The sequence below is a fragment of the Pseudomonas bubulae genome (assembly GCF_900618535.1).
In the GTDB taxonomy this organism is placed as follows: Bacteria; Pseudomonadota; Gammaproteobacteria; order Pseudomonadales; family Pseudomonadaceae; genus Aquipseudomonas; species Aquipseudomonas bubulae.
Genome location: NZ_UYJA01000005.1, coordinates 287,778 through 345,448, shown reverse-complemented (window position 1 = coordinate 345,448; position 57,671 = coordinate 287,778). Strand labels below are relative to the sequence as shown.

At 59.2% G+C, this 57,671-nt stretch carries 52 protein-coding genes and 1 pseudogene (2 of these 53 cut by a window edge); 30 read left to right on the top strand and 23 right to left on the bottom strand.

What is annotated here, in order from left to right:
- On the bottom strand, nt 1-586 hold the 5' portion of the coding sequence (ubiE, locus tag PPTH39_RS18825) for a bifunctional demethylmenaquinone methyltransferase/2-methoxy-6-polyprenyl-1,4-benzoquinol methylase UbiE (RefSeq protein ID WP_095000836.1). It extends 185 nt beyond the left edge of the window; only the first 586 of its 771 coding nucleotides appear in the window; the start codon lies at nt 584-586; its stop codon lies off the left edge, out of view.
- A 106-nt stretch (nt 587-692) separates the two neighbouring features.
- Between ubiE and PPTH39_RS18820 the strand changes: the two genes are divergently transcribed.
- Nucleotides 693-968 (top strand): polyhydroxyalkanoic acid system family protein, encoded by a 276-nt coding sequence (locus tag PPTH39_RS18820; RefSeq protein WP_130872297.1) that lies wholly within the window; start codon nt 693-695, stop codon nt 966-968.
- Between the two features lie 144 nt (nt 969-1,112).
- Nucleotides 1,113-1,781: a phasin family protein gene (locus tag PPTH39_RS18815; protein WP_095000838.1), complete on the top strand. Its 669-nt coding sequence runs from the start codon at nt 1,113-1,115 to the stop codon at nt 1,779-1,781.
- 163 nt (nt 1,782-1,944) lie between these two features.
- Here the strand turns inward: PPTH39_RS18815 and PPTH39_RS18810 are convergent, their stop codons facing one another.
- The 6 genes from PPTH39_RS18810 to PPTH39_RS18785 all read right to left on the bottom strand — a co-directional run bounded on the left by PPTH39_RS18810 (nt 1,945) and on the right by PPTH39_RS18785 (nt 9,450).
- The gene (locus tag PPTH39_RS18810) at nt 1,945-2,316 is read right to left on the bottom strand and encodes a gamma-butyrobetaine hydroxylase family protein (protein WP_169916155.1); all 372 of its coding nucleotides are present in this window, start codon (nt 2,314-2,316) and stop codon (nt 1,945-1,947) included.
- A 65-nt stretch (nt 2,317-2,381) separates the two neighbouring features.
- Nucleotides 2,382-3,716, bottom strand: coding sequence for an ATP-dependent protease ATPase subunit HslU (gene hslU / locus PPTH39_RS18805; RefSeq protein WP_083369675.1), 1,335 nt, complete (start codon nt 3,714-3,716; stop codon nt 2,382-2,384).
- A gap of 68 nt (nt 3,717-3,784) precedes the next feature.
- Nucleotides 3,785-4,315 carry an ATP-dependent protease subunit HslV gene (hslV, locus tag PPTH39_RS18800; protein ID WP_016783176.1) on the bottom strand — a complete coding sequence of 177 codons (531 nt, stop codon included), beginning with the start codon at nt 4,313-4,315 and terminating at the stop codon, nt 3,785-3,787.
- Nucleotides 4,316-4,558: 243 nt separating this feature from the next.
- Entirely contained in the window at nt 4,559-5,251 is a 693-nt protein-coding gene (locus PPTH39_RS18795) for an SPOR domain-containing protein (protein WP_095000840.1), read from the bottom strand.
- Between the two features lies 1 nt (nt 5,252).
- Nucleotides 5,253-6,989, bottom strand: coding sequence for an arginine--tRNA ligase (gene argS / locus PPTH39_RS18790; protein WP_095017730.1), 1,737 nt, complete (start codon nt 6,987-6,989; stop codon nt 5,253-5,255).
- 241 nt (nt 6,990-7,230) lie between these two features.
- Nucleotides 7,231-9,450 carry a primosomal protein N' gene (locus tag PPTH39_RS18785; RefSeq protein ID WP_095000843.1) on the bottom strand — a complete coding sequence of 740 codons (2,220 nt, stop codon included), beginning with the start codon at nt 9,448-9,450 and terminating at the stop codon, nt 7,231-7,233.
- Between the two features lie 214 nt (nt 9,451-9,664).
- On the opposite strand from PPTH39_RS18785, the gene rpmE reads away from it, so the two are divergent.
- From rpmE to PPTH39_RS18765, 4 genes are all read left to right on the top strand, one after another.
- Nucleotides 9,665-9,892: a 50S ribosomal protein L31 gene (gene rpmE / locus PPTH39_RS18780; RefSeq protein WP_016783180.1), complete on the top strand. Its 228-nt coding sequence runs from the start codon at nt 9,665-9,667 to the stop codon at nt 9,890-9,892.
- A 5-nt stretch (nt 9,893-9,897) separates the two neighbouring features.
- Nucleotides 9,898-10,725 carry a thermonuclease family protein gene (locus PPTH39_RS18775; RefSeq protein ID WP_130872296.1) on the top strand — a complete coding sequence of 276 codons (828 nt, stop codon included), beginning with the start codon at nt 9,898-9,900 and terminating at the stop codon, nt 10,723-10,725.
- 182 nt (nt 10,726-10,907) lie between these two features.
- Nucleotides 10,908-12,176, top strand: a complete 1,269-nt coding sequence (locus tag PPTH39_RS18770; protein WP_095000845.1) for a malic enzyme-like NAD(P)-binding protein — start codon at nt 10,908-10,910, stop codon at nt 12,174-12,176.
- Between the two features lie 246 nt (nt 12,177-12,422).
- Nucleotides 12,423-14,453 (top strand): lipase family protein, encoded by a 2,031-nt coding sequence (locus PPTH39_RS18765; RefSeq protein WP_232527661.1) that lies wholly within the window; start codon nt 12,423-12,425, stop codon nt 14,451-14,453.
- A gap of 58 nt (nt 14,454-14,511) precedes the next feature.
- Here the strand turns inward: PPTH39_RS18765 and PPTH39_RS18760 are convergent, their stop codons facing one another.
- Nucleotides 14,512-16,935, bottom strand: a complete 2,424-nt coding sequence (locus tag PPTH39_RS18760) for a penicillin-binding protein 1A (protein WP_416068820.1) — start codon at nt 16,933-16,935, stop codon at nt 14,512-14,514.
- Nucleotides 16,936-17,140: 205 nt separating this feature from the next.
- Between PPTH39_RS18760 and pilM the strand changes: the two genes are divergently transcribed.
- From pilM to gspM, 22 genes and pseudogenes are all read left to right on the top strand, one after another.
- Nucleotides 17,141-18,103: a type IV pilus biogenesis protein PilM gene (pilM, locus tag PPTH39_RS18755; protein WP_130872294.1), complete on the top strand. Its 963-nt coding sequence runs from the start codon at nt 17,141-17,143 to the stop codon at nt 18,101-18,103.
- Complete coding sequence (locus PPTH39_RS18750; RefSeq protein WP_095000848.1) at nt 18,103-18,669, top strand: PilN domain-containing protein; 567 nt, start codon at nt 18,103-18,105, stop codon at nt 18,667-18,669. The genes pilM and PPTH39_RS18750 overlap by 1 nt, the downstream gene beginning before the upstream one ends.
- Nucleotides 18,666-19,280, top strand: a complete 615-nt coding sequence (locus PPTH39_RS18745) for a type IV pilus inner membrane component PilO (RefSeq protein WP_232527660.1) — start codon at nt 18,666-18,668, stop codon at nt 19,278-19,280. The genes PPTH39_RS18750 and PPTH39_RS18745 overlap by 4 nt, the downstream gene beginning before the upstream one ends.
- 37 nt (nt 19,281-19,317) lie before the next feature.
- On the top strand, nt 19,318-19,812 hold the full coding sequence (locus PPTH39_RS18740) for a pilus assembly protein PilP (RefSeq protein WP_232527659.1): 495 nt from the start codon (nt 19,318-19,320) through the stop codon (nt 19,810-19,812).
- A gap of 120 nt (nt 19,813-19,932) precedes the next feature.
- A pseudogene (locus tag PPTH39_RS18735) lies at nt 19,933-21,157 on the top strand (type IV pilus secretin PilQ); the annotation flags it as partial.
- A gap of 4 nt (nt 21,158-21,161) precedes the next feature.
- Complete coding sequence (gene aroK, locus PPTH39_RS18730) at nt 21,162-21,680, top strand: shikimate kinase AroK (RefSeq protein WP_029611693.1); 519 nt, start codon at nt 21,162-21,164, stop codon at nt 21,678-21,680.
- Nucleotides 21,681-21,810: 130 nt separating this feature from the next.
- Complete coding sequence (gene aroB / locus PPTH39_RS18725; protein WP_095000851.1) at nt 21,811-22,911, top strand: 3-dehydroquinate synthase; 1,101 nt, start codon at nt 21,811-21,813, stop codon at nt 22,909-22,911.
- Between the two features lie 10 nt (nt 22,912-22,921).
- Nucleotides 22,922-24,493, top strand: coding sequence for an AAA family ATPase (locus tag PPTH39_RS18720; protein ID WP_095017725.1), 1,572 nt, complete (start codon nt 22,922-22,924; stop codon nt 24,491-24,493).
- A gap of 332 nt (nt 24,494-24,825) precedes the next feature.
- Nucleotides 24,826-29,274, top strand: a complete 4,449-nt coding sequence (gene gltB / locus PPTH39_RS18710; RefSeq protein WP_095001092.1) for a glutamate synthase large subunit — start codon at nt 24,826-24,828, stop codon at nt 29,272-29,274.
- Between the two features lie 33 nt (nt 29,275-29,307).
- Nucleotides 29,308-30,726, top strand: coding sequence for an FAD-dependent oxidoreductase (locus tag PPTH39_RS18705; protein ID WP_095000853.1), 1,419 nt, complete (start codon nt 29,308-29,310; stop codon nt 30,724-30,726).
- A 229-nt stretch (nt 30,727-30,955) separates the two neighbouring features.
- Complete coding sequence (hemE, locus tag PPTH39_RS18700; protein WP_095000854.1) at nt 30,956-32,023, top strand: uroporphyrinogen decarboxylase; 1,068 nt, start codon at nt 30,956-30,958, stop codon at nt 32,021-32,023.
- A 654-nt stretch (nt 32,024-32,677) separates the two neighbouring features.
- Complete coding sequence (locus PPTH39_RS18695) at nt 32,678-33,205, top strand: type II secretion system protein N (RefSeq protein ID WP_095000855.1); 528 nt, start codon at nt 32,678-32,680, stop codon at nt 33,203-33,205.
- Nucleotides 33,206-33,214: 9 nt separating this feature from the next.
- A complete protein-coding gene (gspD, locus tag PPTH39_RS18690; RefSeq protein WP_095020163.1) occupies nt 33,215-35,128 on the top strand; it encodes a type II secretion system secretin GspD in 1,914 nt (637 codons plus the stop codon).
- Complete coding sequence (gene gspE / locus PPTH39_RS18685; RefSeq protein WP_095017722.1) at nt 35,125-36,597, top strand: type II secretion system ATPase GspE; 1,473 nt, start codon at nt 35,125-35,127, stop codon at nt 36,595-36,597. Before gspD ends, gspE begins: the two co-directional genes overlap by 4 nt.
- A gap of 2 nt (nt 36,598-36,599) precedes the next feature.
- On the top strand, nt 36,600-37,811 hold the full coding sequence (gene gspF / locus PPTH39_RS18680) for a type II secretion system inner membrane protein GspF (protein ID WP_130872293.1): 1,212 nt from the start codon (nt 36,600-36,602) through the stop codon (nt 37,809-37,811).
- Between the two features lie 3 nt (nt 37,812-37,814).
- Entirely contained in the window at nt 37,815-38,255 is a 441-nt protein-coding gene (gene gspG, locus PPTH39_RS18675; RefSeq protein ID WP_095000859.1) for a type II secretion system major pseudopilin GspG, read from the top strand.
- 3 nt (nt 38,256-38,258) lie between these two features.
- The gene (gspH, locus tag PPTH39_RS18670; protein WP_130872292.1) at nt 38,259-38,747 is read left to right on the top strand and encodes a type II secretion system minor pseudopilin GspH; all 489 of its coding nucleotides are present in this window, start codon (nt 38,259-38,261) and stop codon (nt 38,745-38,747) included.
- Nucleotides 38,737-39,105 carry a type II secretion system minor pseudopilin GspI gene (gspI, locus tag PPTH39_RS18665; protein WP_130872291.1) on the top strand — a complete coding sequence of 123 codons (369 nt, stop codon included), beginning with the start codon at nt 38,737-38,739 and terminating at the stop codon, nt 39,103-39,105. Before gspH ends, gspI begins: the two co-directional genes overlap by 11 nt.
- On the top strand, nt 39,098-39,652 hold the full coding sequence (locus PPTH39_RS18660; RefSeq protein WP_095017721.1) for a type II secretion system protein GspJ: 555 nt from the start codon (nt 39,098-39,100) through the stop codon (nt 39,650-39,652). The genes gspI and PPTH39_RS18660 overlap by 8 nt, the downstream gene beginning before the upstream one ends.
- Nucleotides 39,652-40,509, top strand: a complete 858-nt coding sequence (locus PPTH39_RS18655) for a type II secretion system minor pseudopilin (RefSeq protein ID WP_095017720.1) — start codon at nt 39,652-39,654, stop codon at nt 40,507-40,509. Before PPTH39_RS18660 ends, PPTH39_RS18655 begins: the two co-directional genes overlap by 1 nt.
- Nucleotides 40,506-41,597 carry a type II secretion system protein GspL gene (gspL, locus tag PPTH39_RS18650; protein WP_095017719.1) on the top strand — a complete coding sequence of 364 codons (1,092 nt, stop codon included), beginning with the start codon at nt 40,506-40,508 and terminating at the stop codon, nt 41,595-41,597. Before PPTH39_RS18655 ends, gspL begins: the two co-directional genes overlap by 4 nt.
- Complete coding sequence (gspM, locus tag PPTH39_RS18645; protein WP_095031380.1) at nt 41,594-42,043, top strand: type II secretion system protein GspM; 450 nt, start codon at nt 41,594-41,596, stop codon at nt 42,041-42,043. Before gspL ends, gspM begins: the two co-directional genes overlap by 4 nt.
- A gap of 30 nt (nt 42,044-42,073) precedes the next feature.
- On the opposite strand, the gene PPTH39_RS18640 is transcribed toward gspM, so the two are convergent.
- Nucleotides 42,074-43,333, bottom strand: coding sequence for an MFS transporter (locus tag PPTH39_RS18640; RefSeq protein ID WP_153328394.1), 1,260 nt, complete (start codon nt 43,331-43,333; stop codon nt 42,074-42,076).
- A 140-nt stretch (nt 43,334-43,473) separates the two neighbouring features.
- Here PPTH39_RS18640 and PPTH39_RS18635 point away from each other — a divergent pair, with 140 nt between their 5' ends.
- Nucleotides 43,474-44,376 carry a LysR family transcriptional regulator gene (locus tag PPTH39_RS18635; RefSeq protein WP_095000866.1) on the top strand — a complete coding sequence of 301 codons (903 nt, stop codon included), beginning with the start codon at nt 43,474-43,476 and terminating at the stop codon, nt 44,374-44,376.
- Between the two features lie 42 nt (nt 44,377-44,418).
- Here PPTH39_RS18635 and PPTH39_RS18630 read toward each other — a convergent pair whose 3' ends face one another.
- A complete protein-coding gene (locus PPTH39_RS18630; RefSeq protein ID WP_095017718.1) occupies nt 44,419-44,598 on the bottom strand; it encodes a DUF6124 family protein in 180 nt (59 codons plus the stop codon).
- Between the two features lie 441 nt (nt 44,599-45,039).
- Between PPTH39_RS18630 and PPTH39_RS18625 the strand changes: the two genes are divergently transcribed.
- Nucleotides 45,040-45,378 (top strand): YceK/YidQ family lipoprotein, encoded by a 339-nt coding sequence (locus tag PPTH39_RS18625; RefSeq protein WP_095000867.1) that lies wholly within the window; start codon nt 45,040-45,042, stop codon nt 45,376-45,378.
- A gap of 599 nt (nt 45,379-45,977) precedes the next feature.
- Here PPTH39_RS18625 and PPTH39_RS18620 read toward each other — a convergent pair.
- The 13 genes in view from PPTH39_RS18620 to PPTH39_RS18560 are tightly spaced (at most 43 nt apart) and all read right to left on the bottom strand, a layout consistent with a single transcriptional unit that may run on beyond the window.
- Nucleotides 45,978-46,418 carry a hypothetical protein gene (locus tag PPTH39_RS18620; RefSeq protein WP_095000868.1) on the bottom strand — a complete coding sequence of 147 codons (441 nt, stop codon included), beginning with the start codon at nt 46,416-46,418 and terminating at the stop codon, nt 45,978-45,980.
- Between the two features lie 19 nt (nt 46,419-46,437).
- A complete protein-coding gene (locus tag PPTH39_RS18615) occupies nt 46,438-47,664 on the bottom strand; it encodes a beta-ketoacyl-ACP synthase (protein WP_095000869.1) in 1,227 nt (408 codons plus the stop codon).
- Nucleotides 47,664-48,392, bottom strand: a complete 729-nt coding sequence (gene fabG / locus PPTH39_RS18610; protein ID WP_095000870.1) for a 3-oxoacyl-ACP reductase FabG — start codon at nt 48,390-48,392, stop codon at nt 47,664-47,666. Before fabG ends, PPTH39_RS18615 begins: the two co-directional genes overlap by 1 nt.
- Nucleotides 48,385-48,852, bottom strand: coding sequence for a hotdog family protein (locus PPTH39_RS18605; protein WP_095017717.1), 468 nt, complete (start codon nt 48,850-48,852; stop codon nt 48,385-48,387). Before PPTH39_RS18605 ends, fabG begins: the two co-directional genes overlap by 8 nt.
- Nucleotides 48,849-50,036, bottom strand: coding sequence for a beta-ketoacyl-[acyl-carrier-protein] synthase family protein (locus PPTH39_RS18600; RefSeq protein ID WP_095000872.1), 1,188 nt, complete (start codon nt 50,034-50,036; stop codon nt 48,849-48,851). Before PPTH39_RS18600 ends, PPTH39_RS18605 begins: the two co-directional genes overlap by 4 nt.
- Nucleotides 50,033-50,551: a DUF3261 domain-containing protein gene (locus PPTH39_RS18595; RefSeq protein WP_165446537.1), complete on the bottom strand. Its 519-nt coding sequence runs from the start codon at nt 50,549-50,551 to the stop codon at nt 50,033-50,035. Before PPTH39_RS18595 ends, PPTH39_RS18600 begins: the two co-directional genes overlap by 4 nt.
- Before the next feature lie 5 nt (nt 50,552-50,556).
- Complete coding sequence (locus PPTH39_RS18590) at nt 50,557-51,312, bottom strand: class I SAM-dependent methyltransferase (RefSeq protein ID WP_095000874.1); 756 nt, start codon at nt 51,310-51,312, stop codon at nt 50,557-50,559.
- Nucleotides 51,309-52,556, bottom strand: coding sequence for an NAD(P)/FAD-dependent oxidoreductase (locus PPTH39_RS18585; RefSeq protein WP_130872290.1), 1,248 nt, complete (start codon nt 52,554-52,556; stop codon nt 51,309-51,311). The genes PPTH39_RS18590 and PPTH39_RS18585 overlap by 4 nt, the downstream gene beginning before the upstream one ends.
- Nucleotides 52,544-53,707: a sodium:proton antiporter gene (locus PPTH39_RS18580; protein ID WP_130872289.1), complete on the bottom strand. Its 1,164-nt coding sequence runs from the start codon at nt 53,705-53,707 to the stop codon at nt 52,544-52,546. Before PPTH39_RS18580 ends, PPTH39_RS18585 begins: the two co-directional genes overlap by 13 nt.
- The gene (locus PPTH39_RS18575) at nt 53,701-55,962 is read right to left on the bottom strand and encodes an MMPL family transporter (protein WP_416068819.1); all 2,262 of its coding nucleotides are present in this window, start codon (nt 55,960-55,962) and stop codon (nt 53,701-53,703) included. The genes PPTH39_RS18580 and PPTH39_RS18575 overlap by 7 nt, the downstream gene beginning before the upstream one ends.
- A gap of 43 nt (nt 55,963-56,005) precedes the next feature.
- The gene (locus PPTH39_RS18570) at nt 56,006-56,716 is read right to left on the bottom strand and encodes an outer membrane lipoprotein carrier protein LolA (RefSeq protein WP_232527658.1); all 711 of its coding nucleotides are present in this window, start codon (nt 56,714-56,716) and stop codon (nt 56,006-56,008) included.
- Nucleotides 56,713-57,138: an acyl-CoA thioesterase gene (locus tag PPTH39_RS18565; RefSeq protein ID WP_095000878.1), complete on the bottom strand. Its 426-nt coding sequence runs from the start codon at nt 57,136-57,138 to the stop codon at nt 56,713-56,715. Before PPTH39_RS18565 ends, PPTH39_RS18570 begins: the two co-directional genes overlap by 4 nt.
- Nucleotides 57,131-57,671 carry the 3' end of an HAL/PAL/TAL family ammonia-lyase gene (locus PPTH39_RS18560; RefSeq protein ID WP_130872287.1) on the bottom strand. Its footprint extends 1,004 nt past the window's final position, so the window shows 541 of its 1,545 coding nt (coding positions 1,005-1,545); its start codon lies beyond the right edge, outside the window; it ends in the stop codon at nt 57,131-57,133. The genes PPTH39_RS18565 and PPTH39_RS18560 overlap by 8 nt, the downstream gene beginning before the upstream one ends.

The following is a 57,671-nucleotide window of genomic DNA, read 5'->3' as shown; positions in this document are numbered from 1 at the left end:
TGAACGCGAACGAGTAGGTGTCGTAGACCTTGGACATCAGCGCGTTGGTAGGCTTGGAGAACTCCAGTACCAACAGGCGGCCGCCCGGCTTCAGCACGCGCAGCATGGAGCGCAGGGCGTCTTCCTTGTGGGTCACGTTGCGCAGGCCGAAAGCGATGGTCACGCAATCGAAATAGTTGTCCGGGAACGGCAGCTTTTCAGCGTCGGCCTGAACGAACTCGATATTGCCGGCTACGCCCTTGTCCAGCAGGCGGTCACGGCCGACTTTGAGCATGGACGCGTTGATATCAGCCAGCACGACCTGGCCGGTAGGGCCAACCAGATGGGAGAACTTGCGGGCCAGATCGCCGGTACCGCCAGCGATGTCCAGCACCTTGTTGCCCGGGCGTACACCGGACAGCTCGATGGTAAAACGCTTCCACAGACGGTGCATGCCGCCTGACAGAACGTCGTTCATCAGGTCATATTTGCCGGCTACAGAGTGGAAAACCTCGGCGACTTTCTCGGCCTTCTGGCTTTCCGGTACGTTTTTGAAGCCGAAGTGAGTGGTGGGTTCGGCATCGCTGCCTTTGCGCTGATCAGTCATATCGCTGTCACCAAAAGAGAATGCTGGCCATTCTAATCCCGGTGGCCGGCTTTGTCTTGGCGAGGGTGAATGTATAGTGGCGGCTTTATTTATCAGGAGCCACGCCATGGCGCGTATCAGCGTTGAACGTACCCACAGTCTGGGCCTTGAGGCCGCACGGGAAAAAGCCCGGCCTTTGGTCGAGAAACTGGCCAGCCAGTACGGCCTGACCCCTACCTGGGCGGGCGACACGGTAAAACTGAAGCGCTCGGGAGTGAATGGCACCCTGCTAATCAGCGACAACAACGTCAAGGTCGATGTGCAACTGGGCCTGTTGATGTCGGCGATGAGCGGCATGATCCAGTCGGAAATCGAACGCTCGCTGGATAAGGCGCTGGCGTAGTCGTGTTGCCGGTCTAATAGCGGCCGCGCCCTTGATACAAGGCGGTTTAACGTCTAAACCTGATGCAGGTGAGCACCTTTGTTCATCTTGATGATTCGACGATCCTGCTCACCGGCGTCGCGACATGACATTGGGGGGAACACGATGGCTGCGAAAAAACCGACTGCTAAAGACAGCAACACCTGGGTAGGCAAGGTGGAAGAGTACTCACGAAAAATCTGGCTGGCTGGTTTGGGTGTGTACTCGAAAATTGATACCGATGGCAGCAAGCTCTTCGACACCCTGGTCAAGGATGGCGAAAAGGCCGAAAAACTGGCCAAGGATGCCGGGCACAAAGTGGCCGAGGGCGTTAAATCGTCGACATCGTCCGCGCGCTCGCGGGTTGAAGATGTCAAGGATCTGGCCCTGGAAAAGTGGGGCGAGTTCGAAGAGGCTTTCGACAAGCGCCTTAATAGCGCCATTACCCGCTTGGGTGTCCCCAGCCGTGATGAGGTCAAGGCGTTGCATGCCAAGGTCGAGACCCTGACCAAGCATATCGAGAAGCTGACTGCGGCGGCTGCCAAAGTTGCGGCCAGCAAGGCGCCGGTTGCGAGCAAGGCGGCACCGGCCAAGGCTGCGGCAAAACCTGCGGTTGCCAAAGCGGCTGCCAAGCCTGCGGCCAAACCTGCAGCCAAGCCCGCTGCTGTTAAAGCTCCTGCGGCCGCGAGCAAGCCAGCAGCCGCCAAACCGGCCGCCAAAAAACCTGCGGCCAAGAAACCAGTAGCGCCTAAAGCGCCAGCGGTTGATGCCAAGGGAACGACTTCCACTTTGTAGCCGCTGACGAGCCGCGCGAGGCTGCGCCCGGCGGCGAAGCCGTCGTAAATCCGGTAAACGCAGTGCATCTGAATAACCGGAGTGGATGGTTCTACGACGGCTTCGCCGCCGGGCGCAGCCTCGCTACGCGCGCCTCAGCGGCTACAAAAAAGCTGCAGCCGGCTCAGAGCATCAATTTGACCACCGACACCGAAGGGTCGCGGGACTTGCCGGCTTTTTTCAGTTCCTGCAAGTAATCCGCCCACAGCTCTTGCTGGCGCACGCCGAGCTGGTAGAGGTAGTCCCAGGTAAACAGCCCGCTGTCGTGACCGTCATCGAAGGTCAGTTTCAACGCGTACTGGCCTGCGGGTTCGATCTTGCTCAAGCCGACATTGATCTTGCCAAATTGCAGAATCGGATTGCCGTGGCCCTGAACCTCGGCAGACGGCGAGTGCACGCGCAGAAACTCGGCCGGCAGGTGGTGCTCTTCGCCGGACGGGTATTTGAGGGTGAGGGTCTTAGAAGCTTTGTGCAGGTTGATGGCACTGGGGATCATGGTCATAACCTTAGGTCATTGCACAAGCGCTGTAGCCGCTGAGAGCGGCTACAGGTGCAAAGGGCTTACAAGATGTAGCGCGAGAGGTCTTCGTTCTCGGCCAGTTCGCCCAGGTGGCTGTTGACGTATTCGGCGTCGATGCGGATAGGCTCCTCATTCTGCGCACTGGCGATATCACCGGCGCTGAAGGACACCTCTTCGAGCAAACGTTCAAGCAGCGTGTGCAGGCGGCGGGCACCGATATTCTCGGTTTTCTCGTTCACCTGCCAGGCAATTTCGGCCAGGCGCTTGATGCCTTCAGGCATGAACTCGATGTTCAGGCCTTCGGTTTTCAGCAGCTCGCGGTATTGCTCGGTCAACGAAGCGTGCGGCTCGCTGAGGATGCGTTCGAAATCCTGTGGCGACAGCGCCTTGAGTTCAACTCGGATCGGCAGACGGCCTTGCAGCTCGGGCACCAGGTCGCTTGGCTTGCTCAGGTGGAACGCACCGGAAGCGATAAACAGGATGTGGTCGGTCTTGACCATGCCCAGTTTGGTATTGACGGTGCAACCTTCGATCAGCGGCAGCAGGTCGCGCTGCACACCTTCGCGGGACACATCGGCGCCACCGACATTACCGCGCTTGGCCACTTTGTCGATTTCATCGATAAACACGATACCGTGCTGTTCGACCGCTTCCAGGGCCTTGGCCTTGAGTTCTTCGTCATTAACCAGGCGACCGGCTTCTTCGTCACGCACCATTTTCAGGGCTTCTTTGACTTTCAGCTTGCGGCTCTTGCGCTTGCCTTTGCCCATGTTGGCAAACAGGCTTTGCAACTGGTTGGTCATTTCTTCCATGCCAGGCGGCGCGGAGATGTCCACACCAACAGCATCGGCGACTTCGATTTCGATTTCCTTGTCGTCCAGCTGGCCTTCACGCAGACGCTTGCGGAACAGCTGGCGAGTGTTGGAATCCTGCGGTACGGCGGCTTCTTCGCCGAATGTGCGGGCAGGAGGCAGCAGAGCGTCGAGGATGCGCTCTTCGGCGGCGTCTTCGGCACGGTGGCGAACCTTTACGATTTCCTGTTCGCGCAGCAGCTTGATTGCAGCATCAGCCAGATCACGGATGATCGACTCGACGTCGCGGCCTACATAGCCAACTTCGGTGAACTTGGTCGCTTCAACCTTGATGAACGGTGCGTTGGCCAATTTGGCCAGACGACGGGCGATCTCGGTTTTACCGACGCCGGTAGGGCCGATCATCAAGATGTTTTTTGGTGTGACTTCAACGCGCAGTTCTTCCGGCAGTTGCATCCGGCGCCAGCGGTTACGCAGCGCGATGGCAACGGCGCGCTTGGCGTCGTCCTGGCCGATGATGTGGCGATTGAGTTCGTGGACAATTTCGCGGGGAGTCATGGACATAATAATTGGCGTTCCTCTAGCAGAATCAAGGTTCACAAACGGGCCGTTGAAGCGGCCCGGCAGGTGACTTATTCAGCGAGGTCCTGCTCCTCAATAGTGATGTTGTGGTTGGTGAATACGCAGATATCGCCAGCAATACCGAGTGCTGTTTCAGCGATTTCGCGGGCCGACAGTTCGGTCTTCATCAGCAGGGCACGGGCCGCTGCCTGGGCGAATGCACCGCCCGAACCCATTGCGATCAAGCCGTCTTCAGGCTCAACCACGTCACCGTTACCGGTGATGATCAAGGATGCGTCCTTGTTGGCTACGGCCAGCATGGCTTCCAGGCGGCTCAGCGAGCGGTCGGTACGCCATTCTTTGGCCAACTCGACAGCGGCGCGAACCAGATGGCCCTGGTGCTTTTCAAGCTGGCCTTCAAAGCGTTCGAACAGGGTGAATGCATCAGCGGTGGCACCGGCGAAACCGGCGATGACCTGGCCGTGATAGAGGCGACGGACTTTTTTCGCGTTGCCTTTCATCACGGTATTGCCAAGAGAAACCTGGCCGTCGCCAGCCATGACGACTTTGCCGTGGCGGCGTACTGAAACGATGGTGGTCAAGGGAGAGTCTCCACGCAGCGGGGCGAAAATGCCTGATGGAAATACATATGGGGGTTGTCGCGGATTTTTCAACAGCGGGGAGGGAATGGGGATGAACGGGGAGGCAGGATTTGGCGAAGATGTTGTGGGAGCGGGCTTGCTCGAAATGCAGACGACCCGCAGTGTCAGGCTGATCGCGGTGATGCCATCGCGAGCAAGCCCGCTCCCACAGGGTGTAGCGTAATCCCGTGGGAGCGGCTGCTGTCAGCGGCGCTGTTGCAACAACAGGTTGTTGAAACCGCCGCCCGCCAATTGCTTTTGGGCCACCGTCAACTGGTCGCGATTGCTGAACGGGCCAACCAGCACCCGGTACCAGGTTTCGTCTTTCACCGTGCCGGCTTCAACCGTAGCGGTCTGGCCCAGCAGGATGATTTGCGCGCGTACTTTTTCGGCATCGGCCTGTTTGCGGAACGAGCCCGCTTGCAGGAAGAACTTGGTAACCGGTGCCGCCTTGACGACAGGTGGCGCTGGAGGCGGAGTGATTCCGCTCAAGGCTGCCTGGGCGCGGGCGGTGTCGATTTTGGCTGCTTCAGCCGGTGTTACCGGTGCCAGCGGCGCGGTTTGTGGTGTAGGCAGGGTCTTCTCGGGCACGGCTTCTGGCGGCACGAGCACTTCAGACTCGGGCAGCAAGGTATAGAAGTCGTACTTGGGCTTGGCCGGCTGAGTCGGGCTCGGCGCGGTCTTGTTGGCTTCGGCCACTTTCGTGGCTTTCTGCTGCTCCTGCTTGACCCGTTTGACGTCATCACCCTGGCCGGGTTCGAGCTTCATCAGAAACACGATAAAGGCGCCCACGGTCAGGCCGATGGCCATCCATAGCCAGCCCGGGATCGGCTTTTTGGCGGGCGCCTGATACCGGCTGGCACCACGCTTGGGTACTGGTTTCTTCTTGGCGGCCAACTTACATGCGCTCCAGGGTTTCCAGACCCAGCAGTTCCAGGCCTTGCTTGAGGGTACGGCCTGCCAGTGCCGCCAGGCGCAAGCGGCTCTGTTTCTGTGCTTCGTCTTCGGCGCTCAGGATCGGGCAGTTCTCGTAAAAGCTGGAGAACAGGCCGGCCACTTCGTACAGGTAAGTACAGAGGGTATGAGGCGTGCCTTTTTCGGCCACGTTGTTCAGCACCTCGCCGAACTGCGCCAGCTTGGCAGCCAGTTCCTGTTCTTGCGGGGCTTCAAGCACGATCTGGCCCTGCACTTCTTCAAAGCCCTTGCCCAGTTTGCGGAACACGCCCGCAACGCGGGTGTAGGCGTACAGCAGGTAAGGTGCGGTATTGCCTTCAAAGTTCAGCATCAAGTCGAAGTTGAAGCTGTAGTCGCTGGTGCGGTGCTTGGACAGGTCGGCGTATTTCACCGCGCCAATGCCGACCACTTTGGCGATGGCACGCAGTTCGTCTTCAGGCAACTCCGGGTTTTTCTCTTTAACCAACGTGTAGGCACGTTCTTTGGCTTCGTTGAGCAGGTCAATGAGTTTAACCGTACCGCCATCACGGGTCTTGAATGGACGGCCATCGGCGCCGTTCATGGTGCCGAAGCCCATGTGTTCCATTTCCATCGGATGGGTGATGAAACCGGCCTTGCGCGCAACCGCAAACACCTGCTGGAAGTGCAGGGCCTGGCGCTGATCGACGAAGTACAGGGCGCGATCGGCTTTCAATACGCCGCTGCGATAGCGAATGGCTGCCAAGTCAGTGGTGGCGTATAGATAGCCGCCGTCGGCCTTGACGATGATGACGGGCAGCGGCTCGCCTTCGGCATTCTTGAACTCGTCGAGGAACACGCACTGGGCGCCGTTGCTCTCGACCAGCATGCCCTTGGCCTTGAGGTCGTTGACCACGTTGATCAGGTCGTCGTTGTAGGCGCTTTCGCCCATTACGTCAGCCATGGTCAGTTTAACGTTCAACTGCTCGTAGATTTTCTGGCAGTGCGACAGTGAGATGTCTTTGAACTTGGTCCACAGCGCCAGGCAGTCCGGGTCACCGGCTTGCAGCTTGACCACCAGGCTACGGGCACGGTCGGCGAACTCCGGGGACTCGTCAAAGCGTTTTTTCGCGGCGCGGTAGAAGTTTTCCAGATCGGACAGCTCGTCGCTGGTGATCGGGTTTTCTTCCAGATAGGCCATCAGCATGCCGAACTGGGTGCCCCAGTCGCCTACGTGGTTTTGGCGAATCACCTCGTCGCCGAGGAATTCCAGTACACGGGCCACGCCATCGCCAATGATGGTGGAGCGCAAGTGGCCCACATGCATCTCTTTGGCCAGGTTGGGCGCGGACATGTCGATCACGGTACGCATGGCCGGGGTGGCCTTGCGTACACCGATTTTCTCGTCAGCCAGGGCCGCGTCGAGGCGCGAAGCCAGGGCCTGGGTGTTCTGGAAGAAATTCAGGAAGCCAGGGCCGGCGATTTCGGTTTTGCTGATCTGCTCATCGGCGGGCAGTGCCGCGATGATTTTTTCAGCCAGATCACGGGGTTTCATACCCGCAGGCTTGGCCAGCATCATGGCGATGTTGCTGGCGAAGTCGCCGTGGGTTTTGTCACGGGCGTTTTCCACCTGAATCGCTGGCGTCAGGCCTTCAGGCAACACACCTTCTGTGACGAGTTGAGCTAGGGCTTGTTGAATAAGCTGGCGAATGGTGTCTTTCATGGTCTTCTCTTTCGACCGCAAGCGCGGTAGCGCTTCAGTGCGCAGGTGGAAAAACTGGGTATTATCCGTTGCAAGGTCGGCCTTGCCAACCTTAGCAGGCGGGTTATGGATCTGCGGTGTTCGGTTATTACGTCAAAACGGTGGGCGCGAGCTTGCTCGCGATGGCATCGCTGCGGTTTTCAAGTTGTACCGCGTCGTCTGCATCGCGAGCAAGCCCGCTCCCACGGGGTCATGAGGTGACTCAATAAAGGTCTACCGGGTCCACGTCCAGCGACCAGCGCACCTGTCGACCGCTGGGCATTTGCTCAAGGACCAGCAGCCATTGGCTCAGTAAACGATGCAGCGGTGCACGGGCATTGGCCTGTAATAGTAGTTGAGCACGATAGCGTCCGGCCCTGCGCTCCATTGGCGCAGGCACGGGGCCGAGCAACTCGATACCCCCCAGGTTCAGCTCACCCAGCAGGCGTTCAGCCTCGCTGCAGGCTTCATCCAGAAAACCTTCGGCTTGTCCCGGTTTGTGGGCTTCTGCGCGCAGCAGCGCCAGATGGGCGAAAGGCGGCAGCCCTGCCGCCCGGCGTTCGCTCAGGGCCTGTTCGGCGAAGGCGAAGTAACCCTGCTCGGTCAGTTGGATCAGCAGCGGGTGGTCGGCCAGATGGGTCTGGATAATCACCTTGCCCGGCTCTTCAGCCCGGCCGGCCCGGCCCGCGACCTGAACGATCAGCTGGGCCATGCGCTCGCTGGCGCGGAAGTCGCCGGAGAACAGGCCGCCATCGGCATCCAGGATCGATACCAGCGTCACCCGGGGGAAGTGATGGCCTTTGGCGAGCATTTGTGTGCCGATCAGTATGCACGGCTGGCCCTTCTGGATCGTGGCAAACAGTTGGTTCATCGCGTCCTTGCGCGAGGTACTGTCTCGATCTACCCGCAGTACCGGGTAGTCGGGGAACAAAATCCCCAGCCGCTCTTCGGCGCGCTCAGTCCCGGCACCTACAGGCCGCAGGTCGACTTTGCCGCATTGCGGGCAGTTGCGCGGAACGCGCTCGACGTAGCCGCAGTGATGGCAGCGTAGCTCGCCAGAGCGCTGATGAACGGTCATGCGCGCATCGCAGCGCTGGCATTCAGACATCCAGCCACAGTCATGGCACAGCAAAGTCGGCGCGAAGCCTCGACGGTTCAAAAACACCAGTACTTGCTGGCCCGCAGCGAGGGTCTGGCCGATGGCCTGTTGCATCGGCCCGGAAATGCCGCTGTCCAGGGGACGGCTTTTCACATCCAGGCGCAGAAAACGAGGCTGTTTGGCCCCGCCAGCACGTTCGTTCAGGCGCAGCAAGCCGTAACGGCCGGTGTAGGCGTTGTGCAGGCTTTCCAGTGATGGCGTTGCGGAGCCGAGTACGATGGGGATGTTTTCCTGCCGGGCACGCACCAGTGCCAGGTCGCGGGCGTGGTAGCGCAAACCTTCCTGCTGTTTATAAGAGCCGTCGTGCTCTTCGTCGATAATGATCAGCCCCGGGTTTTTCATCGGGGTGAACAGCGCTGAACGCGTGCCAATAATAATGTCGGCTTCGCCATCACGGGCTGCCAGCCAGCTTTCCAGGCGCTCGCGGTCATTGACCGCAGAATGCACCAGCGCAATACGGGCATTGAAGCGTTGTTCGAAGCGGGCCAGGGTTTGCGGCCCCAGGTTGATTTCCGGGATCAGCACCAGCGCCTGCTTGCCGGCCTGGAGGGTTTCACGGATCAATTGCAAATACACTTCGGTCTTGCCGCTGCCAGTGACCCCGGCCAGCAGGAAGGCATGGAAGTGGTCGAAACCTGCGCGAATTGCTTCGTAGGCAGCGCGTTGCTCGTCGTTGAGCGGCAACTCGGGCTGAGCCAGCCAATGTTCATGGCGCTCACTGGGTGCATGGCGGCGGATCTCGACAGTGACCAGCTCCTTGGCCAGCAGCAGGTCGAGGCTGTCCTTGCTCAGCATCAACTTGCTTAACAGTTGATGCGCCACGCCGTGGGGGTGCTGGGCGAGGGTGGCCAGTGCTTCACGCTGGCGTGGAGCGCGGGCAACACGGGGGTCGTCAAGCCGGGCGCCCGGGGCAATCTGCCAGAATCGTTCCTGGCGCGTTTCGGCCAGCTCACCCTGGCGCAGCAATACTGGCAACGCCCAGCTCAGGGTGTCGCCCAGGCTGTGCTGGTAGTACTGCGACGTCCACAGGCACAGCTTGAATAAAGAGGCGGGCAGCGGCGGCGTGGCGTCGAGCAGGGCGATGGCGGGCTTGAGCTTTTCGGCTGGTACTTCGCTGTGGTCGACCACCTCGACCAGTATGCCAATCATCTCCCGTCGTCCGAACGGTACCCGCAGGCGCATGCCGGGCTGTAATTGACTGCGCAGCACGCCAGCAGGCGCCCGGTAATCAAACAGGCGGCGCAAGGGGGAAGGCAGGGCAAGGCGCAAAATGGCGTCGGGCACGCGGGGCTCTCAAGTGATGAACGGCAAAGATGGCCCGGAGCCTAGCAGACAACGCCGCGCGGGACTAAAAGGCAGGTCAATGAACTGTGAAAATTGCAGGCGGATCATGCTTTGCCGCTTGCGTCAATGCAAAGGTCTGGTATTATCGGCGCCCTAATTTTACGTGCGGTATTCAACAATGGTGTTGAGTGGCGGCACGCTAGAGGAATACCCCATGAAAGCCGATATCCATCCAGCGTACGAAACAATCCTGGTAACTTGCAGCTGCGGCAACAAGTTCGAAACTCGTTCGAACCTGTGCAAGCCACTGGGCACCGACGTATGCAACGAGTGCCACCCGTTCTACACCGGTAAGCAGAAAACTCTGGACGTTGGCGGTCGTGTTGATCGCTTCAAAACTCGTTTCGGTGCTTTCGGCGCTACGAAAAAAGCCGCCGAGTAAGGCGCATGACCATGGGCAGGCTTTTGGGTCTGGCCAGGTTATTGAAAAAGGCGTCCCTTGCGGGCGCCTTTTTTGTGCCTGCGATTTGGCTGGCCAGTGTTTCGGCCGCGCCGCTGTGCCCGGCGCCAGGGGCTGTGGCCTACGCCACGGTGGAGCGGGTGACCGATGGCGACACCCTGCGTCTCAAGGATGGCCGCAGCGTGCGCATGATCGGCCTCAATGCCCCGGAGACGGGCAAAAAAGGCCGGCCCGCCGAGCCCTTTGCCGAGGCGGCGCGCAAGCGCCTGCAAACGCTGGTGGCGCAGAGCGATGGCCGTGTCGGGTTGCTGCCAGGTAAACAGGCCCGGGATCGTTATGGTCGCACCCTGGCCCATGTATTTGGTGCCGATGGCAGCAACCTTGAAGCCCGATTGCTGGCTGACGGCCTGGGATTTCAGGTGGCTATCGCGCCGAATGTGGCGCTGCTTGACTGTCAGCAAGCCGCCGAGCGCAGTGCGCGCAAGGCTCGTCTGGGCCTTTGGCGGCAGTCGCCGGTGCTGGCGCCGCAACAAATCCGTCGCTCGGGTTTCGCCCTGGTGAGTGGCACGGTCAGTCAGGTCCGGCGCAATCAGGGCGGGCTCTGGATCGACCTGCAAGGCGGCCTGGTGTTGAACATTGCGCTCAGGCAATTGCCCAATTTCGATCAAAAGCAACTGGCCAGGTTGCAAGGTGCGCAAGTCGAGGCCAGAGGTTGGGTTCTGGATCGTTCGCAGCGTGCAGGCGTGAAGGCCGGGCAGGCACGCTGGATGTTGCCTTTAACTCATCCGGGAATGCTTAAAGTCATTGCCCGCTAAAAATTGTAGACAATTTTAAATACAGATTGTGGACACTCCAGCCCTTATGGGGCGCGGCTCTTGGGCCAAAGTCGTAAGGTAAAGGCCTTGACACTGCTGACTGGTCAGTCTTGTCGGGACTTTGCGACACGCGTATGCTCGGCGATTCGTCTGTCCAACAGCAAAAAAAGCGGAATGCCCACATGTCTGATTTGAAAACTGCCGCTCTCGAATACCATGCCCAGCCACGTCCAGGCAAACTGAGTGTCGAGCTTACCAAACCTACCGCTACTGCCCGCGATCTAGCGCTGGCATACAGCCCGGGTGTAGCCGAACCAGTGCGCGAAATCGCCCGCGACCCTGAACTGGCCTACAAGTACACCGGCAAGGGCAACCTGGTAGCCGTGATCTCTGATGGCACCGCTATCCTGGGCCTGGGTAATCTCGGCCCATTGGCCTCCAAACCTGTTATGGAAGGCAAAGGCGTGTTGTTCAAGCGCTTTGCCGGTATCGATGTTTTCGACATCGAAGTTGATTCCGAGAGCCCACAGGCTTTCATCGACACCGTAAAACGCATCTCCATCACCTTCGGCGGCATCAACCTCGAAGACATCAAGGCACCTGAGTGCTTTGAGATCGAACGTGCTCTGATCGAGCAGTGCGATATCCCTGTATTCCATGATGACCAGCACGGCACCGCTATCGTGACCGCGGCCGGCATGATCAACGCCCTGGAAATCGCTGGCAAAACCCTGGCGCAAGCCAAGATCGTTTGCCTGGGCGCCGGTGCTGCTGCCATCTCCTGCATGAAATTGCTGGTGAGCATGGGCGCAACCATCGAAAACATCTACATGATCGACCGTACCGGTGTGATCCACTCCGGCCGTGACGACCTGAACCAGTACAAGTCGGCATTCGCCCATGCTACCGAGAAGCGCACCCTGGCTGATGCCATGGACGGCGCAGACGTGTTCGTTGGCCTGTCGGGTCCGAACCTGCTGAGCGCTGAAGACTTGCTGCGCATGGCGCCTAACCCGATCGTGTTCGCGTGCTCGAACCCGGATCCGGAAATCTCCCCGGAGCTGGCTCACGCCACCCGTAACGACGTGATCATGGCCACTGGCCGTTCGGACTACCCGAACCAGGTCAACAACGTGCTGGGCTTCCCTTTCATCTTCCGTGGTGCCCTGGACGTTCGCGCCAAGCGCATCAACGAAGAAATGAAAATCGCTGCAGCCAACGCATTGCGTGAACTGGCCAAACTGCCAGTGCCACAAGAAGTGTGTGACGCTTACGGCGGTATCAAGCTGGAATTCGGTCGTGAATACATCATCCCGAAACCAATGGATGCACGCCTGATCACTCTGATCTCCGATGCAGTGGCCAAGGCTGCCATCGAGACCGGTGTTGCAACCCTGCCATACCCGAAAAACTACCCGCTCAAAAGCGTGGATGACGTCTTCAACGGCTAAGGCTGTGTAGCGTCATAAAAAAGCCCCGGCGCTGTAAAGCGTCGGGGCTTTTTTGTTTTCTGCGAAACGGGCACGAAAGGATCTACAAAATAAGCCTAACCCTTCTACAAAATAGGAATTGTCTTACATTAATTTTTTCGAGCCTCCGTTAATTTCATTCCTTTGTTCCGAGGGGAGCCTGTTCTGAATTCTGAAGAATTCTGAAGTGTGCCCTCTGTTTTATAGGACGTTTTATAGGAATCACGGATGTTCACTCGCCTTCGTCAAAGCCGTTACAGTCAGACCCGCTTTCAACTGATTGACGACCAGGGGGTGAGTACCGCCTATGCAGGGCTGGCCTTTGAGCTGGTTGATCAGCGAGGTAGACGGCACGGCGGTCGTCTGGATGCCTCGGGGGTTGGCAGGGTGCGCAAGGGCGTTGAAGGGCCATTTGCGCTTATGTTCAGGCAGTTGCATGACGCCAGCAATGGCCTGTATTCGCGGTTGATGGGTCGAACGCATTACCCTCTCAAGATCACCGAGCTTCAGGTCAGGGCGGAGCGCACCCGCTTCCTCGACAGGAGCGGTGCGCGCCCGCAGAGCAAGCCGCCATGCATTGATCCCGACAGTGACTATTACCAGATTGAAGTGCGGCATCTGGTCGAGCATGTTTCTCATTTGCCGCCTGAGGACGGGAGCCTGTTCCCGGTCGAGCGTGGCCCGCTCGGTGTGCATATTGCAGAGGGGCGTCATACGGTGCTGCAGGTGCGTCCCTTGCGGGCCTTGTGCCCGCTGCTGTCCACGGACCCGCAGTTTTGTGCGCTCAATCTCTATCAATTGGCGTTGATGGCCACCCTGGGCAACTGCTCATTTGATGGGCCGGCCCGCATGTCGCGTGTGCAAGATCCCTTTGGGGAGGCAAGCATGATGGGCTGGCGGGCCAGCCCGGAACAGGCAAAGTCCTATTACCCTTTATATGAAGATGTGCCGTATTCGGCGCGTTTGGAAATTGTGCCTTTCGACCCCGTGCTGTACCCGGCCAATGACCCGCTTTGCGGAATGGCTCAGGAAACTCCGTCTTCAGTGCATTATCGCGGAGATATCCGTTTTGGGGCTCAAGGCGCAGGTGCACAAGTTTTTGTGAGCCATAACGATAAAGTTGTCTTGGTTGCCGTTCATAGCACCTGTACCTGGTCTGATTTGTCACAGGATGCAGAGGCCCCTCAAGTACCCTTTGAAGAGGGTGAGGGCCAGGTACATGGCGGTTTTTACGACGCCGCCAGGCAGGCTTACGAGCTTGTCGACAGGTACATGGACAAGTTCCACTGGGGGCAAGCCGTACTGATTTGCGGACACAGCCAGGGCGGGGCTATCGGTTTGATCCTTGCCCAAATGTTGATCCAGCTGAGGGCCTGTGAGGTGCAGCTCTACACGTACGGAGCCCCTCGCGCAGCGGACGCAACCTTTGTTCGCGCGGCACAGGGGCTGGTGCATCAACGCATGGTTAACCATAACGATCCTGTCCCCGGGGTGCCCGGCAGCTGGATGAGCCGCCCATTGTCGGCCTGTTGTGCAGGCACGGTACTCAGTTTCGTGAATGTACCCGCAGGTTTTGGCGTGTTTGTGGCGGGCCTGAGCCGTTTGCTCGCAGAGCCTTATCAGCATCACGGAACCTTGCGCCACTTTATGCCGCTGGAGTTTGCTCAGGAGATGAGGTCGCATGTCCTGTGGGATCCGCTTAGCAAGACGATCACCCAGCATGCCGTCAGCCATGCGGTACTTGAGCAAAACAGTGCAGCACCCGAATCAGAGGGGGGGCTCAAGCCACGGGTCGATGCAGGCCAGCCGTTTATGATCGACAGTTATATTCCCAGTTGCTGGGCGGTTTTGCGCCGCAGCCAGCAAGCGCTGCAGGCCCGGTGTTCACTGGTGACCGAGCGTGAGGTGTTGTTCGTGGATCAGGCGCTTGAACACGTCGCGCAGCAACTGCGGGTTAAGTACCGTGAGGTAATGACCTGTGCGGGCGGTACGTTTGAAGAGCAGGTAGAAGCCATGAACCTGCTCATGCGCGAAATGAGCAATGTCCATAAAACCCGCAAGCGCTTGTACCTGCTGAGGTTTCGGGTGCCGACCTGGGCAGATGTGTATGGGCAGTATGCGCAACAGCCCGGTGTGCTGGCTGAAAGTCTGGAGCGCTGGGAGTCTCACAGCGAGAGCACGCGTATCGATCAACTGGCGATGGCGCCGATCGATGAGCTGTTTGCAGGGGGTGTGCCTGTGGATCACCTGCTTGCTTGAGCCTGCCAGGCTGCACGTTGCAAGCGCCCAGGCGCTCTGCAACGTGCAGCCCTGTTGATCAGAACAGGTCTATTGGGGCGCCGTCATCTGCCGGCAGCGGGCTGCCCGGTGCTACGTTGTTGCCCAGTTCGCTGTTGGTGGGCGGTGTGTCTTCGCTCTTGAACAGTTCAAAGTAGGCGCCAGGCGTGCCTGGAGACGCGATACGGCCGCTGGACGGATCAATCCGCAAGCTGAGGATGCCTTCGGGTTCTGGCTGCGTATGCGCAGGCTTGTCTTTGAGCGCGCCCCCCATGTACGTCATCCAGATCGGCAGCGCGACGGTGCCGCCGTATTCGCGACGGCCCAGGCTTTCGGGCTGATCGAAACCGGTCCAAACAGTGGTCACATAGTCGGCGTTGTATCCTGAGAACCACGCATCCTTGGACTCGTTGGTCGTACCGGTTTTACCTGCCAGATCGGTGCGGCCCAGCGCCAGGGCGCGGCGGCCGGTGCCGAGCTTGATCACGTCCTGCAGCATGCTGGTGAGGATGTACGTGGTGCGCCCGTCGACAATCCGCTCGGCTACTGCTTGCGTCTCGACAGTGGGCAGGCCCGGTGCGGCATTGATGGTGTCAACGATCAGCGCTGCGGCTTCAGGCGGCACATCCTTGCTGTCGGCTTTAGGCACGCTTGGCGGGTTGGCCACGAACAGGGTCTCGCCATTGCGGCTTTCGATTTTGTCGATCAGATACGGCGTGATCTTGTAGCCGCCGTTGGCGAATGTACTCCAGCCGGTGGCAATCTCCATTGGCGTCAGGGTGGCAGTACCCAGGGCCAGCGACAGGTTGCGCGGCAAGTCCTGTTTGTTGAAACCGAACTTGCTGATGTAGTCGACGGTGCGGTCGACACCCAGGCTTTGCAGCAAGCGGATGGAGACCAGGTTGCGCGACTTGTACAGTGCTTCACGCACGCGGATCGGGCCGAGGAAGGTGTTGGTGTCGTTCTTCGGGCGCCAGACCTTGTCCAGATATTCATCGACAAACACGATGGGTGCGTCGTTGACCAGGGTGGCGGCGGTGTAGCCATTATCCAGTGCGGCGCTGTAGATGAATGGTTTGAAACTGGAGCCCGGTTGGCGCTTGGCCTGCATCGCCCGGTTGTAGTTGCTTTGCTCAAAGGCGAAACCGCCCACCAGCGCGCGAATGGCGCCGTTGTCCGGATCCAGGGATACCAGTGCGCCTTGCACGGTGGGCACCTGGCTGAATTTGTAGCTGCCGTCGGTCTGCGGTTGTACGCGAATCAGATCACCGACCTGGGCGACATCCGAAGGCTGTTTGGGCATCGGCCCCATGCTGTTGGTGTTGAGGAACTTGCGTGCCCATTTCATGGTGTTCCAGGCGACGTGCGCCTCACCGGTGCGAGTCAGTACTTGAATGCCATCCTTGTCGACCTGGGTCACGATGGCCGGTTCAAGACCGCTGATCGGGCGCTGCTTGGCCAGTTCCTGAGTCCATACGGCCAGGGTCTTGCCCGGCAGGCGTGACTCGGGGCCACGGTAGCCGTGACGCTGGTCGTAGGCAATCAGGCCTTCATGAACGGCGGTGTTGGCCAGTTCCTGAAGGTCACTCGGCACCGTGGTAGTCACACGGAAGCCTTCGGTGTACGCCTCGCTGCCATAACGGCCGACCATTTCGGCACGGGCCATTTCGGCGATGTAGGGGGCGCTCACTTCCGGCGTTGGCACGTGATAGCTGGCGTTGACCGGCTCGGCGATCGCCGCTTGATAGCTGGCCTGATCGATTTTACCCAGCTTGTACATACGCCCCAGGATCCAGTCGCGGCGCTCTTTGCTGCGCACCGGGTTGGCCAGCGGGTTAAACCGTGAAGGGGCTTTGGGCAGGCCGGCGATCATCGCCATCTGCGCCAGGCTCAGGTCGCGGATCGATTTGCCGTAGTAAACCTGAGCTGCGGATTCGATACCGTAAGCGCGGTTGCCCAGGTAAATCTTGTTCACGTACAGCTCAAGGATCTCGTCCTTGGTCAGCTCGCGTTCAATTTCGAGAGCCAGCAGGATTTCGTTGGTCTTGCGCGAAAAGCTTCGCTCGCTGGAGAGGAAATAGTTCTTCGCCACCTGCATGGTGATGGTGCTGCCACCTGATTGTATGTGTCCGCTTTTTACCAACTGGGTAGCGGCACGCATCAGGCTGCTGGGGTCGACCCCGTAATGATTGGCGAAATTGTCATCTTCTGCAGAAAGCAGGGCATTGATGAAATTGGGCGGAATGTCGGCGAACTTGATCGGTGAGCGGCGCATTTCGCCAAACTCTGCGATCAACTTTCCGTCGCTGGTGTAGACCCGCAAAGGAATCTGCAACTGGATGCTTCTCAACGACTCTACAGACGGCAAGCCAGGACTAAGATAGAGAAACGCGCCGCTCAACACGAGCAACAGCCCGCAGAACACGGCAACGAAAGACCACCCGAAAAACTTCAGCAGACGAATCAAGGCTTTTGGATTTCCAGATCAAGAAATGGGTTTGCACGTCAGGGTAGTGCGCAGTTGCGCCGGGTCGACGATACGGAAAAAACGCCCGGCATTATAAGCATTTTTCGCTCATGAACGTCATGAGCCGCATGTCAGAACAGGTTTTGAACGGATCTCATTTTTTACCCTCCGTAAGTTACGGATTGCATTAGGGAAAACAAAGGTGCCCGGATTATTTCCTCAAACACGTCAGCGCTGTGTCGGCGTACAAATCGGCCAGCAGTCGATCAAGCTCGTCGAGCTGAGCCGTTCACAGGGCCGGTTCAAGCTACAGTCCTATGCCATGGAACCCCTGCCAGCCGGGCTTGTGAATGATCAGACCGGCGCAGAGGCCAAAAGTGTCGTCCAAGTGCTTCTCAGGGCGCTGGAAAAGGCCCAGGTAATCGCCAGGGACGCCATTATCGCGATGCCCGATGGTCAGGTTATCTGCAAAAGCCTGGAGGTGGAGGCAGGCTTGAGCGAAGTCGAGCTTGAGTTTCATGTGCGGTTTGAGGCTGAGCAGTACATACCTTATGCACTGGATGACATGGCACTGGATTTTGAGCTCCAGGATCACCCGTCGAACCATACCGGGCCGGCCCGCGTGCTGATGGTGGCGTGCCGCCAGGAAGCGCTGGAGTGGCATTGTTCGGTCTTGACCGGTGCGGGATTGGTCCCGCGGGTGGTTGCCGTGCAGGCTCATGCCCTGGTGCGGGGCGTTGAGGCAATGACTGCAGGCCAGGCACTGAACGGGGCCGTGGCAGTGGTCGATTTTGCACCCCATGCAATCCTGCTGAGCATCGTGCAGCAGGGTCAGGTCATTTACGTCCGTGAGCTGCTTTGCGGGCAGGCCACTGCAAGGGCGCAAGCATTCAAAACCACGATTGTCGAAGAGCTGGAGCGAGAGCTTGGGCTGTTTGCCGACTCCGGAGTTGATGGGCGGATCGGCCTGATCGTATTGGCCGGTGAGGCTGCCATGGATCCGCTGCTGGCTCAGCGGGTTGAATCCCGTCTTGGCACGCCGACACGCATCGCCAACCCGTTTGCGCTGATGGACCTCGATCCCTCACTCACCTCTGAAGCCTTGCTTTGCGATGCCCCTGTGTTGTTGACTGCCTGCGGTCTGGCCTTGAGGGGGTTTGATTAATGGCGAGAATCAATTTGTTGCCCTGGCGCGCGTTGTTGCGTGAAAAGCGGCGCAAACGTTTTTTGATGGTGCTGGTGGCCCTGTCTTTGCTGGCGGTGGCCGGCCTGTTTGCTGCTGACCACTTTATCGACACCTTGGTAGAGGAGCAGATGGAGCGCAATGACCTGATCCGCAGTACCACGTTCCAGCTGGATGGGCGTGCGGAGCAGATCGACCAGTTGAAAGTGCGCCGGGAGCAATTGCTTGAACGCATGCAAACCATAGGCATGTTGCAGAGCAGCCGGTCGAGCAGCGGGATCATTTTGGAGCAATTGGCGCGCAGCTTGCCGGAAGGTGTGCATTTCACCGACGTGAAAATGACCGAGGGCACCATTGTCATCACGGGGATTGCCCAGTCCAACAACCTTGTCGCCCAGCTGATGCGAAATCTCGATGCTTCGCACTGGCTGGATACGCCGCAACTCAATGACGTCAAGGCAGACCCTGCCCAGGCAGGCGGGCAGGAGCGCCTGTTTCAGATGACGGTGCGTGAGGCCCGACATACCCCTTCCGGGGGGGCATTGTGATACCTGCGCACTGGCTCTTTAGCCTGCGCAATTTCGACCTGCGCGAACTGGCCCCGGGTAACATGGGCGCCTGGTCGCCAGCCCGCAAAACAACCGTGGCTCTGGTGTGGCTGGGCCTGGTGCTGGTGTCGGGTCATGCGCTGCTGCTTCAACTGCCTTCTTCCCGGCTGCAACAGTTGCACGAGACTCAAACCACGCTGAAGGCGGAGTTTGAATCCAGGGTCGCACAGGTTGCCAATATGGATGCTTATGTGATGCAAGTTCACAGGCTGGAAGCCGGGTTCAGTGCGTTGCTCAAACAACTCCCCGCTCAGGCACAAGTGCCCGAATTGCTGGATGAGATTTCGCGGTTGGGTCTGAGCAATGGTCTGCTGGTCGAGCACATTCAGTGGCTCCCTGAAGTCCTGCAAACGTTCTATGCCGAACTGCCACTGCAGATGACCCTCGTCGGGGGCTATCACGAACTTGGCCTCTTCGTCAGCGCCATGGCCAGCCTGCCGCGCATTGTCACCTTGCATGACCTCAGCCTTGCGCCGAGCAACGGTACCGGTGACGGTCAACTGCGCATGACGCTGCTGGCAAAGGCCTACCGAACCACGATCAAGGACTGATCCCATGGGTGTTTGTTTGCGAGTGTTTGGCGCCGGATTGCTGGCAAGCCTGGCAGGGTGTGACAGCCCGCAGACTACCGCAGACCTGCACAGTTATTTACAGGCTACGCAGGGGCATGCGAGCAACGCCATTGAGCCGCTTCCCGTGATCAGTGTCGGGCCTGTGTTTGCCTATGGGTCGATGGGTTTGCGCAATCCTTTTCAGGCTATAGGGGGGGGAGGGGACGGCAGTTGGCAGGTCAGCCTTGCCGGCGATGAACTTGACGCGGACCGGCCCCGGCAGTTTCTGGAAGGCTTTGATCTGGAGCAGTTCGAGATGGTTGGCATGCTGTCCAGTGAATCGCAGGCAAATGCCTTGCTGCGGGCCAATGGTGTTATTCATCGCTTGAAAGTGGGGGATTACCTGGGGCGCAACAATGGCCAGATTGCTTCGATCCAGGCGCACCAGATTGAAGTATTTGAACTGATTTCCGATGGTCGGGGCGGTTGGTTGGAAAGGTCCCTGACGATTCCTTTAAATCAACAGTCTTAACGGATAAACACCATGAAAAGGATTTCACCGGTCTGCGTACTGGCGCTATGGAGTGCGCTGAATTCGCAGTCAATGCTGGCGGCTGGGCAGGCCGCGCCATCATCCGTCAAGCGCTCGCAGTATGTGGGCGAGCCCATGTCCCTGAGCGTGCAGAATCTTGATGTACGCACGGTACTGCAATCGCTGGCGGATTTTACCGGGTTCAACCTGATGGTCAGCGACACCGTAAAGGGCAGCATAACCCTCAGTTTGCAGGATGTGCCTTGGGATCAGGCGCTGGAGCTGGTGCTTGAGAGCAAGGGGTTGGGCAAGCGTCTTGAAGGTAATGTGTTGTTGATCGCGCCCCTGGAAGAGATCGCAGCCCGCGAGCGCCCTGAGCCTGCGCCTTTGCGTCGGGAGTTGGTGCAAGTCAATTACGCCAGGGCGGCAGATATCGTCATGCTGTTCCAGTCAGTGACCGGCGGGCAGCCCGGCATCGAGGGGCAGGGCACGATCACGGTGGATGAACGCACCAATACCATCATTGCTTATGAATCGAGTGAACGGCTGGAGGAGCTGCGGCGCATCGTGGCTCAACTGGACGTGCCAGTGCGTCAGGTGATGATCGAAGCCTGGATTGTCGAGGCAGGCGTGGACTTCGAAAAAAGCCTGGGTGTGCGTTGGGGGGGGAGCGCTAAACAATGGTGGCCTCTGGAAAGCCGGTGGTATTACCCAGCCTGCGGCGTCCGGGGCTGCCCCGGGCAACGTTAGTGCGCCCTTTGTTGATTTGGGTGTTTCGCGAAATACCTCGGGCTTGGGCATCGCCTTCATCACCAACAATGTGTTGCTGGACCTGGAACTGACGGCCATGGAAAAAACCGGTAATGGGGAAATTATCTCGCAACCCAAAGTGGTTACTGCGGATAAGGAAACCGCCAAAATTCTTAAAGGCACCCAAATTCCTTACCAGCAGGCCAGCAAAACCGGGGCTACATCGGTTTCGTTCAAGGAAGCCTCATTGTCACTGGAGGTGACGCCGCAAATCACTCCGGACAACAGCGTCATCATGGCCGTCGTAGTGACCAAGGATGAGCCCGATTACATGAGCAGGCTGCAGGATGTACCGCCCATCAAGAAGAACGAGGTCAGGGCCAAGGTGCTGGTCAAGGACGGTGAAACCATCGTGATTGGGGGAGTGTTCTCAAAAACTCAAAGCAAAGTGGTAGATAAAGTGCCATTTTTAGGCGATCTGCCGTATGTTGGCCGACTTTTCCGTAGAGACGTTGTCCTGGAAAAAAAATCCGAACTGCTGGTGTTCCTGACTCCGCGTATCATGAACAACCAGGCGATTGCTGTGAGTCATTGATTCTGTGCGAAATTTGATTCTTGTTGGGCCAATGGGGGCTGGAAAAAGCACCATCGGACGTTTGCTGGCCAAAGAGCTGCACCTGCCGTTCAAAGATTCCGATAAGGAAATTGAAGTGCGCACGGGTGCCAATATCCCGTGGATCTTCGATAAAGAAGGCGAGCCGGGCTTTCGCGATCGTGAAACAGCCATGATTGTCGAGCTGTGCCATGAAAATGGCATTGTGCTGGCCACCGGTGGTGGCGCGGTCATGCGCCCGGAAAACCGGCAAGCCCTGCGCAATGGTGGGCGCGTGGTGTATTTGCACGCCTCCATCGAGCAGCAGGTGGCGCGCACCTCCCGTGATCGCAACCGGCCACTGCTGCGCAATGCCAACCCGGAAAAAATCCTGCGCGACCTGCTGGCTGTGCGCGACCCGCTTTATCGTGAAATTGCTGACCTGGTGGTTGAAACCGATGAGCGGCCGCCGCGCATGGTGGTGCTCGATATCCTCGAGCGCCTGGCCCAGCTTCCTCCCCGGTAGTCGCTGCACAGACCATTAAAGTGCGATACGAAATGCGCTATTCTCGGCGCCGAGCATGCCTTTTTACGGCATGCCATCACTTGATAATTGCGAAGCAGGGCGCTGGCGCCGTGCTTCAACGCGGGGTTTCATGCAGACAGTGAAGGTTGATCTAGGCGAGCGTAGCTACCCGATTCATATTGGCGAAGGTTTGTTGGATCAGCCGCAGTTGCTGGCTCCGCATATCGCCGGGCGCCAGGTGGCGATTGTGACCAATACAACGGTCGCGCCACTCTATCTTGAGCGCTTGACGCGTAGCCTCGCGCAGTTCTCGGTGTTGCCGATCATCCTGCCCGATGGCGAGTCGTTCAAGAATTGGGAAACCCTGCAGCTGATTTTCGATGGCCTGCTCACAGCACGTCATGATCGACGCACCACGGTGATAGCGTTGGGTGGCGGTGTTGTCGGTGACATGGCCGGTTTTGCTGCTGCTTGTTACCAGCGCGGAGTCGATTTTATCCAGGTGCCGACCACTTTGTTGTCCCAGGTCGATTCGTCCGTGGGCGGCAAAACCGGGATCAACCACCCTTTGGGCAAGAACATGATCGGTGCCTTCTATCAGCCCAACCTTGTGCTGATCGACACCCAGACCCTCAACACCCTGCCTGCCCGCGAATTGTCCGCGGGGCTGGCTGAAGTCATCAAATATGGCCTGATATGCGATGAGCCGTTCCTGACCTGGCTTGAAGACAACATGGATGCGCTGCGATCCCTGGACCAGGCGGCCCTGACTGCCGCGATCCAGCGTTCGTGCGCGGCCAAGGCTGAAGTGGTCGGCGCCGATGAGCGCGAAGCGGGTGTGCGTGCAACGCTCAACCTGGGGCATACCTTTGGCCATGCCATCGAAACCCATATGGGCTACGGCGTGTGGCTGCATGGCGAGGCCGTCGCTGCGGGCACCGTGATGGCACTGGAAATGTCTGCCCGCCTGGGCTGGATCACCGATGCCGAGCGTGATCGAGGTATCCGGATCTTTCAGCGTGCCGGTTTGCCAGTGGTGCCGCCCGTCGAAATGACCCCGGCCGACTTTATGCAACACATGGCAGTTGATAAAAAAGTGATCGACGGTCGTATGCGTCTGGTGCTGTTGCGCCGCATGGGCGAAGCCACAGTGACTGACGATTATCCACAAGAGGTTCTACAAGCCACGCTGGGTGCGGATTACCGCGCGCTGGCTCAGCTTAAAGGTTAATAAGATCCCGATGACTAGTTTGCATGCCGACGAGGCGTTCCTCGGTCACTTCCAGCTCACCCACGACCCCTTTGCACCGCGGGTTCCGGGCTTCAAGTTTTTCCCGGCCCAGCGCAAGCCGGTTCTGGGGCAGTTGCATCACCTTGCCCGCTACAGCCAGTTGCTGCTGGTGGTCACCGGGCCTGAGGGCAGCGGCAAAACCTTGCTGCGCCAGGCGTTGGTGGCGAGTACCAACAAGCAGTCGGTGCAAAGTGTCGTGGTCTCGGCGCGTGGGGCCGGCAATGCCGCCGGTATCCTGCAGCAAGTGGCGCAAACCCTGAATGTGGCGCGCCCTGACGTGGGCTCCATTCTGGCGCAAGTGGTGCAACTGGCGCTTACGGGGCAAGAGGTCTACCTGCTGGTCGATGATGCCGAACAGCTCGATGAGTCTGCGCTGCAAGCCTTGCTGGCGCTGGCTGCGGGTACGCCAGAGGGGCGTCCGCACGTGTTCTTGTTCGGTGAGCCGTCGATGATTGCCGGTCTTGAGGAGCTGAGCGCTGATGAAGAACGCTTCCATGTGGTCGACCTGCAGCCCTATGACCTCGAAGAAACCCGCGAATATCTGGCCCAGCGCCTTGAAGGTGCCGGGCGCGGGATCGAACTCTTTAGCGCTCAGCAGATCTCAGATATACACGAGAGCTCTGAAGGCTGGCCCGGGATTATCAACCAGGTCGCCCGTGATGCAATGATCGAAGCCATGATTGCCAGCCGCTCAGCGGTCAAGCGTCCAAGTATGGGGTTCAAGATGCCGAAGAAACACGTATTGGCCATTGGTGCAGTAGTGGTAGTGGCTGTCGCTGCTGCCGTTTTGATTCCGGGCCGTGGCAAGGCGCCTGTTGCGCCGGATGCTGAACAGACACAGCTGGGGCAGGCCACACCCAATGGCGGGGCCAAGCCGTCGGTGGATTTCGCCGGTTCTTCGCAGCCGATGCCGTTGCCGTTGGTGGGGCAGTCTCAGCCGGTGATGCGTGGTCCGCTGGCTGAAGCGGCCGGTGGTATCTCCGAGGGCGACGATGGCGGTGTGCCTGCGGTCGACGGCGGCGTTGCTTCGCCACCGACCGTCACCACCACCGCGCCACCGGTTGGCGTGCCAGCGGGCCCTGCGCCCGTAGCCACGCCACGCCCGGCACCAGCACCGGCACCTACCGTGGCCACGGCCAAGCCTGCGCCAGTGGCCAAGCCTGCCCCGGCCCCGGCAGCCAAACCAGTGGTCAAACCGGCCGAGAAGCCGGTTAGCCTGGCCAAGGCCGCACCAGGCGGTAGCTGGTACGCCAGCCAGCCTGCCAATAACTATGTGGTGCAGATCGTCGGCACCAGCTCTGAAGCGTCTGCGCAAAATGTCGCCAAAGAACTGGGCGGTGATGCTCGTTACTTCAAGAAAACCTTGAATGGCAAGCCGCTGTACGTCGTCACCTATGGCAACTTCCCAAGCCATGCTGCAGCAACTGCAGCAATCAAGAACTTGCCAGCGAAGACGCAGGCTGGTAAACCTTGGCCTCGCACTGTCGCCAGCGTCCAAAAAGAGCTGGCTGCAGCTCGCTGATGATCCGGCGACCTTACCCAGGTCGCCGTTCTAGTCCATCAAAAATCCTGCTTGTGCATGCGGCCTTAACAGCCGTGTGCCTTGTGGTGTCTGCGCCGTGTAGCAGTCAACATCAAAAATGTTTTGACTAGCACGAGCAATCGCTTTAAACCTTTCATAAATGCGACATGAATTTACGGTATAACGCCGCTTAATTTGTGGGTCTTTGTGACGGTGTGTAGAATGACCACCCTTTTGCCCCTGCCAAGCTGGCGTACGTTCAGCGCGGGAAGCAAGTGGTTGAATTAAAAGAAATTTGCCCTTTTTAAGGGCAGCCTGGTGAGAAAGTGTCTATGAAAGCAGGTCTGTACCACCCCGATGAATTCAAGGATAACTGTGGTTTCGGCCTGATTGCCCATATGCAGGGCGAACCCAGTCATACCCTTCTGCAAACCGCCATTGAAGCCCTGACCTGCATGACCCACCGCGGTGGGATCAACGCAGACGGCAAGACCGGTGACGGTTGTGGCCTGCTGATTCAAAAGCCTGACCTGTTCCTGCGTGCAACCGCCAAGGAGCAGTTCGGTACCGATTTGCCCAAGCAATACGCGGTCGGCATGGTGTTTTTCAACCAGGATCCGATCAAGGCCGAGGCGGCCCGCGACAACATGAATCGCGAGATCCTTGCCGCTGGCCTGCAACTGGTGGGCTGGCGCAAAGTGCCCATCGATACCAGCGTTCTGGGTCGTCTGGCGCTGGAGCGTCTGCCGCAGATCGAGCAAGTGTTTATTGGTGGGGACGGCCTGAGCGATCAGGATATGGCCATCAAACTGTTCAGTGCCCGTCGCCGTTCCTCGGTGTCCAACGCGGCAGACAGCGATCACTACATCTGCAGCTTTTCCCACAAGACCATCATTTATAAAGGCCTGATGATGCCGGCGGACCTCACCGCCTTCTATCCGGACCTGAGCGATGAGCGCCTGCAAACCGCGATCTGCGTGTTCCATCAGCGCTTCTCCACCAATACCCTGCCGAAATGGCCGCTGGCTCAGCCATTCCGCTTTCTCGCCCACAACGGCGAAATCAACACCATCACCGGTAACCGCAACTGGGCCCAGGCCCGTCGCACCAAGTTTGCCAACGATCTGATCGGTGACCTCGACGAACTCGGCCCGCTGGTCAACCGCGTGGGTTCGGACTCCTCCAGCATGGACAATATGCTGGAGCTGATGGTCACCGGCGGTATCGACCTGTTCCGTGGCGTACGCATGCTGATTCCACCGGCGTGGCAGAACGTTGAAACCATGGACCCCGACCTGCGGGCGTTCTATGAGTACAACTCCATGCACATGGAACCGTGGGACGGCCCCGCCGGCGTGGTAATGACCGACGGTCGCTACGCGGTCTGCCTGCTTGACCGTAACGGCCTGCGCCCTGCGCGCTGGGTGACCACCACCAACGGCTATATCACCATTGCCTCGGAAATCGGCGTATGGGACTACAAGCCTGAGGACGTGATCGCCAAAGGCCGTGTCGGCCCTGGCCAGATCCTGGCCGTGGACACCGAAACCGGTCAGGTGCTGGACACTGACTCGATCGACAACCGCCTCAAGTCGCGCCACCCGTACAAGCAATGGCTGCGCAAGAATGCCCTGCGCATTCAGGCGACCATGGAAGACAACGACCACGGTTCGGCGTTTTACGACGTCGATCAGCTCAAGCAATACATGAAGATGTATCAGGTCACGTTCGAAGAGCGCGACCAGGTGCTGCGTCCGTTGGGCGAGCAAGGCTACGAAGCCGTAGGTTCGATGGGGGACGACACGCCAATGGCCGTGCTGTCCCAGCGTGTGCGAACACCTTACGATTACTTCCGCCAGCAGTTTGCGCAGGTCACCAACCCGCCGATCGACCCGCTGCGTGAAGCCATCGTCATGTCGCTGGAAATCTGCCTCGGTGCCGAGCGCAACATCTTCCAGGAATCCCCTGAGCACGCTTCCCGTGTGATTCTCAGTTCGCCCGTGATCTCGCCTGCAAAATGGCGCTCGCTGATGAACCTCGACCTGCCGGGCTTTGAGCGTCAGATCATTGACCTCAACTACGACGAAAGCGTCGGTCTTGAAGCGGCTGTGCGCAATATCGCCGATCAGGCCGAAGAAGCAGCGCGCGCTGGTCGCACCCAGATCGTTCTGAGCGACCGTCATATCGCGCCGGGCAAGTTGCCGGTTCACGCCTCTTTGGCTGTGGGCGCCGTGCATCACCGCCTGACCGAAAAAGGCCTGCGTTGCGACAGCAACATTCTGGTTGAAACCGCTACTGCCCGTGACCCGCATCACTTTGCGGTGCTGATCGGCTTCGGTGCCTCGGCGGTCTATCCGTTCCTGGCCTACGAAGTGCTGGGCGACCTGATCCGCACCGGTGAAGTACTGGGCGACCTCTATGAGGTGTTCAAGAACTACCGCAAAGGCATCACCAAAGGTCTGCTCAAGATCCTCTCGAAAATGGGCATATCGACCATCGCTTCGTACCGTGGTGCGCAGCTGTTCGAAGCCATCGGCCTGTCCGAAGAAATTTGCGAACTGAGCTTCCGTGGCGTGCCAAGCCGCATCAAGGGCGCACGTTTCGTCGACCTTGAAGCCGAGCAAAAGCTGCTGGCAGCCGAGGCCTGGAGTGCGCGCAAGCCCATCCAGCAAGGCGGCCTGCTCAAGTACGTGCATGGTGGTGAATACCATGCCTACAACCCTGACGTGGTGGCCACCCTGCAAGCCGCCGTGCAGCAGGGCGACTACAGCAAATTCAAGGAATACACCGCACTGGTCGACCAGCGTCCAGTGTCTATGATCCGCGATCTGTTCAAGGTCAAGACCCTCGATACCCCGCTGTCGATCGACGATATCGAACCGCTGGACTCGATCCTCAAGCGTTTCGACTCAGCCGGTATTTCCCTGGGCGCCTTGTCGCCAGAGGCTCACGAAGCCCTGGCTGAAGCCATGAACCGCTTGGGCGCACGCTCCAACTCCGGTGAAGGCGGCGAAGACCCGGCGCGTTACGGCACCATCAAGAGTTCGAAGATCAAGCAAGTGGCCACTGGTCGTTTCGGTGTGACACCGGAATACCTGGTCAACGCTGAAGTGCTGCAAATCAAGGTTGCTCAAGGCGCCAAGCCGGGCGAGGGCGGGCAACTGCCGGGCGGCAAGGTCAACGGCCTGATCGCCAAACTGCGCTACGCCGTACCGGGTGTGACCCTGATTTCGCCACCGCCGCACCACGACATCTACTCCATTGAAGACTTGTCGCAGCTGATCTTTGACTTGAAACAAGTCAACCCGAAAGCACTGGTGTCGGTGAAACTGGTAGCTGAAGCGGGCGTAGGTACCATCGCCGCTGGCGTGGCCAAGGCCTATGCCGACTTGATTACCATCTCCGGTTATGACGGCGGCACCGGCGCTTCACCGCTGACCTCCATCAAGTACGCGGGCGCACCGTGGGAGCTCGGTTTGGCCGAAACCCACCAGACCCTGCGCGGCAATGACCTGCGCGGTAAAGTGCGGGTACAAACCGATGGTGGCCTGAAAACCGGTCTCGACGTGATCAAGGCAGCAATTCTGGGCGCTGAAAGCTTCGGCTTTGGCACCGCACCGATGATCGCCCTGGGCTGTAAATACCTGCGTATTTGCCACCTCAACAACTGCGCGACCGGGGTTGCGACGCAAAACGAATCGCTGCGTAAAAACCATTACATCGGCACCGTCGATATGGTGGTCAACTTCTTCACCTATGTGGCCGAAGAAACCCGCGAGTGGCTGGCCAAGCTGGGTGTGCGCACCCTGGAAGAGCTGATCGGGCGTACCGACCTGCTGGAAATTCTCCAGGGCGAGACTGCCAAACAGCACAACCTGGATCTCACGCCACTGCTGGGCAGTGACCATATCCCGGCCGACAAGCCGCAATTCTGCCAGGTAGACCGCAACCCTCCGTTCGACAAGGGCCTGCTGGCCGAGCAGATGCTCGACATGGCGCGTTCGGCGATCAACGACATGAGCGGCGCCGAGTTCGACCTCGACATCTGCAACTGCGATCGCTCCATCGGTGCGCGTATCTCGGGTGAAATCGCCCGTACCCACGGCAACCAGGGCATGGCCAAGGCACCGATCACCTTCCGCTTCAAAGGCACTGCCGGTCAGAGCTTTGGTGTGTGGAACGCCGGTGGCTTGCACATGTACCTGCAAGGCGATGCCAACGACTACGTAGGTAAAGGCATGACCGGCGGCAAGCTGGTGATAGTCCCGCCTGCAGGCAGCGTCTACAAAACTCAGGACAGCGCGATTGTCGGCAATACCTGCCTGTACGGCGCCACCGGCGGCAAGCTGTTTGCAGCGGGCACGGCGGGCGAGCGTTTCGCGGTGCGCAACTCCGGTGCCCACACCGTGGTGGAAGGCACAGGCGATCACTGCTGCGAATACATGACTGGCGGTTTTGTCTGTGTGCTGGGTAAAACCGGTTACAACTTCGGCTCGGGCATGACCGGCGGTTTCGCCTACGTGCTGGATCAGGACAACACCTTCGTCGACAAGGTTAACCACGAGCTGGTGGAAATCCAGCGGATCAGTGGCGAAGCGATGGAGGCCTACCGTAATCACCTGCAACACGTGCTGGACGAATACGTTGAGGAAACCAACAGCGAGTGGGGTCGCAACCTCTCGGAAAACCTCGATGATTACCTGCGTCGTTTCTGGATGGTCAAGCCCAAGGCTGCCAGCTTGAAATCGTTGCTTTCCAGCATCCGTGCCAACCCGCAGTGATATGCGCCTGAAAAGTTTGATGAGGTTTTAACCATGGCTGAACGTCTGAGTAACGACTTCCAGTTCATCGATGTCGGGCGCAAAGATCCGAAGAAGAAACTGTTACGTCAACGCAAGAAAGAGTTCGTGGAAATCTACGAGCCTTTTAAACCCCAGCAGTCGGCCGAACAGGCCCACCGCTGCCTGGGCTGCGGCAACCCGTACTGTGAATGGAAATGCCCTGTGCATAACTTCATTCCCAACTGGCTCAAGCTGGTGGCCGAGGGCAATATCCTCGCCGCCGCCGAGTTGTCGCACCAGACCAACACCCTGCCCGAAGTGTGCGGGCGGGTGTGCCCGCAAGACCGTCTGTGCGAGGGCGCCTGCACCCTCAACGACGGTTTTGGCGCGGTGACCATTGGTTCGGTGGAGAAATACATCACCGATACGGCATTCGCCATGGGCTGGCGCCCGGACATGTCCAAGGTCGTGCCCACCGGCAAGCGTGTCGCCATTATCGGTGCCGGGCCTGCAGGCCTGGGCTGTGCCGACGTGCTGGTGCGTGGCGGAGTGACCCCGGTGGTGTTCGACAAGAACCCGGAAATCGGTGGTCTGCTGACCTTCGGCATCCCCGAGTTCAAGCTGGAAAAAACCGTACTGAGCCATCGCCGCGAAGTGTTTACCGGTATGGGTATCGAGTTCCGCCTCAATACCGAAATCGGCAAGGACATCAGCATGGAGCAGTTGCTGGCCGAGTACGACGCCGTGTTTATGGGCATGGGCACTTACACCTATATGAAAGGTGGTTTTGCCGGTGAAGACCTGCCGGGCGTGCACGATGCGCTGGACTTCCTGATTGCCAACGTCAACCGCAACCTGGGCTTTGAAAAGTCGCCGGAAGATTTCGTCGACATGAAAGGCAAAAAGATTGTGGTGCTCGGTGGCGGCGATACGGCCATGGACTGCAACCGGACTTCGATTCGCCAGGGCGCCAAATCAGTAACCTGTGCCTATCGTCGTGACGAAGCCAACATGCCGGGCTCGCGCAAAGAGGTGAAGAACGCCAAGGAAGAAGGCGTTAAGTTCCTCTACAACCGTCAGCCGATCGCCATTGTCGGTGAAGGAAAAGTGGAAGGCGTGAAGGTGGTCGAGACCCGTCTCGGCGAGCCGGATGCCCGTGGCCGTCGTAGCCCGGAGCCGATCCCGGGTTCTGAAGAGATCATTCCGGCAGACGCCGTGATTATCGCCTTTGGTTTCCGTCCGAGCCCGGCCTCGTGGTTCGAGCAGTTCGAGATCCAGACCGACAGCCAGGGCCGCGTGATTGCGCCAGAGCAGTCGCAGTTCAAGCATCAGACCAGCCATCCGAAGATTTTTGCCGGTGGTGACATGGTGCGTGGTTCCGACCTGGTAGTGACCGCGATCTTCGAAGGCCGTACTGCGGCTGAAGGGATCATGGATTACCTGGGCGTGTAACCCGATTCCCTGTGGGGGCGGGCTTGCCCGCGATGGGATCAACTCGGTCTGCTGATCAATCGAGTTGTCTGTATCGCGAGCAAGCCGGCTCCCACAGTTGTTTCGCGGTGTTGCCAAATAGCACGTTCCACCGCGGCAAATCGACCCGATAGATAAAAGGCACGGCACTTGCCGTGCCTTTTGCGTCCGTCTCTGAGAAAATGCCCCCACTTTTTTTCCGGATGCTGACATGACTGTTCTCAAGAATGACCGTTTCCTTCGCGCTTTGCTCAAGCAACCTGTAGACGTAACGCCTGTCTGGATGATGCGTCAGGCCGGTCGCTACCTGCCGGAGTACCGCGCCAGCCGCGCCAAGGCCGGCGATTTCATGAGCTTGTGCAAGAACGCCGAATTCGCCTGTGAAGTCACCATGCAGCCTCTGGACCGCTTCCCGCAGCTGGATGCGGCCATCCTGTTTTCTGACATCCTGACCATCCCCGATGCCATGGGCCAAGGCCTGTACTTTGAAACGGGTGAAGGCCCGCGCTTCAAAAAGGTTGTCAGCACCCTGGCCGACATCGAAGCGCTGCCCATCCCGGATCCGCAAAAAGACCTCGGCTACGTGATGAACGCCGTCAGCACCATTCGCAAAGAGCTCAATGGCCGTGTGCCATTGATTGGCTTCTCCGGCAGCCCGTGGACGCTGGCCACTTATATGGTTGAAGGCGGCTCCTCCAAGGACTTCCGTAAAACCAAGGCCATGCTCTACGACACCCCGCAAGCCATGCACTTGCTGCTCGACAAGCTGGCGCAGTCGGTCACGTCTTACCTCAACGGCCAGATCCTGGCGGGCGCGCAGGCGGTGCAGATCTTCGACACCTGGGGCGGTAACCTGTCGGCTGCGGCCTATCAGGAGTTCTCCCTGGCCTATATGCGCAAAATCGTCAGCGGCCTGATCCGCGAACACGAAGGTCGCAAGGTGCCGGTCATTCTGTTCACCAAAAACGGTGGCCTGTGGCTGGAAAGCATCGCCGATGCTGGTGCCGATGCACTGGGCCTGGACTGGACCTGTGACCTGGGCGAAGCCCGCCGTCGTGTCGGCAACAAGGTTGCCCTGCAAGGCAACATGGACCCGACCGTGCTGTACGCCAACCCGGAGGCCATCCGCACCGAAGTCAAGCGCATCCTGGCCAGCTACGGCAACGGCTCGGGCCATGTGTTCAACCTGGGCCATGGTATTACCCCGGAAGTAAAACCCGAGCACGCCGGTGCGTTTATCAGTGCGGTGCATGAGTTCTCCGGTCAATATCACCAGTAAGCTCCAGCAGATTAAAAAATGCCCCGACATGTCGGGGCATTTTCATTTATTGCGTAGTCATCGCTATGACTGCTGACACTAAGTGTAGAGAAGTTAGAGACAAAACCTACAGATTAAAGAGGGCTGGACTTACATTAATAATTGTTCATGCCAGTGAAAATTAGCCTTCGCCTTTGTATAAATAAGGTTGGTGTTATAAAAGGCTGATTAGTGTTATCGGGCTTGCATTCTGCGCACAACGTTCTGTTATTCAGGGTAAGGTTGTTTTTGGGTTTTTTAATAATAAATGTACCAGGGTGAGTTCTTGGTTGTTGCACTTTCAAGCGCTCGCAGTTTGAGGGTGTATTAGTGATAACCGCCCTACATTCGGACTGCTGCTTGCAATACGCTCCGTAGACCACTCATTGTGATCCGGGTGTGGCTCTTGCTGGAAAGTTACCTTGGTCTAGAAACAAGTCGCAATGATAGCTCCTGACTGTTTAAGTAAGGGGGCGCCGGGTTTTGGAGTGAAGTTGTTCGGTACTGTTTAGCTTAAGCCTGTTTTTTAGAGGGGGATTTGCGTGTTGATGTGTGTGCAGGTTGATAGTTATCCACTTGCCATCTGACGCAGCGGTGTTTTTTATCAGGGTAGAGCAATTCAGTCATGAGACAGTCATGAACAGTTCGATTCAAGTACTCAAACACTGCTTTTCATCTGTATGGGCGTCGCTGGCATTGATCTTGGTCTATGGCAGTTATTTGGTGTGGCAAGAACAAGGGTATCGCCACTCTATCCATATGCAATCGGAACTCGCACCCTTGAATGTTTCAGATCCTCCGGCTCCCGGGCTTTTCAAGCCTGAAGCGATCGCCACGTTATTCGGGCTTGTCACTCAAGACCGTCGGGTACCGAGTGCTGAGCCATTGCAGTTGCGTGCGAGCTTTGTTGCGAGCCAGGGCTCCTCTCAAGCCTTGTTGGCCGATGCACAGTCGGCACGTTTCTACTCGGAAGGTGAGCCTTTGCCGGGTGGCAGTGTCCTGCGCCGTATCGAGATGGACCATGTGGTGCTATGGCGCAATGGGCGTGAAGAGTACCTGACCCTTAAACCGCCAAACCAGTATGTATTGCCCTTATCCACTGCTCCAGCTACGACCTCGCAGGAGACCACTTTTTACCTGCGGCCATCGACCGGGAAACTTTAGAAAATGCCCATGACCAAGCCCGGTGCCTTCGTTTTCGGCCCTCTTTTTACCTGTTGTGTGCTGTGCGCAGGGTTGCTGTTGCAATCTCCGGCGTGGGCCCAGAAGCAGTACTGGAAACTGGCGATGAAAGAGGCCGAACTGCGCGACGTCGTGCAGGAAATATCATCGATACTCGGCGCCACCGTGGTTCTTGATCCCAGGGTTCAGGGCCGGGTCACGGTTATTTCCGAAAAAGAGCTGGACCGCGAAGGCGTACGTCGCTTGTTTTACTCTGTGCTCGATGCCCACGGCTTCTCGGTGATTGACCAAGGTGATCGTTTACTGATCATCCCTGCCGCCGAGGCAAAAGCACGGGCTGGCAGCGCTGATGCGAAAGCGGTTGAGGCAGAGGCCTTTGTCACACGGGTCATCGAACTGAATGGCAGCGTCGCGGCCGATCTGGCTGGCCTGTTGCGACCACTGGTGTCTAGCAGTGGTTACGTCGGGCCTTCTGCTTCGGCCAACGCGCTGATCATTACCGACACTGCAGCCAATACGCAGCGCCTTGTCGAAATGGTTCGCCAGCTGGATTCAGGTGCGCGTTCCGGCCATTCGGTGGTTGTGCTCAAACATGGTCTGGCCAGCGACATTGCCAGGATCATGGAGCAAGCGCTGGACAAAAAGGATGCGGGTTCGAACAGTCGAGTGATCGCCGACACATCGACCAATCGCGTGGTAATCATTGGCAACGAAACAGCTCGCAAGCGCTTGAGTGCACTGGCCCGCTCTCTCGATGCTCCGGGCAGCATCAAGCAGGAAAACTCACGGGTGCTGCGTCTTCGCTATGGCGATGCCAAGCAATTGGCCGCAGTACTGGAATCAGTAAGCCCGGGTTTGAAAAAGGACATGGCCCTGGAGAGCAGTACCCAGAAAGCATCAACCCGCGAAGTGATGGTAGCGGCAGATGAAAGCCAGAACGCACTGGTGATCATGGCTGAGCCTGCGCAGGTTCGTACCCTGGAAAATATCGTGCGCGAACTGGATCAGCCGCGCTCACAAGTGTTGATCCATGCCGCTATTGTTGAAGTTTCCGGGGATATTGCGAAAACCCTCGGCGTGCAATGGGGTGTCAACGCAGGCAGAGGCAGAGGCGGTATTACCTTCCCGGGCACCGGAATTCAAATTGGTGCGTTGTCCCAAAGTAATATCAAACTCCCAGAAGGTGCCGTGCTGCAGGTTGGCAACGACCGTTTCAACGTCCTGGTTTCAGCGTTGGCCAGCGATACCAACAACAATGTGTTGTCCACGCCGAGCCTTCTGACCCTGGACAATCAGGAAGCCGAGATCCTGGTGGGCCAAAACGTGCCGCTCAAAACTGGCTCCTATACAGGCTCTGGTGAAAACGCCAAAAACCCCTTTACCACTGTGACGCGTCAGGACATCGGCATCAGCCTAAAGGTCAAGCCGCATATCAATGAAGGCAGCTTGATGCGTCTGGAAGTTGCACAGGAAAACTCCGAGATAGCCCCTTCACTGCAGGGTGTCGAGTCAACCGATCTGATTACCAATAAACGCGCCTTGAAAAGCACCATCCTGGCCGAAGACGGGGAAATCATCGTGATTGGCGGGCTGATCAAGGACAGCGTTCGAACCCAGGTCAGTGGCGTTCCTTTACTTAAAGACATTCCGTACCTGGGCGCCCTGTTTCGCTGGAACAAAGACACCCGTACCAAAACCAACCTGATGGTTTTTTTGCGTCCGACCATTGTGCGCAGCAAGAATGATCTGCGTGAAATCAGCGAAAGCCGTTACAACGCTTTGCGCAAGCTCGATGAGAGCGGTCCCAAGGGCAAAAGCTCGCGGTTGTTGCCCGACAATGCACATCAAATGTTCGATACCCCTACGCAAGATAACCGTCGCCCACCTGAAGCAGGTCGACCATGACATCGCCAGGTGAGCGTTTGCCTTTCGGCTTTGCCCGGCGTTTCGGGGTGCTGCTGGACACCTCATCCACGCCTGCCACCCTGTTGCTTCGTGCCGACACACCATTGACCGCGCTGGCCGAAGCACAGCGCTGGGCAACGGCTGAATTAAAGGTCAGCACACTCACCGATGCACAATTCAGCGAGCGGCTGGCCAGCACCTATAGCGCTGGCCAAAGCGCGGCCGAGCAAGTAGCCCAAGGGCTGGACGACGAACTCGACCTGATGAGCCTGGCCGAGCAAGTACCGCAAACCGCAGATCTGCTGGAGCAGGAGGGCGATGCCCCGATCATTCGCCTGATCAATGCCCTGCTGCGAGAAGCCATGCGTGAGAAGGCTTCGGACGTACACCTCGAAACCTTTGAGCACTACCTGTCCGTGCGCATGCGCATTGATGGCCAACTGCGTGAAGTGCTCAGGCCCAAACGCGAACTGGCCAGTCTGCTGGTATCACGGATCAAGGTGATGGCGCGCCTGGATATTGCCGAGAAACGCGTGCCCCAGGATGGCCGCATCAGTTTGCGTCTGGCCGGGCATGAAGTCGATGTGCGAGTTTCTACCCTGCCTTCTGCACACGGTGAGCGGGTAGTCATGCGTCTGCTGGATAAACAGGCCGGGCGCCTGGATCTCCAGTGCCTGGGCATGCCCGCCGAGACCCTGAGTCGGTTTCAACACATTCTTGCGCGCCCCCATGGGATCTTTCTGGTCACGGGCCCGACCGGCTCGGGCAAAACCACTAGCCTGTATGCTGCGCTTAGCCATTTGAATCACCAGAGCCGTAATATTCTGACTGTCGAAGATCCGGTGGAATATCACCTTCCCGGCATCGGCCAGACCCCGGTCAACACCAAGGCTGACATGACGTTTGCCCGAGGTCTGCGGGCGATTCTGCGTCAGGACCCCGACGTGGTCATGGTCGGTGAGATCCGTGACCATGAAACCGCCGAAATCGCCGTACAAGCTTCGTTGACCGGGCATTTGGTGCTGTCGACCCTGCACACCAACAGCGCCATTGGCGCCGTCACCCGGTTGGTAGACATGGGGGTGGATGCCTATCTGTTGTCGTCTTCTCTGGTGGGCATATTGGCCCAGCGGCTGCTGCGCACGCTGTGTGTGGACTGCAAAACCCCGTACGCCGCCGACCCGGTCGCCAGGGCACGGCTTGGCCTTGACCCTGAGGCCAGGCCGATCCTGTTCCGGGCTCGGGGCTGCACACACTGCCGGCAAGGTTATCGCGGTCGTACCGGTATCTACGAACTGGTCAGTATCACCCCGGCCCTGGCCGGGATGATTCATCAGGGCGCCAGCGAGCCGGAACTGATCCGCGAAGCGCGAAAGTTATCCTGCGGGCTGTTTCAAGATGGCCAACGGCGGGTGCTTGACGGTCAGACCAGCCTCGACGAACTGCTGCGTGTCACTCAGGAGGACTGAGCATGCCTGCTTTTGAGTATCGCGCGCAGGACGCCAACGGGCGCAATTGCCGGGGGCTTCAAGAGGCTGACAGTGCCCGCCATGCTCGCCAGCTTTTACGTGAGCGGGGCCTGCGCCTGAGCCATCTGGGTGAGGCCAGAAAAAATCGGCAGAAGGACAGCCATGCGCAGTCCGGCACCCGTCTGGGGGGCACGGATCTGGCGCTGCTCACCCGTCAATTAGCCACTCTGATCCATGCCGGCCTGCCCCTCGAAGAAGCCTTGAGCGCCGTCACGGCTCAAAGTGAAAAGCGTCGGGTTAGCCATTTACTGGCGGCTGTGCGCAGCCGGGTGCTGGAAGGTCATGCCTTGGACACCACGTTGGCGGTGTTCCCCCGCGCTTTCCCCGAACTGTTCCGGGCCACGGTCGCTGCAGGCGAGCGCAGCGGGCACCTGGGGCTCGTCCTGGAGCAATTGGCCGACTACACCGAAGCCCGTCAGGCCTCGCGCCAGAAAATCCAGCTGGCGTTGGTCTATCCCCTGATCTTGCTGGTTGCTTCGTTCTCGATTGTCGGTTTCCTGCTCGGCTACGTTGTACCCGACGTGGTCAAGATCTTCATCAACAGTGGCCAGCCATTACCTGTTTTGACACAAGCCATGATCGCCATCAGCAATGGTCTGCGCAGTTATGGCGCGTTGCTTTTTATCGTGCTGCTGGTTGCCTGCGGCGCGACCCGTTGGGCACTGCGTCAGCCGCGGCTGAAGCTGCGCTGGCATGTGCTGTTGCTCAACCTTGTGCTGGTGGGCGGGGTGCTGAGGGCAATGGAAGCAGCACGGTTCGCCAGCACCCTGGCGATACTGGGCAAAAGTGCCGTACCACTGGTGGATGCCCTGGAAATTTCGGCCACGGTCATCAGTAACCTGGCCATACGCCAACGCATGCTCGACGTTGCCCGCTCAGTCCGCGAAGGCGGCACTCTGGCTCGAGGGCTGGAGCGCAGTGGTGATATCCCGCCCATGATGCTGCATCTGATTGCCAGTGGCGAACGTGCCGGCGAGCTGGACAGCATGCTGGCGCGGGCCGCCGAGCAACAGGAAAAAAACCTCGCCGCCCGTATCGCCCTGGTAGTGAGCCTGTTTGAACCGATCATGCTGGTGCTGATGGGTGGCGTGGTGCTGCTGATCGTCATGGCCATTCTCTTGCCGATTCTTGGCCTCAATCAACTGGTGAATTGACCTATGAACAGTGCTTCAAAACCCAAGCAACGGGGCTTCACCCTGATTGAAATCATGGTTGTGGTAGTCATCATTGGTGTGCTCGGTGCCATTGTCGTGCCTCAGTTTATGAACCGCCCGGATCAGGCCAAGGTGACCGCTGCGCGCACTGATATTCAGGCCATTGCCACAGCCCTTGAAATGTATCGCCTCGACACCTTCAGCTACCCCTCGACCCAGCAGGGCCTTGAGGCTTTGAGCAAGCACCCGGCCGGCAGCCCGGTGGTAAAAAACTGGAACCCGCAGGGGTACCTCAAGCGGCTGCCACTGGATCCGTGGGGCACGCCTTATCAATACCTCAGCCCGGGTACCCGTTCGACAGATTACGATCTGTTTTCCTTGGGTTCAGACGGCGTACCCGGCGGTGAAGGGAGCGCGGCAGACATCGGCAACTGGAGCTACTGAGCCATGCGCAGGCGGGCGTCGGGCTTTGCCCTGATCGAGTTGCTGGTGGTCATTGTGCTGGTGGGTGTGCTCGCTTCAATGGTGCGTATCAGCCTGGGTGACAACAACAGCCGCAACGCTCGACAGGAAGCCGATGTCCTGTTGGGCGTTATGCACGGTTTACGCGAGAAAGCGGTTCTGGATGGCCGGGAATATGGCCTGCGGCTTGAGCCCGGGGCCTATCAGGTGATGCGCTTTGAACGTGATGCCTGGAAGCCGGCTGATGCCCGGGTGAAGTTGCCTTACGGACTGGCCCTTGCCCTGACTGTGGAGGGGCGCTCGCAGCCCCTTATACCTATGGCAGAAGCACCGCAGTTAATGTGGTTGAGCAGCGATGAAAACACCGCTTTCAGTCTGCACGTCGACAGTCCGCCCCGGCGCTGGCGAAGTATCGTCAGCGACGGCCTTGGCGACGCGCTGGTTGTTGTGGCGCAGGCATCCCATGAAGGCTGATAAAGGTTTCACCCTGCTGGAAGTCATGATTGCGCTCGCCATCTTTGCCATCCTGGCGGCGACGGTCATGTCTGCCTGCCAGTATGTGCTGGGCCAGAGTGCGAGGGTCGAGGCAAGGTTGTTGGGCGCATGGCTGGCGGACAACCACCTCAATGAAATGCAGCTGCAAACTGCTCCTCCGGCCTTGGGGCTACAAACCCTCAATGTGACCTATGCCCGGCGTGACTGGCGCCTGAGTCGACGCATCACGGCCGAGCCCGGTACAGGCCTGCTGCGGGTAGAGTTGAGTGTCAGCCCGGCGGGCAGCGAGCATGCGGTACAGTCTGTGACCCACTGGCTGGCGTTCAGCCATGAATAAGCCCCAGGCCGGCTTTACCCTGCTCGAACTGGTGATTGCCATTGCCATTTTCGCCTTGCTGGGCCTTGGCTGCTGGCGACTCTTTGACGCAGTTGTACGTGTCGAGCGCAGCAGCACGGCACAACAGCAGGCCCTGCGCAGCTTGCAGAGGGCGGTGGCGATGATCGAACGCGATGTTTTGCAGGCCCAGAGTTCAGCCCAAAGCCCGGGTGTCGTGCTGTACCCCGATAAACTCGAAGTGCGCCGCGTCAACTGGCGCAACCCGTTGGGCCTGCCGCGCAGTGAAGTGCAGGATGTCAGTTACCAGCTCAAGGATGGTGTGCTCTGGCGCTTTAGCCGCGGGCTGGAGGAGGGCGCGCAACTGCAACAACAAAAACTGCTTGGCGATGTGCGCGAGGTGCGCTGGCGGTTGTTCAATCGCAAGACGGGTTGGCACAGTGCAGGTGCTTCTGCCCCCAAAACTGCGCAGCACGCCCTGGAGTTAAACCTGTCGGTGGGTCGCTTCGACGGTGTACGCCGTGTGCTGTTATTGACGGGGGGCACGTGATGCGCCGCAACCAGCGAGGGATCGCCCTGATCACCGTGTTGCTGGTGATGAGCCTGGCGTTGTTGATCACCGCCGGCATGTTGCGCAGCCATCGTCTGGCCCTGAACAGCAGTGCCCAGCAGATCCACCAGTTGCAACTGCGCACCCTGGCATTTGCGGGCGAGACCTGGGCCCGTGAACACTTGCGTACCCTGATCCGCGACCCCATGGTCGCCGTTGCTTCTGGCCAGGCCTGGGCCAGCAGCCAGCCACAGTTGCGCATCGACGATGGACAAATCGACGTGGTAATTGAAGACCTCGCCGGGCGATTCAACATCAGCCCCTTATTGGCCAAAGGTCCCGCCAGCGATGTGATGGAGCAACGCTGGATGCGCCTGCAAACCCTGCTTGAATTGACCCCGCTGGATGCCAGCGTACTGCAGGGCCAGAGTTTGAGTGATATCAGCCAGTTGCGTGTGCTGCCCGGTGTCGACAGCCAGTGGTACATGCGTATGCAGCCGTGGATCGTGCTGTTGGGCAAGGATGCCGTACTGAACATAAACACTGCGCCTGCCACTCTCCTTGCGACGCTGGAAGGCGTGACGCCTGAGCTGGCGCGCGCGCTGGTAACTACCCGGCCGCTGCAAGGCTATGCCAGTGTTCAGGATTTCACGTTCACCCCGGCGCTGATCGGGTTGGGTGTTCAGGCTGCGGGTCTGGGCATCAGCAGTCGCTGGTTTCGGATCACCACCGATGTGCGCCTTGGGCAAAGTCGCTTGCGGCTTGAAAGCGATGTGGTCCGCGATCCTCATACCGGCGAATGGCACTTGTTGCAGCGACGCCTTTTAGCTCCCCGACACCGCGAGCCCTTTGTATGAACAGCTGGCTTTACCTCACCGCCAAGGGTTTTGCCCACAGTGTCGAGATTGATTATGACAACGCCCCTGTATTCGTCTGGCACGATGCTCAGTCGCCGACAGAAACCTCATTGAGCGAAGCTGCAGCCGGGCTGAAAGGCCGGAACGTCGCACTGGTCCTGCCCATGGAAATGTGCAGCTGGGTGCTGACCGAACCCTGGCCGGGCAAGCGTAGGCCCACCGCACAGGCCCTGGCTTTTGCCGTCGAAGATCAACTGGCCGATGATCTGGACGAACTGCACTTCGCCGTCGGGCCGGTGGATACGCAGCAGCGTTATCCCTTGCTGATCACTCACAAACAGCGATTTAGAACCTTGCTGTGCCAGCTCCATGAGCGCGGTTTGACTATCGTCAGCGCGCAGGTGGATGCGGATCTGTTGCCACGCGATCAAGCATGTATGCAATGGTGGTGTGGGCGCTGGTTGGTTGGCGGGACGCTTGAATTCCGGCTGGCCGTCTCCCTGGTGGGGCTGGAGTTGGTTAAATCCGGTTTGCCCACCGCATTGACGGCGCGAAAAATTGACTGGGACGCACTCCCGGAAGATGCAATCAACTTGCTCCAAGGTGAGTTTCGGCGTCAGGTGCGGGGTTGGCCGTGGCGGCGACTCAGGGTAATGGCACTGCTGATGTTCACGCTGGCCTTGGGGTTTACCCACCTGCGCAGCAGTTTTCTGGAGGGGGAAGCGGCGCGGATTTATGTCATGAGCGAGGAGCGGTTCAAAACCCTGTACCCGGCGCAAACCCGTATTGTGGACCTGTCCGCACAACTCAAGGCAATGCAGCAGCGCGCCACGGGTGCACAAGGAGGGCATATGGCACGGTTGCTTCAACTGACCGAGCAGGTGATTGGCGCCAGCAGTGTCGAAGTGCAGCATATGGAGTGGCGGGCAAGCATCGGTTGGGTATTGAACCTCACGGTCGGCAGCTTTGCCCAGCTTGAGCAATTACGCGAGCGAGGCGTGCAAAGCGCACTGCCGATTACGCTGGGCAATGCGAGCCAGCAGGGCAGTCGGGTGCAGGCCATGCTGACCCTCAGGGATGAATCATGAAGACGTTTGTGCGTGAGCGCTGGTTGCACCTGCCGCCTCGAGACCGCCAGTTGTGCGGTGTGCTGGCGGTATTTTTACTGATTGTGTTCAGCGTCTACGGGCTGTGGTTACCGGCTCAACAACGTCTGGATGCGGCCCGGGCGCTGTACCTCAAGCAGCTGGCACTCGAAGTTGAAGTCCGGCAGGCACGCCCCGGATCCATTGCCAGGGGTGCTGAACAGCCCTTGGTCTCGCGTTTGAGCGACAGTGCCGCAGACTCCGGGTTGAGCGTTGAGCAGTTTGAAATGGATGGCGGTGTTGTACGCATCTCCCTGAACGGGGATGCGGTTGCGGTGCTGGGCTGGCTCAATCGTATTGAACTGGAAGGTGCAGGCTTCGAAAGCCTGAGTCTGGAAAAACGTGGTACCAGCCTCCAGGCACGGCTACAGATCAACAACCCGAATTGAGGTAGTGCCTGTAGCCGCAGGTGCAGGGAGTTACGTGTTCTTTGCGTTTCCCGGCAGCACTGGCAGCCGGGCCAGATGCAGCGCTACCAGCAGGGCAACCACCAGCATGCTGGAGATAAACAAGCCGATGCCGTTCCAGCCCGCCAGATGCCAGAACACACCACCCAGGGTGCCAGCTACGCTCGACCCGGCGTAGTAACTGAACAGGTACAGCGACGACGCCTGCCCCTTGGCCTTGCTTGCCCGGCGGCCGATCCAGCTGCTGGCCACCGAATGCGCGCCGAAGAAGCCGAAGGTGAACATCAGCATGCCGATAATCACAAACGCAATGGGCGTGAGCAGGGTCAGCGCGATCCCGGCCAGCATCAGCACAATCACCGCCCACAGTACGCGACGACGGCCCAGTTTGTCGGCCAGTGCGCCAATCTGTGCCGAGCTGTAGATACCCGACAGATAGACGATCGACAGCAAGCCTACCAGCGCCTGATTCATATTGTACGGCTCGGCCAGCAGGCGGTAGCCGATGTAGTTGAACAGGGTGACAAAACTCCCCATCAGCAGGAACGCTTCGAGAAACAGCCAGGGCAGCCCGGCATCGCGAAAATGCATGGTGAAACCGTCGAGCAGGCTGCGCGGATTCATCGAGCGCGGGCGGAAGTTGCGCGACTCGGGGAGGATTTTCACGAACACCACCGCGGCCACCAGCGCCAGCGCGCCAATCACCAACATCGCGGTGTGCCAACTGACAAAGTCGATCAATACACCGCTGATCAGACGACCGCTCATGCCGCCAATGGCGTTGCCACCAATATACAGGCCCATGGCCAGGCCGATGTGCTGCGGGTGGATTTCTTCACTCAGATAGGTCATGGCTACCGCAGCCAGCCCGCTAAGTGACAGCCCTACCAGCGCCCGTGTTATCAGTACACCTTCCCAGGTCGGCATCAGGGCACTGAGGAGGGTAAACAGCGCGGCACTAAACAACGCAAACACCATCACGGGCTTGCGCCCGAAGGCATCGGAAATGGGCCCGGTAATCAGCAGGCCAATGGCTAGCATCGCCGTGGCCACGGACAGAATCAGACTGCTTTGAGCGGCATTGATCCCGTACTCATGGGATAGCACCGGCATCATCGGCTGCACGCAATACAACAGGGCAAAGGTTGCGAACCCACCCGAGAACAGGGCCAGCACCGTGCGCATAAACATCGGCGTGCCTTTCTCGATAAATACATCATTCAGTTGGGTAACAACATCATCCAGCGCGGACGGCGGGATTTCGTGGGCCAGGGGTGCAGCGGCAGTTTTCACGGGGACCTCAAATTGGGGTAAAGCCGAACGGCAATGACAAAAGAATATAGGCGGCTAACGATTCTTTCCAATATATAATTCGACCTGTTTAATAGGTTTTACGACTTAATGGGGGTTGTATGGAACTGCGCCATTTGCGCTACTTCATTGCCGTGGCCGAAGAGCTTCACTTTGGTCGGGCGGCGCAGGTGCTGGGCATTTCCCAGCCACCGCTAAGCCAGCAAATTCAGGCGCTTGAGCAGGAATTGGGGGCACGGCTGTTCGAGCGAACCAATCGTCGGGTTGCCCTGAGCGAAGCCGGACGCTTGTTTCTTGAGGAGGCGCGGCGGGTGTTGGCCCAGGTCGACAAAGCCGCCGACGTGGCCCGGCGGGCGCAGTTGGGTGAGCTGGGTGAATTGAAAATTGGCTTTACCTCGTCGGCGCCGTTCAACTCCAGTATCCCCCAGGCCATTTTTGCCTTTCGCCAGGCGTTCCCGGCGGTGCATCTGGACCTCAAGGAAATGAGCAGCCGCGAGGTGGCCGAGGGGCTGGTGGATGAGTCCATCGAAGTCGGGATCATGCGGCCGCTGGCGTTGCCGGATTCGTTGCATGTTGTTGAACTGTTTCGCGAGCCGCTGGTGGCTGTGATTCGCGCCGATCACCCGCTGGCCGAAGGCAGCGAGGATGGTTTGCAACTGGCGGCATTGGCGGACGAACCCTTTGTATTCTTCCCGCGCAGCTATGGCAGCGGCTTGTACGCGCAATTGCTCAGCCTCGCGCGGGTGGCGGGGTTCAGCCCGCATATCTCCCAGGAGGCGGGGGAGGCCATGACCATTATCGGGCTGGTGTCGGCGGGGTTGGGGGTGTCGGTGCTGCCGGCGTCGTTCCAGCATATGCGTATCAAGGGTGTGGTTTATCGGCCGTTGCTGGATACCGATGCCAATACGGCGGTGTGGCTGGTGCAGCGCAAGGGTCACTCATCACCGATGGCGACCGCGTTTGCGCAGTTGCTGACGCGCAAGATGGTGCACCCCTCACCCTAGCCCTCTCCCGGAGGGAGAGGTTTGGGGTGAGGGCAGGGCTGATCAGCGAGCCAGCAACTTATCCACAGACGCTTTGATCTGATGGATCAGATGCACCACCGCCAGCGCCACATCGCGGTTCAGGCCTTGCAGGTTATCGGCCGACGCATAGGCCGTGGCGATGGCGCAGCGTAGCAGTTCATCGGTGTGTTCGAGGGTTTGTTCGTGATCGTGTGTAGTCATGGTGAGTCTCCATCTATACGAATTGGAAGCTGTCACCATTTGCTTGCACACAAAGAGGGTGGCAGCTGTACGCGGGTGTGCAAGACCGGTAGATAGGAGCAAAACCCGGCAGATCCGAAGACCTCCCACGTACAGCCGCCATAAAGCAGAGTTTCTGGCGGTGATACTCAAATCTCAATCGGACTTGCACGCCCGGTCAACCATGGGGGATGACGTACCGGAGGCTAGCGATCGAAAGAGACAGGCGCAAGACCCAAGGATTCTCTAGGAAGCGTCCTGCGAATGAAAGAGATATGACCCTCGGACGTCGCTGCCCGGTAAATGTTGGCGCGCAAGATTCCCTCTTGGCGAAAAATCTCTTAACAAATCGATGCCGGGAGGTGATCGCCTTTTGTGCACGTTTGTCGTTAGGTTATTAACCCCTGACATCGAGATTTGATCATGGCCCATAAAGGTTACGCAGTGCTCGCTGGCTTATGCTTGGCACTCAGCGGTTGTGGAACGACCAATACGGTATTGCGTGGTGATGAAGTAACGCGTCGTAATCTTAAAGAGTGGAAAACCTACTGTGATTCCGTGCCCCGGGTTTACAGTGGCGTGTCATACGGTCTGTGTATTCTGCACGGGCCATCCCCTACTGTTTCACAAGATATTGCAGCGTCTGCCTTGCTACCACTCAGGCTTCTGGATTTCGTGCCTTCCGCCATTGCTGACACGGTGGTGCTGCCCTACACGATTTATCGCCAAAGCACCGAAGGAAGTATCACTCTCGCCCGATAGTTGTAGCTTTGGGAGCGTGTATTACCGGGCCAGTCACTTATCCACAGACGTTTTAGCCTGATGGATCAGATGCACCATCGCCAGCGCTACATCGCGGTTCAGGCTTTGCAGGTTATGTCCTGCGAATGAAAGAGATATGGCCCGCAGGGGCTGCGGTTTGGCCGAGAATTGCGAAACGCGCAGTTATAAAACACGCTTGGAAACTTGAAAGTAATGCTGCGCAAAATCGCTTCTTTAAGCACGGGTCCAGTCAATGTCACTTCAATATCAACCGAAAGAAGGCAGCGTACTTATTTGTGATTTCAGAGGCTATGAAGTGCCGGAATGATCAAGGTCAGGGCCATCGTGGTTATTCGTAAACATCGGCTGTCCGCTGCGCTTTGAGCTTGTAAAAGAGCGGCCAGAAACGATAAGCGGGCGTCATGCTGGTTGCCTAAACGCTTAGCGCGAGTAATAGTCCATTCGTACCCGCAAGGGGCTTGTGAGACTCTGAGAATCCTGGGAAACCAGCCATTACAGAGCCGGACAGACACAGTGCTATGACAAGCCAGTCTGTTTGTGAATAAGGCGCCGAAAGGCGCCTTTGTCGTTTCTGATGGTTACAACGGTTTTACCCGCGCCGCTTCAGACAGCTGTTTGGCCGTGCGTTCGTTCTGATTGTCCTTGAGGTCGCGCACGATATCGCGATCCAGCAGGCGCACCCAGCGAATGTAATTCTTGTGAATCTTGCCGTCCTTGTAGTCCAGGCCGCTGCTGTCGCGGTACTGGATCCGGTAGTGATCGGCGCTGTACGGAATGTCGATTTCAGCGTGGTATTGCCCGCGCACGGTGATCTGCGCCTGCACCAGTTGCGGGGTGATTTTTTGCACTGTCCAGCCGCGCCCGACCAGGGCCTTGACGATGGCCTGTTGCATTTGCGCACGGTCGCTGTTGATCGAGGCATGTAATGTGCGGTCGGGGGTGAACACGGGTTTGCTGGTGCAGGACACGGTGGTCAGCAGGGCCAGGGCAATCAAGGTAATGCGCAGCAGGTAAGTCATTGCATGGGTTCCACAGGTATCAGGCCCAGCGACGGAAGATCAACGATGTGTTGACTCCGCCAAAGGCAAAGTTGTTGTTCATCACGTAGTCGTTGTGCATCACCCGGAACTCGTCACGCAGGTAATCCAGTTCGCCGCAGCGCGGGTCGACTTTATCGAGGTTAAGCGTGGGAACGTAGCGGTCGCGGTTCATCATTTCGATGCTGAACCAGGATTCCAGCGCCCCACAGGCGCCCAGGGTATGGCCAAAAAAGCTCTTCTGCGAACTGATGGGCATGTGTTTGCCGAACAGCTCGCTGGTGGCCAGTGTCTCGGCAATATCACCCTGTTCGGTGGCGGTGCCGTGGCCGTTTACATAGCCGATGGCATCCGCGCCAATACCGGCGTCTTCCAGTGCCAGTTCCATCGCCCGGCGCATGGTGCCGACTTCCGGGCGGGTGGTGTGCTGGCCGTCGGCATTGCTGCCAAAGCCGACGATTTCTGCGTGGATATGGGCGCCACGGGCCAGTGCGTGTTCCAGCTCTTCGAGTACCAGCATGCCGCTGCCTTCGCCGATCACCAGGCCGTCACGACCACTGTCGTAGGGGCGTGGGCTGGTGTGCGGGGCGTCGTTTTTCAGGCTGGTGGCGTACAGCGCGTCAAACACCATCGCTTCGGTGGGGCACAGTTCTTCGGCGCCGCCGGCGAGCATCAGCGGCAGGCGGCCGAACTTGATGGCCTCGTAGGCATAGCCGATCCCCTGGCTGCCGCTGGTGCAGGCACTGGAGGTCGGGATCAGGCGCCCGGTCAGGCCAAAGAAGATGCTGATATTGGCCGCTGTGGTGTGCGGCATCATCCGTACGTAGCTGTTGGCATTGAGGCCGTCTGCCACCGAGTTGAGCAGCATATTGCCGAACGCCATGATCTCGTCGGTGCTGCCGGTGGACGAGCCGCAGGCTACGCCCATGCGCCCGTCGCGAATGATCGGGTTGTCGAGCAGGCCGGCGTCCTGCAGGGCCTGCTCTGCAGCGCCGACGGCCAGCCGCGACACGCGGCCCATGCTGCGCAGTTGCTTGCGGGTCCAGTGGGCGGGCACCACAAAGTCATCAATGGGGCCGGCCAGTCGGGTGTTAAGTTCAGCGAACCGGTCCCACTCGTCCATGCGCCGGATACCGCTGCGCCCGACCACAAAGTTGGCTTCGATACTGGCCCAGTCACTGCCCAGCGAGGTGATACCGGCCATGCCGGTGACAACGACGCGTTTCATCAGCACAACCCTCCGTTGACGGCCAGCACCTGGCGGGTGATATAGCCCGCTTCGGCCGACATCAAAAAGTTGACCGCCCCTGCGACTTCTTCGGGGGTGCCCATGCGTTGGGCGGGGATCATTTTCATCAGTTCGTCTACCGGTACGTTTTCGTCAAGCATGGCGGTGTCGATCAGCCCCGGCGCGACGCAGTTGACGGTGATTTTGCGTTTGCCCAGCTCGATGGCCAGAGCCTTGGCGGCGCCGATCAAACCGGCCTTGGAAGCGCTGTAGTTGACCTGCCCGCGGTTGCCGATCAGGCCCGAGACCGAAGTAATGCAGACGATACGCCCGGCTGCGCGGCGGCGGATCATCGGCATCATCACCGGGTGCAGCACGTTGTAAAAGCCGTCGAGGTTGGTGCGCATCACCACGTCCCAATCGTCTTCGCTCAGCGCTGGAAAGGCGCCGTCGCGAGTCAGGCCGGCATTGAGCACTACGCCGTAGTAGGCGCCGTGGGTTTCAACGTCGGCTTCCAGAATGGCTTTGCATTGGGTGCGATCCGATACGTCGAATTGCAACACCCGGGCACTGCGACCCAAGGCGTGTACTTCGGCCATGACGGCATCGGCTTCGCTGCGGCCGCTACGGCAATGCAGGACCAGATCGAAGCCGGCTTGGGCCAGGCGCAAGGCGATGGCGCGGCCAATGCCACGGCTGGAACCTGTGACCAGAATGGACTCAGTCATGGCGGGTCTCCCGGGGTGTTTGAGCAAGGTAGGTGTCAGCCTGGGGCGGACGGAACACGTTCAGGCGGGCGCTGGCATGGATACCGGGGCCGGTGAGGTGACACTCGAATACGCCCATGCCGTTGTCGTCTTCCAGTGAGCGCAGGGCGTGGATATGCAGCGGGGCGCCGAGCGGGAAATGTTCGACGTTACATTCAAATTTACGTGTGCCCAACAAAAAGCCCAGCGCCACGGGGCGGCCCTGCAAGCGGGCGCGACAACCGGCGTAGGCCGCGACGCTTTGCGCCATCAATTCAATGCCTGTCCAGGCGGGCAGGCTACCGTCTTCGCGGTTGAACAGGCCGCCGGCTTTTACGATCAGGCGGGTTTCAATCTGCTCTTCATCAAACGCCAGGACCTGATCGATCAGGATCATGTCGCCAGCGTGGGGCAGCAGTTCGGCGAGTGGCCAGTCAATCATGGGGCCTCTCCGATAATCAGGCTGACGTTATTGCCGCCGAAGGCAAACGAATTGCTCATCAGGCAGCGCTGTGGGGCGGGTGCGAGGGTCTGGCCGGGGGTAACCCAGTTTAGCGCCGGCAGCGCCGGGTCGCCTTGGCCGTCCCAGACATGGGGCGCCAAAGCACCACCGTGGCTCAGGCTCAGCCAGCAGAAGGCAGCTTCCAGCGCGCCAGCCGCACCCAGGGTATGGCCGGTCATGGGTTTGGTCGACGAACACGGCACACCGTTGGCGAACACCTGCGACACGGCGTGGCTTTCCATCGCATCGTTGTGCTGGGTGGCGGTGCCATGCAGGTTCAGGTAACCGATCTGAGCGGGCTGTAAACCCGCGCGCCCCAAGGCTTTGTGCATGGCTTGTACGGCGCCGCGGCCGCTGGGCTCCGGGGCGGAAATATGGTGCGCGTCACTGCTGGCGCCTGCGCCGAGCAGAGCGATGGTGTGGCCGTTGGCGGGGTGCCTGCTCATCAAGAACAGCGCTGCCGCTTCGCCGATATTGATGCCTCGACGGTTGACCGAAAACGGGTTGCAGCGCTCATCCGCCACCGCCTCCAGCGCCGAAAAACCGTTGAGCGTCAATTTGCATAGCGTGTCGACACCGCCGCACAGCACTACGTCGCACAGGTTCATGTCCAGCAACCGCTGGGCGCTCATCAGCGCCCGGGCGCTGGAGGTACAGGCGGTGGAGATCACATAGGCCGGCCCGCTGATGTTCAGCCAGTCGGCCAGGAACGTGGCCGGTGCACTCAGCTCTTGTTGCTGATAGCTGTAATCAGCGGGGAACTGCTGATGCTGCAGGTAATGGGCAATGCCCTGACTGGCTTCATCAATGCCCGAGGTACTGGTGCCCAGCACGATGGCAATACGATCGCGGCCGAAGGTAGCGATTGCTTGCTCAATATCGCCCTGTATTTGCAATGCGGCTTCGAGCAACAGTCGGTTGTTGCGGCTGTTTTGCTGTTCGAGCCCAGCGGGGATCGCTGCCAGTTCGCCGCTTACCGCGCCGATGGTCGGCGAGCGTTCAGGCACCCAGCCGCTTTGCCGCTGCATGCCCGAGCAGTCACCGGCAAACAGTTTGCTCGCCACTTCGGCGGGGCCTCGGCCCAGAGAGCAGACAACGCCCAGTGCGTTGAGGTAAGCAGTCATGGGGCGGCCTCCAGCGGGCTGATTGTGTAATGCAGATCGCCCTTCATATCGATGCGAAATGCCTCGGGTTGCTGGTAGTGCACTTGCCAGCGCTGTTCAATAACTCGCAAGTCAGCCGCAGTTTTTGCTTGTGGATAATTGTCCGCCAGCTCAGTTGCCGGTGTCAGTGCAAACAATAGCGCGGCGAAGAGTTCGCGGGCCTCGGGGTTGGGCGGCAACAGACCGTCAGCCTGCCAGGTGCCGTCTTGCAGTAATTGGCGCGCCAGCGGAATACCCAGGGGGTCCATCAGCGACCAGCGTAGGGCAGGTCCTTGCTGCTGGATCACCAGCAACCAGTCTTGCCGTTGTTCGGCCTGTTCGCGCTGGATATGCAATTGCATGGGCAGGGCCAGGGTTGGCGTTTTCCTGGGCAGCGGCAAGCTGGTGCAGCTACTGAGCAGCATGCACATCACTAACCACACAAACATTATCCGTGTGGGAGCGGGCTTGCTCGCGATGCAGGCAACTCGGTTCATCTGATTCACAGCAGCGATCCTGTCGCGAGTAAACCCGCTCCCACAGGGGATTGGGGTTTGCGCGCCACCACGTTGACCAGGGTTTCATCACGCTGGCCCACCGGTTTTGGCTTTAGCAAGCCAACCCGCTCCAACAGGCCGAAGTCTTTGGAGCGACTCCACCACAGGTAAGGATAGGAGATATTCTGTGGCTCAAATTCAAAGCCCTGGTCACGGATCATCTCCAGGTATTGCGCTGCGCTTTTTTGCACATGCATGGGGTGACGGAACAGCCAGCGGATCACCCAGGTATCGATATAGGCTTCGGTGGACTCGGCAAACAGCAAGTAACCACCGGGCTTGAGCACCCGGTAGAACTCGGCCAATGCCCGGTCCTGTTGCACCAGGTGATGAAAAGTCTGGTGACAGAACAGGATGTCGATGCTGTCATCGGCCACCTTCAGCTCAGCGCAATCGCTGCCGATCAGCTCAATGTCGATGCCCTGACGCCGGGCTTCTTCGGCGCTCAAGTGCAGGCTCAGGGGATCAGCATCGAGGCCGATCAGGCGCTTCGGTGCGAAGGTTTTGTCCAGGTACTGGAACGATTTGCCCTGGCCGCAACCGGCATCGAGGATCACCGGCGCGGTTGGCAGTTCATCACTGAACAGGCTGCGCAGGTCATTGATGGCCACCCGCAGTACATGGTGCTGCCAGGTGTGGCTGCGCAAGAACCAGAACCCCAGGCGGGTTTCTTCAACGTAGGTATCGCTCAGAGGTTTCATGCGGGCTCCGTGGCGCAGATATCCGACAGCATGCGCAAACGGCGCCTGGACTCGCTGACAAAGGGGTTGCTTTCGTCCCAGGCATAACCGGCCAGGATCGAGCTGATCATGCGGCGAATATGCGGCTGGCTGCCGGGGTGGTAGATCACGTCCTGGAAGGTGCCGGCGTACCAGCCTTCAACATAGCAACGGAAGGTGTCGACCCCGCGCTTGAGCGGTTCGGCAAACTCGCTTTGCCAGTCCACCGCCTCGCCTTGCAACTGACGGTGCAGCACGCCCGCCGCCATGCTCGCTGAACGCATGGCGATGGTTACGCCCGAGGAGAACACCGGGTCGAGGAACTCGGCAGCGTTGCCCAACAGTGCAAAACCTGGGCCGTGCAGGGTTTTGACGTTGGCCGAGTAACCGCCCAGGGTACGGGCCGGAGTGTCCCATACGGCATTGGCCAGCACCCGTTGCAGGCTGGGGGTTTCATCGATAAAACTGCGCAGGCAGGTGTCGAGGTTTTCACTGCGGCCTTCGAAATGCCCGGCTGCCGCCACCACGCCCACCGACGTGCGGCCATTGCTGAACGGGATGCTCCAGAACCAGATGTCGCGCTGGGTCGGGTGGGTGGTAATAAGGATTTTGTTGCGATCAAAACCTTCGTAATCGATACGGTCTTCCACGTGGGTAAACACCGCCTGACGCAGCGGAAAGTTCGACGGTGCTTCAAGGTCGAGCAAGCGCGGCAATACGCGGCCGTAGCCGCTGGCGTCGAGAATGAAGTCAGCTTCAACCTGATAGCGGCTGGTGTCTTCGCGCTCAATGTGCAGGAGCGGTTTGGCACGCTCGATATCCGTGCTGATCACGGTTTCGCCATAACGGATTTCGACACCTTGCAGCGCGGCCTGATCGGCCAGCAGTTTGTCGAAGTCCGCGCGTTGCACCTGAAAGGTGGTGGGTTTGCCGTTACTGAATGTGTCACCAAAATCGAAGGCGCTGTATTGCTCGCCCCAGGCGAAGGCAGCACCGTTTTTCAGCTGGAAGCCGGCGGCCTGCACCGCGTCCAGCATGCCCGCTTCTTCGATGAAGTCGATGCAGTGCGAAAGCAGGCTTTCGCCAATCGAAAAGCGCGGGAAGTGCTGGCGCTCGATAACCAGCACATCGTGGCCCTTGCGTTTAAGTAGGGCCGAGGCAATGGCGCCGGACGGTCCTGCACCGATGACTACAACCTGACGACGTTCCATTTCTATTCCTGACACAGGCGCTCCTTGCCGGGTACCACGGCAGACTTCAAGGGGGGGGTGCTCATACCCGCCAGCGCCGGCAGCAGCGTGGCGATGAGGCTCATCAGTATCAACGCGAAGTACAACGCGGGACTGATCAGCTGTTGTTGCAGCAGCAAGTTGAGGAATACGATCTCACTCAACCCGCGAATGTTCAGCAGCAGGCTTTCACGCCATCGGCTGGCGCCTGCAAACGAGGGCGTGGCCCAGCTCAGTCCGAGCCAGTTGCCCAGCAGTTTGCTGGCCATCGGCAGAAGCAACAGGGCCGCCAGTTGCAGCGGGCTTATCTGGCCCAGGGCGCTGTGTACATCAATCTGCACAATGCCGAACGTCAGAATCAGCGGGATCGCCAGCGTGGTCTGCATGCGCTCAAGCCACACGGCCTTTAACGGCATCACCAGCGGTACCTTGAGCCATGCCATGCAGACCAGATAGCCGACGCCAAATATCAACGCATTGAGGCGGTAATGTTCAGCCACCACCAACAGTGAGAAAAAACTCAGGCTGTAGCACAGCGGCTGACGAATGCGCAGGCCGCGCATCAGCAGCGGCAATAAAGCCCCGGCCAGCGGCAGTAATACACTGCTCAGGTTCAGGCTGCCCTGGGCCAGGCCGAACAGGCTCCAGCAGGTCAGGTCGATCACAATTGCGCTTTGCACCAGGCGACGGGAGGCAGCAGGCGGGTAGTCGATATGGCGCAGGTACAGGTACAGCACCGGGATGGCAGTGATGGCAAACACCAGCCCCACGGCCAGCGAATTCAGCCAGGGTTGCTCGGGCAACAGCCAGACGGCGCAGGCGAGCCCGCTGACGAAGGGCACGGCAAAGCTGGGCAGGGCGATTTTCAGGCTCTGGCGGTCCAGTCGCAGATCAATCACGTCGCTCAAAATGGTCCCCAGCAACAGGGCGAAGCTCAGGCTGTAAAGGCTTTTGAGCCAGACCGGCGCCACCAGTTGCGCACCGTTGAGCTGCCAGTGCGGCTCGATCCAGAACAGCATCAGCAACGGCAAACCGATGGACGCCAGCAACAACTGGCTGACAATCGGGATCATGCGAAAGCGCCGACCCACGTGAGTGGCCAGCGCAAACAGGACTAACGCCAGCAGCCAGAACAGACCCGTCAACACGGCTTATGCTCCTGTTTACCGGCCCAGGGGGCGAGGATAAAGCTGAACGCCAACCCCAGGCTCACCGACAAGCCGAAATTGCTCACCGCCGGTGTACTCGACACCGCCAGCAAGCCAAACGACAGCCATGTGGTCAGGGCGGCCAGCAAGGTGCCCAGCAAGCTGACGGCCGCACCACCGATTTGCTCGCGCATCAGGATCGCGTAGTCGACGCTGATGGCGGTGACCAGCAATAAGCCGAACAGGCTGAACAAGGTCAGCGGCTGGCCCAGCCAGCCAAGGCTGGCAAGGCTGCACAGGGCGGCGAGGAGCGGCAGCGCAACGATGCGCAATGCTCCGCCAAAGCCGAACGGAGCGATCAATAGCACGACGATCAGCGCGCATGACAACAGCTTCAACTCAGCAGCGCTGATTTGTGTGGCCGCAAACACTTTGTTCAAGTCCCCCAGGCGATCCACCAGTTTCACACCGGGCAAGTCCTGCGTTTGCGCACGCAACAGGCTGGCATCATTTAAACCTTGCAGGCTGACCATCGCGGCGACGCCGTCGGTATTTTTGCCCAGCCATAGTGCTCGCCATGGTTCGGCCAACGGGCCTGCCAGCGCATCGTCGATTGACTGATCGGGCAAGGCTTGCAGCTGCGTCAGCTCGGTTTGCAAGGCGCTTTCGGGTACGCCCAGCGCCAGCAGCGGCTGCCAGTGTTGAGGCAGCGCGCTGAGGGCGGCGCGCAATCGTTGTTGCTCGCCGGGCTGGCTGACCAGTTGGTTGAGGGCCAGAAAGCCTTGCAACTTGCCGCTGCCGATCAACTGTTCCAGGCGCTGGCTCAGGCTGCTCTGGCGCTCCAGTAATTGCTGTTCGTTGTCGGCGCGTACCAGAAAGAACTGGCTGGTTGGCTGATAGCCGGTGATGCGCGCAATGGCCTGGGCTTCGTTCATCAACTGTGGCGGGGCGCCGACCCATTGGCGGATGTCGTTTTTGCTGGTGAGCTGCCACAAGCCGGCGGCACAAAAGGTCAGCAGCAGTGCCAGCAGCGCAGCCGTCGGGACTTTTTCCAGCAGTGCTGCGCGTGCATCAAGCAGACTTTGCGCAATGCTCAGTGGCCATTGCGCAGGACGCAACTCGACGCCTTTGAGCAGCGCCGGCAGCAGGCACACCGCACTCAAGTAAGCGCCGATCAACCCGGCCGCGGAAAAAAGGGCGATTTGTGTCAACGCCGGGAAGGGTGTGAAAGCCAGCGCCAGATAACCGATGCAACTGGTGGCCAGGCTCAGGCTCAGACCGGGCAAGGTCAAGCGCAAGGCGGGCCAGCTGCGCCAGGGTCTCAGGCTCCAGCTTTTGGACAGGTAATGCAGGGGGTAATCCACCGCCACGCCGATCAGGCTGGAGCCCAGCACCAGTGTCATCACGTGCATGCTGCCAAACCACGCGACACAGGCCACGGCGCCAAACAGCATGCCCACCAGCACTGGAACGAAGGCCAGCAGCACGCGCCAGCGCCGGAAGGCCAGCAGCAACAGCAGCAAAATACCCACCGTTGCACCACCGCCGACCCAGGTGATTTCCCGGCTGGCTTGTTGTTGCCCGCTGGCGGCATACAGCAGGCCGCTGGCGGCGAGTAATTGCACATCGTTTTTAGCGACCTGCTCACGGCTCTGTTCGAGCAGTTCGGCGACCCGCAGAGGCAGCTTCATATCGAATGCATTGCCTTGCGTACGGGCGCGCAACAGCACCCAGCTTTTGCCGTCGGCATCGGCAATCAGGGCGCCGCTGCCAATGTCCAGTTGCACCGCACCGCGTTGCGGCTGGCTGTTTTGAATGCGACCGGTCAGGCCCAGCCAGTCATCCTGGCTGGGCACCAGGCTAAAGCCGGTAAAGGGGTCGAACAACGCCTGCACCCGCTGCTGGATAAAGGCCTCGGGGTGTTCGATCAACTGGGTACGGTCGGCGTTCGAGAGCATCGCCAGACGCCCGCGCAGTAGTTGCTCGCGCAGGGCCGGGAGGTCGGCTTGCAGGTCCCACTGGACCTTTTCAAACAGGCCGCTGGCTTGCCATTGCTCGCCCAATTGTTGAGCGCTGGCGATCGCCTGCTGACGGTCTGCACTGGCGACCAGCACCAGCATTTCGCGGTTCAGGGGCTCTTGCATGCGCTGTTCGGCGCTGAGCTCCAGCGCATCCGGTGTGTCGCCCGGCACCAGCTCCATCAGGTTGGCCGACAGCGGCGCACCGTGGCGCCACTGCCAGCCAGCCAGTGCCATCACGGCCAGCAACAGAACCAGAAAGGCCCGTGGCAGCCAGCGCTCACTGCGCAAAGTCGTTTTGCTCCGCGTTGCTCAAGGGTTGATTGCCGACGCTGTTTGGCATTTTTAGCAGCGTGCTGTCACCTTGGGCTTCTTGCAGTTCGATACGTTGCACCAGCTCGCCGCCTTCAATATTGATCCGGGTGAACACTTGCTTTAGCAGCAGTGAACGTGGTGTCAGCGTCAGCGCCCAGCGGCTGGGTTCGCCTTGTAATTGCAGGTCGAAATCACGTTGCAGGCCGCTGCTGTCGCCTTGCAAAACAGCGAGGAACAAACGGTTCTGCTCGGCGCCCGCGCTTTTGCCCGGGAGCATCTGCCATTGCGTGCCGTCGCGTCGGGCGATGCCCTGGGCGTTGATGCGGTAATCCTGTTGCAGCGGGGTTTTCAGTTGCCAGAGCAGGCCGTGGTCCTTGGCCAGGACAAATGTGCCGGTGCTGGTGAGTGGCTTGGGCAGCGCGCGCAGGTGTTTTTCCTGGATGAAATCACCGTGGATCACCTGGGGCTTGGCCAGTTGTTCGCTCAGTTGTTGCAGGTCGAAGGCGTGGGCCAGTGGGGTGAACAGCAAGGCGGCGAACAGCAATGAGAGACGGGTGCGGCCTTTGCCCTCTCCCAGAGGGAGAGGGGGCAGAATGGCTGAGTTCTTGAGGGCGCCGCGGTCAATCCCCTCTCCCTTTGGGAGAGGGCTAGGGTGAGGGGCTTTTGATCCATTCATGACAGCACCCGCTCTACAGCCCGCACAAAACACCCAGGCGAGGCCAATTGCATCTCCCGGCTCTCAATTTCAACTGCCACCTGCACTGTAACTGCCCTAGTCAAACGCTCACCCGTGACCGCATCGCTAATTAGATAATTAATCTTCAGGCGGTTCTCCCATTCCACCAGGCTGGCGCGCACGTTGATCCGCTGGCCGAACGTGGCGCCGCGGACATAACGCAACTGCATGTCGATCACCGGCCACGCATAACCCGCTTCGAGCATCTGCGTGTAGTTGTGACCGATATGGTCAAGCAGCGCACAGCGCGCCACTTCGAGGTATTTGACGTAATGCCCGTGCCACACCACGTGCATGGTATCGATGTCGAAAAACGGCACCAACACTTCGGTATCAACGTGAAAAACCCCTTTACTACGCATGCAGCCTCCAGTGTTGTTGGGCGATGCGGCTCAGGCACAAACGCAGTTCGGCTTCCAGGGCGCGGTCTTCAACCACGGGGGCAAAATCTTTGGCCAGTTCGGCATGCATCTGCGCCAGCGCCGGCGGCAACGGGCGAGCGTCTTCGGCACGGCTGCGCAGCCAAACGCCCTGATGGGCAGCCAGCAAGGTGGCCGCTGCCACCTGCTCGGTCAACTCCAGTACGCGGATCGCATCACGAGCGGCGATGGTGCCCATGCTCACCTTGTCCTGGTTATGGCATTCCGTGGAGCGTGAGAAGACGCTGGCCGGCATGGTGTTTTTCAATGCCTCGGCTGTCCAGGCGCTGGTACCTATCTGCACCGCTTTAAAGCCGTGGTTGAGCATTGCCCGTTCTGCGCTGGCGCCCGACAGGTTGCTCGGCAGGCCGTGGTTGTAGCGCACGTCCACCAACAGGGCGAGCTGGCGGTCGAGCAGGTCGGCGACGTTGGCCACCAAGGTCTTGAGGCTGTCCATCGCAAAGGCGATATGGCCG

Coding starts and splice junctions, on each gene's coding strand:
- gspI (WP_130872291.1), top strand. CDS start 38,737: ATGAAGGCTGATAAAGGTTTCACCCTGCTGGAAGTCATGATTGCGCTC.
- gspM (WP_095031380.1), top strand. CDS start 41,594: ATGAAGACGTTTGTGCGTGAGCGCTGGTTGCACCTGCCGCCTCGAGAC.
- PPTH39_RS18570 (WP_232527658.1), bottom strand. CDS start 56,716: ATGAATGGATCAAAAGCCCCTCACCCTAGCCCTCTCCCAAAGGGAGAG.
- PPTH39_RS18765 (WP_232527661.1), top strand. CDS start 12,423: ATGTTCACTCGCCTTCGTCAAAGCCGTTACAGTCAGACCCGCTTTCAA.
- PPTH39_RS18660 (WP_095017721.1), top strand. CDS start 39,098: ATGAATAAGCCCCAGGCCGGCTTTACCCTGCTCGAACTGGTGATTGCC.
- gspD (WP_095020163.1), top strand. CDS start 33,215: ATGACCAAGCCCGGTGCCTTCGTTTTCGGCCCTCTTTTTACCTGTTGT.
- PPTH39_RS18750 (WP_095000848.1), top strand. CDS start 18,103: ATGGCGAGAATCAATTTGTTGCCCTGGCGCGCGTTGTTGCGTGAAAAG.
- gltB (WP_095001092.1), top strand. CDS start 24,826: ATGAAAGCAGGTCTGTACCACCCCGATGAATTCAAGGATAACTGTGGT.
- PPTH39_RS18590 (WP_095000874.1), bottom strand. CDS start 51,312: ATGAAACCTCTGAGCGATACCTACGTTGAAGAAACCCGCCTGGGGTTC.
- PPTH39_RS18620 (WP_095000868.1), bottom strand. CDS start 46,418: ATGACTTACCTGCTGCGCATTACCTTGATTGCCCTGGCCCTGCTGACC.
- hslU (WP_083369675.1), bottom strand. CDS start 3,716: ATGTCCATGACTCCCCGCGAAATTGTCCACGAACTCAATCGCCACATC.
- PPTH39_RS18655 (WP_095017720.1), top strand. CDS start 39,652: ATGCGCCGCAACCAGCGAGGGATCGCCCTGATCACCGTGTTGCTGGTG.
- PPTH39_RS18625 (WP_095000867.1), top strand. CDS start 45,040: ATGGCCCATAAAGGTTACGCAGTGCTCGCTGGCTTATGCTTGGCACTC.
- PPTH39_RS18595 (WP_165446537.1), bottom strand. CDS start 50,551: ATGAACCGAGTTGCCTGCATCGCGAGCAAGCCCGCTCCCACACGGATA.
- gspL (WP_095017719.1), top strand. CDS start 40,506: ATGAACAGCTGGCTTTACCTCACCGCCAAGGGTTTTGCCCACAGTGTC.
- fabG (WP_095000870.1), bottom strand. CDS start 48,392: ATGACTGAGTCCATTCTGGTCACAGGTTCCAGCCGTGGCATTGGCCGC.
- PPTH39_RS18775 (WP_130872296.1), top strand. CDS start 9,898: ATGACCATGGGCAGGCTTTTGGGTCTGGCCAGGTTATTGAAAAAGGCG.
- gspE (WP_095017722.1), top strand. CDS start 35,125: ATGACATCGCCAGGTGAGCGTTTGCCTTTCGGCTTTGCCCGGCGTTTC.
- PPTH39_RS18770 (WP_095000845.1), top strand. CDS start 10,908: ATGTCTGATTTGAAAACTGCCGCTCTCGAATACCATGCCCAGCCACGT.
- gspG (WP_095000859.1), top strand. CDS start 37,815: ATGAACAGTGCTTCAAAACCCAAGCAACGGGGCTTCACCCTGATTGAA.
- gspF (WP_130872293.1), top strand. CDS start 36,600: ATGCCTGCTTTTGAGTATCGCGCGCAGGACGCCAACGGGCGCAATTGC.
- PPTH39_RS18565 (WP_095000878.1), bottom strand. CDS start 57,138: ATGCGTAGTAAAGGGGTTTTTCACGTTGATACCGAAGTGTTGGTGCCG.
- aroB (WP_095000851.1), top strand. CDS start 21,811: ATGCAGACAGTGAAGGTTGATCTAGGCGAGCGTAGCTACCCGATTCAT.
- PPTH39_RS18695 (WP_095000855.1), top strand. CDS start 32,678: ATGAACAGTTCGATTCAAGTACTCAAACACTGCTTTTCATCTGTATGG.
- hemE (WP_095000854.1), top strand. CDS start 30,956: ATGACTGTTCTCAAGAATGACCGTTTCCTTCGCGCTTTGCTCAAGCAA.
- PPTH39_RS18575 (WP_416068819.1), bottom strand. CDS start 55,962: ATGGCACTGGCTGGCTGGCAGTGGCGCCACGGTGCGCCGCTGTCGGCC.
- argS (WP_095017730.1), bottom strand. CDS start 6,989: ATGAAAGACACCATTCGCCAGCTTATTCAACAAGCCCTAGCTCAACTC.
- PPTH39_RS18810 (WP_169916155.1), bottom strand. CDS start 2,316: ATGATCCCCAGTGCCATCAACCTGCACAAAGCTTCTAAGACCCTCACC.
- PPTH39_RS18705 (WP_095000853.1), top strand. CDS start 29,308: ATGGCTGAACGTCTGAGTAACGACTTCCAGTTCATCGATGTCGGGCGC.
- PPTH39_RS18720 (WP_095017725.1), top strand. CDS start 22,922: ATGACTAGTTTGCATGCCGACGAGGCGTTCCTCGGTCACTTCCAGCTC.
- PPTH39_RS18600 (WP_095000872.1), bottom strand. CDS start 50,036: ATGACTGCTTACCTCAACGCACTGGGCGTTGTCTGCTCTCTGGGCCGA.
- PPTH39_RS18630 (WP_095017718.1), bottom strand. CDS start 44,598: ATGACTACACACGATCACGAACAAACCCTCGAACACACCGATGAACTG.
- PPTH39_RS18635 (WP_095000866.1), top strand. CDS start 43,474: ATGGAACTGCGCCATTTGCGCTACTTCATTGCCGTGGCCGAAGAGCTT.
- rpmE (WP_016783180.1), top strand. CDS start 9,665: ATGAAAGCCGATATCCATCCAGCGTACGAAACAATCCTGGTAACTTGC.
- PPTH39_RS18815 (WP_095000838.1), top strand. CDS start 1,113: ATGGCTGCGAAAAAACCGACTGCTAAAGACAGCAACACCTGGGTAGGC.
- gspH (WP_130872292.1), top strand. CDS start 38,259: ATGCGCAGGCGGGCGTCGGGCTTTGCCCTGATCGAGTTGCTGGTGGTC.
- PPTH39_RS18605 (WP_095017717.1), bottom strand. CDS start 48,852: ATGATTGACTGGCCACTCGCCGAACTGCTGCCCCACGCTGGCGACATG.
- PPTH39_RS18615 (WP_095000869.1), bottom strand. CDS start 47,664: ATGAAACGCGTCGTTGTCACCGGCATGGCCGGTATCACCTCGCTGGGC.
- PPTH39_RS18820 (WP_130872297.1), top strand. CDS start 693: ATGGCGCGTATCAGCGTTGAACGTACCCACAGTCTGGGCCTTGAGGCC.